This is a genomic window from Falsiroseomonas sp., from assembly GCF_030695085.1.
Classification (GTDB): Bacteria; Pseudomonadota; Alphaproteobacteria; order Acetobacterales; family Acetobacteraceae; genus Falsiroseomonas.
The window spans coordinates 1-52,952 of sequence record NZ_JAUYTS010000073.1; the positions used below are offsets into that span (position 1 = coordinate 1).

Genomic DNA, 52,952 nt, shown 5'->3' on the forward strand with positions numbered 1-52,952 from the left:
CTATCGGCCGCCCGCCCCGGAAGCGGTGTTGCCCTGGCCAACTGACCCCGCCTACGCTCCGCTCCGGCGGGGCCAGACGGCCAGGCCAGAACATGGGCCAAGTCTCTCATAGCCCGTGGATCCCCGATCAGGGGCAGGTCACGCCGCCCTTCTCCTCCGGAACCATCCCGCTTCCCCGCTCGATACCGGCGGAGGCTGGCTCTGGCGTGCGCCGTGCGCCTTGATGCGGCTATTGCCGATCTTTATCAGCTTGTCTGCGCTCGGGAGTCTCCCGATGTGGCATACCTATCCCCAGTCATCGCCCAGCGCGGCAAGGGCAGCATCCAGATCGCCGCACAGGTCCTCGGCGTGGCTTGCCAGCGCGACCAACGCGTCGGACGGGATCCTGCTGACCAGCGCGATGCCCGCCGCCGAGAGCCGCCGATGAAGCGCCTTTTCGGCGGTTGGCGAGAGCGGGCGGCTGCCGATCCCTGTGGCCTCCACAACCGACCAGACGCCGGGTGCTACGCCGCGAAGTTCGACCAACATTGGCAGAAGGGGTTCGGTGCTTGCGAGATAGACCGACACTCCGTTTAGCAGCCGCATCCAATGATCGGCGCCTCGGTGAAGCGGCGTCGCGACGCAGAGTCCCCATCGGCGACCGAGGTCGCGGAGGTCACCAACGGTGTTGACCCGACGCATGCCTTCCGGGATCGTGACCTGCACATCAGGCGAGGGCAGATGGTCGAGGACCCCGAGGATGCGCCGGAGGACTCCTCGAACGTTGACGCTGCGACCAAGGTCGTCGATGGGGGCACCGACACCATACGCGCGAAGAAGGTGAAGCAGGGCGCCGATGGAACGAGCGACGGTAGGATCTGCAATCAGCGCATGTGGCAACCTCTGGATCGCTGGGTCCATGACGGCAAGGTCGTCGATCCAGTCGAGGAGGCGGTGATCAATTGTGGCGCCGTCATCGAACAGGACGCGGGAGAACGGGCCGAGACTGGAGGCATGCAGACGCCGGTAGAACACGGAATCCTGCACGCGATCAGGGGCTCGGTCGAGCGTCCGGTAGAGCTTCGCAGGCACGTTGCGCATGACATCCTGTAGGATGGCTCGGGGCGCCTCGGTGAGAATACGCTCCGCGCTATCGGTATCCCGGTCTTCGCCGACACGGTGCAGGAGGGCGCCGTAGACATGCAGTGCTCTTCTGGGCGCACACATGACAACGCGCGCCAGTTCGGGGCGGGCGTTGATCTGGTGTGCGACGCGGTGAGCGAGCGGGCCGAGCGAGAGCAGGCCCGGAGCTTGCTCTCTGGGGACATCCAACAGCCGAGGCATCCTTTTTCGATACACCGGATTTTTTGTTTGTCTACCGAGAACACGCTCTGGCCCGGCACCATCCCCCAGAACCGTTCGTTTTCCGGATGATGGGGTTCATCGGTCAGAAACGTCCTCCCGAAATCTTCGGAGCTATCTCGAAACTTGTCCCGAAACATGGCCTCCGATTACACCCCTGTTTGACGAGTATCGGGGGGTCGGATGCTTCTGGGTTATGCGCGGGTCAGCACGGATGGGCAGGACCATGCCCTTCAGTTGGACGCCCTGAACCGGGCGGGGTGCGAGCGGGTCTTCATTGAGACTGCTCCGGGTGCTCGGGCTGACCGTCCTGAGCTTGCCCGGTTGCTCGAACAAGCCCGGGCCGGTGACACCATCGTCTGCTGGCGGCTGGACCGGCTGGGTCGCAGCCTCAAGCATCTGCTGGACCTGTCGGAGCAGCTTCAGGTCCGCGGCATCGGCCTGAAGTCGCTGACGGAAGCCATCGACACAACCACGCCGGCTGGGCGGCTGATGTTCTCGGTCCTCGGGGCTCTGTCGGCGATGGAGCGCGAAGTGTTGCAGGAGCGGACCCGAGCGGGACTGGCTGCGGCGGCGGCTCGGGGCCGGCGCGGCGGCCGTCCGCCATCCATGGACGACGCTAAGGTGCGCGCTGCTCGTGCCATGCTTGCGAGTGGCACCATGACAGCGGGTGAAGTGGCGATGCAGATTGGGGTCAGTCCTTCGACGTTGTATAGGCATGTCCCCGGTGGCCGAGCGGCGGCCGCAGAGGCGGCGTGATGGGCGACGATGCAGAGGGTGCTGCATGAGCGGCCCTTCGTTCTTCGACACCTTCCGCGGCTGGCACTCGGTTCGCGGCCCGTCCTTGCCGATTCCGCTCCAAGGCTTCGACGAATTCAACGGGTGCATCCGGCTGCGGTGCGGCGACATCAGGATCCTTGAGGTGCAGGTCCGCGACGACTGCACCATTACCGTCGTTCTGGTCACGACGACGGAGGGGTTCCCCATGGGAACCCTCAAGCAGATCCGGATGTCGAACCCCGATGGCGCAACCGCGGCATGTGAACAGCTTGAACGCTGGATCAGCGACGAACTGGCCCACGCGACTGCGATCGCGATGACCGGACGTCGAGGTCCCGGCGACGCTCAGGCGGTCCTGCTCCGTGCCGATGATCCGATCGACGACTACCGACTGGCAGTCGCCCTGCGCGACTGACCATGTCCACTGATGATGAGTTCTGGGGCTGCTTCCACCGGTGGCTCGCTAGTGCGGCCTTGTGTGTGTCTCTGTCCATCGTGGAGCAGGACGAGACTTCGATGCTGCTACGGTTTGGCGGGATCGAGGTCGTCGAGGTCTGGGTGCACAGCGGCTCCATCACCGTCGCAGGCATGGCCGATGGGGAATGCGTCGACCTGCTGGGATGCTGGGAGGCGTATCCGGAGTGTGTGCCTGCCGGCATTGTCTGCATGATGTGCGATCCCTCCTCACGGATCGTGTACCCCAATGCTGAGGCGCTCTGGCGGGAGCACCTGTTCGCGCTGTTTGAAAAGTGGATGCTGGAGGAACTGGCTCCGGCGACCCGTCTCGGAATCGGTGGTGATGATGGGTTCAGTTGGGCCGCGCTCCTCCGCGACGACGACGACCGCGGCTATCAGAGGACCCTCCCGCTCTGGCTGGCCTCGGGCATGCCGGGCAGCCCGGGCGGGATTCAGGATGGATAAATAGGTGGGACGGCCAGCGATGTGCTGGTCGCGATGGAGTCCCGCCCATGCGACTTTGCGAAATCAAGGCCCCCCAGAGCCACCCCTTTCTGGCCACCCTATGCGTGACCCCCGAGCGCTTCGACGAACTCGATTTTCTGATCGATGGCGACTGCGATGCGCGACTTCTGTGGATCCAGAATGATGAGCCTCAGGTTCATCAATTCTACGTTGCCTGTCGGTCTGACGAAGTCCGAGGCAACTTTGAAGCGCGCTGGGGGTAGCGGGATCCATCCCCGGCGCCTTGGCCCTGCTGCCGGCCTTACAGCCAACAGCAGGGCTACTCGTGACTGCAACCATCGTCAACCTCGATTCTCAGTACGAGGTTTCGACAGAAGGTTTTTCGGACGCGCCCATGACATCGTGGCCGCATGACTCCGCAACCCGCCGCTGCACCAATCCACCTACATCTCGATCAGCACATCGCGCATTAGAACGTGCGCGTTGTCATCAACGAGGCGGTCATCGCCGATCTCCGGCGCCAACCCAGCACCAAGACTCGCGACGTCTGGGACATCACGGTGCGCGGCCTCGTGCTGCGCATCCTGCCGTCAGGTCTCGCGTCATGGGCCGTCCGCGCATGGACGGCTGAGGGCAAGCGGACCTCGATCAAGATCGGCGAGCACCCGGTCATCAAGATCACCGATGCGCGCAAGCTCGCGCTGATCCAGCTTGGGGAAGTTCAGAAAGGTGCTGACCCCGTCGAGGCACGGCGTGCAGCGCGGCGGGCTCGTCTGGAAGCACGTCGCGCAGCGGGATCGGCGCTCACCGTCGAGCAGGCGATGATCCAATGGCAGCGGGCGCGCGTCTCTGCGCCGGACAGCCCATGGTCGCAGAACTACGCCTACCGGATCGAGAGCGCCCTCCGCGCCCACATCCCGACCTCGCTCCGGAAACAACCGCTGGCGGTCATCAGGCGCGACGGATGGACGAAGCTGCTGTCCGAGGTCGCGCAGGAAAAGCCCGGCTCCGGGGCGTTCCTCTACACCATCATCTCGTCATTCCTCAGCTACGCCGATGCGATGGGATGGATCGAGGGCCATCCACTCCCCCGGCGTGGTCGCGCATTCATCGCCCCGCACGTCCCCGCCCGAACCCGCGTGCTGGAGGATGCGGAGTGGCTCGCGGTCTGGCGGGCCGCCGAGGCGGAGCCGGTCAAGCTGCGCGTATTCATGCGCCTCTTGCTGCTGACCGCGTGCCGGGTGTCCGAAGTCGCCGACATGGCAGTCGGCGAGGTGGTGGCGAGCGGCAGCATTTGGGTCATCCCGGCATCCCGGACCAAGAACGGCAGGGAGCACGTCGTGCCCCTCGGGCCTCTCGCGCAGCAGGAACTCCAACTCGTCTGGCCCGCCGATACCCGAAATCATGGCGACTACTGGATGCTCCTCGGCAGGTCGCCGACCCACGGATTTGTCGGGAACGGCAAGCTCATCAAGCGGCTGTTCGAGACCTCCAAGACGGCCAACTGGACATGGCACGACCTCCGCCGCACGGCTCGGACTGGGATGACCTATCTCGAGGTGTCTGAGGCCGCCGCCGAGGCGGCGCTCAATCACATCACCGGAAAAAGCAAGCTGGTGGCGATCTATGACCACAGCGGGCCATCAACCTCGGGGATCGCCGCCCTCCGGACGTGGCAGGGCTACGTGGCCGACGTCGTCGAAGAGCGCCGCAAGCCCGGCGAGGCTGAGACCAGCTACCGGGAAAGCCTGCCCGAAGACCTGCGTTGGAGATCGAGGCCGAAGTTCGTCCCCCGCCCGAAGGCCAAGCCGGGGCGGGGCGCATCACGGCGAACCGAAACGGGGACGCCCCTCGACTCCGCCACGACTCCCAAGCCCCGGAAACGGGGCCGAAAATCGTCGGTCAGCCGCGCCGAGTCGGAGTGAAAATCCAGCATTGAGAATGGCATGATTGGAGCGGGCGGGGGGAATCGAACCCCCGACATTCAGCTTGGGAAGCTGACGTTCTACCTCTGAACTACGCCCGCAGCCCCACCTCTATATCCGGCCCCGCCCCAACCCCGCAAGCGGCGCCGCGCTGCTCAGGCGCTGCTTGACCGCCGCGACCCCCGCCCCTAATCCCTCCCCAGGCGCGCAAGCGCCCCTCGCGATTTGTCCGGCCTGATTGCGGCGAGGTTCCGGTGTACCGGGCGGAGGACCAAGGTCCTCTGAAAACAAGCGCGCTAAAGGGTCGCGGGGTCCGCCCATGCGCGGTCCTGTTGCCCCGGAAGGGGGCCGGACGTCCTGTGGTCGCAGCCATCCTGCTGCAGCTTTTAGGTGTCCCTCATGGCCAGAACCCTGCCCGACCGCCCGCTCCGCCCCGCCACGCTGCTGGTCCGCGGTGGGCAGATGCGGTCCAACCACGATGAGACGTCGGAGGCGCTCTACCTCACCTCCGGCTTCGTCTATGAAAGCGCCGGCCAGGCGGAGGATACCTTCCTCGGCACCACCCAGCACTACCAGTACTCGCGCTTCGGCAACCCCACCGTCACCATGCTGGAAGACCGGATGGCGGCGCTGGAAGGGGCGGAGGCCTGCCGCCTGACCGCCACCGGCATGGCCGCGGTGCATGCCGCGATGCTGTCGCACCTGAAGACCGGGGACCGCGTCGTCGCATCCCGCGCGCTGTTCGGGTCCTGCCACTGGATCGTCTCCACCCTGCTGCCGCGCTACGGCATCACCACGACCTTTGTGGATGGCGGCAACCTCGAGGAATGGAAGGCGGCGTTCGAGACGCCGGCTACCCTCGTGCTGCTCGAGACACCCTCCAACCCGATGCTGGACCTGGTGGACCTCGCCGCGGTCTGTGACCTGGCGCATGCGGCCGGCGCGCTGGTGGTGGTGGACAACGTCTTCGCCACGCCGCTGCTGCAGAAGCCGATGGATTTCGGCGCGGATGTCGTCGTCTATTCGCTGACCAAGCACATGGATGGCCAGGGCCGCGTGCTCGGTGGCGCCGTGCTGGGCAAGAAGAAGTGGGTGGATGAGGTGCTGCAGCCCTTCATCCGCAACACCGGCCCCTCGATCAGCCCGTTCAACGCCTGGGTCATCCTGAAGGGGCTGGAGACGCTGCATCTGCGCCTGCCGGCCATGTGCCGCGCCGCCGCCGCCATCGCCGATTTCCTGGCGGAGCGGGTGGAGATCGCGCGCGTCCTGTATCCCTTCCGCATCGACCATCCGCAGCAGGCGCTGGCCAAGGCGCAGATGGCCGCCGGGGGCACGCTGGTGACCTTCGACGTGAAGGGCGGCAAGGAGGAAGCCTTCCGCCTGCTCGATGCGCTGAAGCTGATCGACGTCTCGAACAACCTCGGCGATGCGAAGTCGCTGGTCACGCACCCGGCCACCACCACGCATATGCGCATCGGCGCGGAGGAACGTGCCAAGCTCGGCATCACCGACGGCACCATCCGCCTGTCCGTGGGGCTGGAGGATGTGGCGGACCTGATCGCGGATCTGTCCGAAGCGCTGGACGCCATCGCCCCGGCGCCGAAGCCCACCAGGCGCGCCAAGGTGGTGATCGAGACGCCGCCCGCTGCCCCCGCCGCGATGGAAGCCGCGCCGGCCCCGGCGCCGGCGCGTGCGCCGAAGAAGGCGGCCAAGCCGAAGCCGCAGGCGGATGCGACGCTGTTCGAGATGGCGGGCGACCTGCCGGAAGCGCCCGGCCGGAAGAAGTAGCCCACGGGGAGAAGGCCGCGATGGACCTCAACATCTGGCTGGCCTTCTGCGCCGCGGCCATCGTCATGCTGTTGATCCCCGGCCCGACCATCCTGCTGGTGATCGGCCAGAGCCTCGGCGGCGGCACGCGCACCGCGCTGCCGCTGGTGGCGGGCGTGGCGCTGGGCGACCTGACGGCGATGACACTGTCGCTGGCCGGGCTGGGTGCCATTCTCGCCACCTCCGCCACGCTGTTCACCGCGCTGAAATGGGTTGGCGCGGCGTATCTGGTGTGGCTGGGTGTGAAGCTGTGGCGCGCGCCGGTGGAACCCGGCGCGGCGCCGCCGCTGGCGGGCGGGCGGGCGCTGCGCCAGGCCTGGCTGGTCACGGCGCTGAACCCGAAGGGCATCGTCTTCTTCGTGGCCTTCGTGCCGCAATTCATCGACCCGGCGAGGCCCTTCGCGCTCCAGGCGGTGGTGCTGGTCGCCACCTTCGTGACGCTGGCCGCGGCCAATGCGGCGATCTATGCGGCGCTGGCCGGGCGGCTTTCCGGCGCGGTGCGGCGGCCTGCCGTGCGGCGGGCGCTGAACCGGGTGGGTGGCGGCGTGCTGGTGGGGGCCGGGCTTGCGGTGGCGCTGCGGCGCGGCTGAGCCGCCCCTCGCCAACCTCGCCGAAAGCTGATTGCCTGCGCCACCGGGTCAGTGGGGCGCTTGCAGCATGTATGACGTGATCGTGGTCGGTGCCGGCTCCGCCGGTGCGCCGCTGGCGGCCCGGCTGTCGGAGGACGGCCATCGCCGCGTGCTGCTGCTGGAGGCCGGGCGGGATTGGCGCGCGGCGGAGGCGCCGGCCGCGCTCCGCAGCGCCAACATCATCCCCTTCATGCACGACCCGGCGCATCAGGCCGAATGGCAATGGCCCGGGCTGATGACGCGCCGCACCAAGGCGCAGGCGCCGCGATTCTATTGGCGCGGCAAGGCCATGGGCGGGTCCTCCACCGTCAATGCGCAGATCGCCATCCGCGGCGTCCCGGCTGCCTTCGACGCCTGGGCGGAATCCGGCTGTGAGGGCTGGTCGGCGGCCGATGTGTTGCCGATCTTCGATGCGATCGAGGATGACGCCGATACCGGCACCGCGCCCGGCATCCGCCAGGGCGGCCCGCTGCCCGTCTTCCGCATGCCGCTCGACCGATGGGGCGCGGTGGATCTCGGCCTGCGCGATGCGGCACTCGCCGCCGGCTACCACTGGAAACCCGACCTCAACGCGCCGCAGGGGGAGGGCATTTCCTGCAACCCGATCAACCTGCGGGGCGGCCAGCGCGTCACCACCAATGACGGCTATCTGGAGCCCGCCCGCGGCCGCGCGAACCTGACCATTCGCGGCGAGGCGCTGGTCGATCGCGTGCTGGTCCAGGGCCGCCGCGCCACCGGCGTGCGCGTGCGCTTCGGCGGCGGCGCGTGGGAGGAGATCGCGGGGCGGGAGGTGGTGCTGTGCGCGGGGGCCATCCACAGCCCTTCCATCCTGATGCGCTCCGGCATCGGGCCGACGGCGGCGCTGGCGGGCCTTGGCATCCCGGTGGTGCAGGACCTGCCCTGGGTCGGCCAGAACCTGATGGACCACCCCATCCTGCGCGCTACCCTGGCGCTCAGGCCGGAACACCGCGCGCAGGGCGCCGATGCCCGCCACACCAATTGCTGCCTGACCTACAGCAGCGGCATGGGCGGCGAGCGCGACATGATCATGATCGCCTACAACCATCGCGGCCTGACCACGGATGGCAGCCCGGCGGAGGGCGGCGCGGTGGGCCTCGCGCTGTATGACGCCTTCTCCCGCGGCACGCTCGCCCTGACCTCCGCCGATCCGGAGGCGCAGCCGGTGGTGGAGGAGAACATGCTGGACGACCCGCGCGACCGCGCCCGGCTGCGCGACGGCGTGCGCCGCCTGGCGCGCCTCACCGCCCTGGCGCCGCTATCCGGCCTGGCGGAGACCATCACCTTCGGCGAGACGGCGCTGCCCATGGCCGAAGCCGCCGCCCTGCCGGATGAGGCGCTGGATGCCATCATGCTGGCCGAGGCGGCGGACATCCAGCACGCCGCCGGCACCTGCCGCATGACGGCGCATGAGGAACCGCGCGGCGTGGTGGACCCGGATCTGCGGGTGCGTGGCATTGCGGGCCTGCGCGTGGCGGACGCCTCCATCATGCCCACTGATTGCCGCGCCAACCTGCACTTCACCTGCGTGATGATCGGGGAGGCGCTGGCGCGGCGCATGCGTGCGGCCTCGCCCCCCGGTTGACGCAGGCGCGATCCGGCCGACAATGAATGGCCGGGGAGTACCGCAATGGCCAAGGCCGATGAGTTCAGCGAAACCACCCGCGGCATCCGTGTGACGGTCCGCAGCTTCTACCTGGAGGATCAATCGGAACCGGCGCGTGGCCATTTCGTCTGGGCCTACCGCATCGCCATCCAGAATGAGGGGACGGAGACGGTGCAGCTTCTGAAACGAAGCTGGCACATCACCGATGCCCAGGGGCGCAGCCAGCAGGTGCATGGCGAGGGCGTGGTGGGCGAACAGCCGGTGCTCCAGCCGGGGGAGCGCTTCGAATACACCTCCGGCACCCCGCTCCACACGCCATCCGGCTTCATGACCGGCACCTACCACATGGTCGTGACGGAGACGCGGGAGCCGTTCGACGTGGCGGTGCCCGCCTTCAGCCTGGACAGTCCGCACCAGCCGGCCAGCCGGCTGCACTGATGTCCAAGGCGGCGATGGAGACTCCACAGGGGCTGCTGGCGCGGCTCGCCGCGCTGGGGATCGAGGCGCGCACGGTCACCCACCCGCCGGTCTTTACGGTCGCCGAAAGCAAGGCGCTGCGCCCGGACCTGCCCGGCGGGCATGTGAAGAACCTGTTCCTGAAGCCGGAGAAGGCCGCCGGGCCCTTCCTGCTGGCCTCGATCGAGGAAGACCGGCCGGTGAAGGTCAACGCCCTGGTCCGCGCGCTCGGCCTGCCCCGCAGCGGCTTCGCGGATGCCGAGGCGCTGTGGGCGCAGCTCGGGGTGGAGCCGGGCTCCGTCACCCCCTTCGGCCTGGTCAATGCCGCCCCCGGCGCAATTCGGGCGGTGTTCGACCGGGCGCTGATGCAGGACCATGGCTGGGTCAACATCCACCCGCTGACCAACACCATGACCACCGCCATCCGCCCTGAAGACCTGCTGCGCTTCCTGCGCGCGCTCGGCCATGCGCCGGAACTGGTCGAGCTACCCAATCCGGCGTGATCCGGCGTCAAGCGCTTGCTTCGCGCGCTCTGTCGCGCATCTATGCGCGCAAGCGAGAGGAATTGCCTGCCATGGAACTGATCTTCGACCCGACCCGCCAGGCCGCGCCCGGCGGCGCCCTGCCCAACGGCACCCCAGACCCGGTGAAGGATGGCGACCAGCGCACCTTCATGGCCGATGTCATCGAGGCCAGCCGCGAAACGCCGGTCCTGGTCGATTTCTGGGCCACCTGGTGCGGCCCCTGCAAGACGCTGACGCCCACGCTGGAGAAGGTGGTGCGCGCCGCCGGCGGCCGGGTGAAGCTGGTCAAGATCGACATCGACAAGAACAAGCAGCTGGTCGCGCAGCTGGCCCAGATGGGCCTGCCGCTGCAGTCGGTTCCCACCGTGGTGGGCTTCGTGCAGGGCCAGATCGCGGATCTGTTCCAGGGCGCCCTGCCGGAAGGCGAGGTGAAGAAGTTCATCGAAACCCTGTTGAAGGCCGGCGGCGGCCAGCTGCCCGGCGCCGACCTGCTGGCGGAAGCCAAGGCGCTGGTCGAGGCCGGTGACCAGGCCGGCGCGGTGGAGCTGTTTGCCGCCCTGGCCCAGGCCGAGCCGGAAAACCCCGAGGCGATGGCCGGCCTGGTCCGCTGCCTGATGGCATTGGGTGAGGAGGAACAGGCGCAGGAGGTGCTGGACCAGGTGCCGGAGAAGATCGCCGGCCATGCCGAGATCGCCTCCGTCCGCAGCCAGCTCCAGCTCGCCCGCGAAGGCCGCGAGGCGCGGGAGAAGCTGGGCGAGTTCGAACGCCGCCTGGAAGTGGACCCGGACGACCACGCCGCGCGCATCGACCTCGCCGTCGCGCTGAACGCCATGGAAAAGCGGGCGGAGGCGGTGGACGCGCTGATGGTCACCATCAAGCGCGATCGCGCCTGGAACGACGAAGCCGCGCGCAAGCAATTGCTGAAGTTCTTCGAGGCCTGGGGATTCGACGACCCCGCCACCCTTGCGGGACGCCGGAAGCTCTCCACCCTTCTGTTTCGCTAAGTCGCCTCGGCACGGGCCATCGCCGCGCGGGGGAAACAGGGTTCATCGCGCGGCCGGACCGCGCGATGGCTGAAACGGAGCAAATGTCCGCCTTCCATCCCGCCTTCGACGCCCTGCCGTCGGAGATCCCGATCTTCCCGCTGGCGGGCGCGCTGATGCTGCCCGGCGGCCGCCTGCCGCTGAACATCTTCGAACCGCGCTATCTGGCGATGACGGAAGATGCGCTGGCGGGCGGCCGCTTCCTCGGCATGGTGCAGCCCGATCCGGGCCTGCCGCGGACCGAGCTCGGCAGCCAGACCTACCAGGTGGGCTGCCTCGGCCGCCTGACCTCCTTCGCAGAGACGGAGGATGGCCGCTTCCTGATCACGCTGACCGGCATCATCCGCTACCGCATCCTGGAGGAGGTCGGGCTGCGCCGTGGCTACCGCCGCGCGCGGGTCGAATATGGCGATTACGCGCCGGACCTGATGCTGGGCGGCCCGGCGCCGCAGATCGATCGCGGCGCGCTGCTGGCGGCACTGCGCATCTACTTCAAGGCGCGCGGGATCGAGGCGAACTGGGAGGCGGTGGAGGGCACCGACGACGCCATGCTGGTCACCACGCTCTCCATGCTGTGCCCCTTCGAGGTCGCGGAGAAACAGGCGCTGCTGGAATCACGTTCCACCGAGACGCGGGCGGAGATGCTGGTGGCGCTGATGCAGATGGGCAGCCACGGCATGGCGCCCGAGGGCCGGCCGAGCTAAATCCATCCTCACCCTGTTTCTGGAGTTGATGCGATGACGGCCTCCGAGCCGAGCGCAGGCGCGGTGGACCCGCGGCTGCTGGAAATCCTCGTCTGCCCCGTCACCAAGGGCCCGCTGCGCTATGACCGCGAAGCCGGGGAACTGGTGAGCGAGAAGGCGGGCCTCGCCTATCCCGTCCGCGACGGCATTCCCATCATGCTGCCGGACGAGGCCCGCAAGCTGCCGGTTTGAACGCGAACGGCCTGAAGGCAACGCCCTGATGCCGAAGCTGACCGAAATCCGGCTGAGCAGGGCGGACCAGGTGCTGCACCTGTCCTGGGATGATGGCGTGAGCTTCGCCCTGCCGGCGGAATATCTGCGCGTCGAAAGCCCCTCCGCCGAGGTGCAGGGGCATGGGCCGGGCCAGCGCGTGACGGTGGCGGGCCGGCGCCATGTCGGCATCATGAAGATCGAGCCGGTGGGGCATTACGCCGTGCGGCTGGTCTTCGACGACCTGCACGACAGCGGCATCTATGCCTGGGATTTCTTCCGCACCCTGGGCGAGCAATACACGGAACGCTGGGCGGCCTATGAGGCGGCGCTGGCGGCGAAGGGGCTGAGCCGGGACCCGCCAAAGCGGGGATAGGCGCCCCTAAACCAGCCCGACGATCCGCCCGATCCCGAAGCCCAGCAGCACCAGCAGCACCACATCCGCAAGTCCGAAGCGCAGCCAGCTTTCCGGGATGCGAGGCAGACGGGGCAGGGTGCGGACCAGCAGCAGCACCGCCAGGCCAAGCCAGCCGAGCCCGGCCAGAAGCGTGCCGGTCGCCGCCTGCTGCCGCGGCACCGGCGGCAGCAGCGCATCGGCGAACAGCAGCACCAGCAGCGGCACGGCGAGGAAGCCGAGATAAAGACCAATGCTGCGCAGCGTGCGGCCGAGGAAGGCGCGCGCGACCCGGATATCGGAGGCGGCCTGAACCGCCGCCGCGGCGCCGAGGGCCAGGACCAGCAGGGCCAGCGCGCCGCCCATCAGCCCGGCGGCGCCATCAGCCCCTGGCCGCCGAGCAGCCCGCTCGCGCCCGCCATGCCCATCGCCCGCTGCGCGAAGGCGCGCTTCAGGCGCGGCATGCGGTCCACCGCCGCGATGCCGAGGCGGCGTGCCAGGCGGATCGGTCCGAAATCATTGCCGAACAGCTTTTCCAGCACATGCGTCGCGCCCAGCATCAGCGCCGCATCCGGCCGGGCGCGGCGTTCGTAGCGGCGCAGCACGGCGGCGCTGCCCGGGTCCTCGCCGGCCGCCGCCGCCTCGATCACCGCTTCCGCCAGCGCGGCCACGTCCCGGAAACCGAGGTTCAGGCCCTGGCCGGCGATCGGGTGGATGCCGTGCGCGGCATCGCCCACCAAAGCGAGCCGCGTATCCGTCTGCCGCTGCGCCCATAGCGCGGTCAGCGGATAGGACCAGCGCCGGCCGATGGGGCGGATGGCGCCGAGGTGGTCGCCCAGGCGGCGTGTCAGCTCCCGCCCGAAGGCGGCGTCGTCCATCGCCAGGAAGCGGCTGGCCAGGTCGCGCCGGTCGGACCAGACGAAGGCGGAGGCGTGCGGGAATTGCGCCGTGCCGAAGCCGCCCGGCCCGGCGAGCGGCAATTGCGCGAAGGGGCCGTTGGGCAGGAACATCTCCAGCGCCGTGCCGTTGTGCGGGCGTTCATGCGCGAAGGCCCCGACCATGCCGGTCTGGCCGTAATCATGCCGCTGCACGCCGATGCCGGCCTGGCGGCGCAACGCGCTGTCCCGCCCCTCCGCCGCCACCACCAGCCGGGCGGTCAGCGTGGTGCCGGCATCGGGGCCGGCGGTGATGCGGATGCGGGCACCTTCGGGGCCGCGTTCGACGCTGGCCTCGGCGGGGGCGAAGACGCGCAGATTGGGCAGATGCGGCAGGCGGGCATTGAGCGCCACGCGCAGCGCGCGTGCCTCCACCATCCAGCCGAACGGGTCGGGGCCCACCTCCGCGCTGCGGAAATCCAGCTTGAGCGGGGAGGGGGCGTGGCCCGGCCGGCCATCCGCCACGCGGATGTGGTGGATCGGTTGCGGAGGCTCCGGCAAGCGATCCCAGATGCCGGATGCGGCCAGCAGGCGCTGGCTGGTCAGCGCAATGGCATAGGCGCGGCCATCGAAATCCGGCAGCTCCATCGGCGGCAGCGGCGCGCGGTCCAGCACCGCGGTCGGGATGCCGGCGGCGGCCAGGGTGGCGGCCAGGGTGGCGCCGACCGGGCCGGCGCCGACGATGCAGATGGTGGTCTCGATCTCGCTCATGCGCGTGAAAGTCGCGCTGCCGGGGCGTTTCGGCAAGGGTGAGGCAATTGCCCAAGAAACGGGCAGTTTTTTTGCGTCGCACACGCGCAACGGTGCGGGGCCGCGCGGAACTCGGCGCAAAACGGTCTACGAAGCCCGTGGCACGGTCCTTGGATTGCTTCACCCCGATACCGCCTTGGGAAGGGGAACTACGGCGCGATGAAGCTGGTCATGGCCATCATCAAGCCTTTCAAGCTGGACGAGGTGCGCGATGCGCTCACTCCGCTCGGCGTGCAGGGGCTTACGGTTACCGAGGTCAAGGGTTTCGGTCGGCAGAAGGGCCAGACCGAAATCTATCGCGGAGCCGAATATCACGTGAGCTTCCTGCCGAAGCTCAAGATCGAAGTCGCCGTGGCTGCCGAGATGGTGGATGCGGTGGTCGAGGCAATCGCCGGCGCGGCGCGCACCGGCAAGATCGGCGATGGCAAGATCTTCGTCCTGGATGTGGAACGCGCGCTGCGCATCCGCACCGGCGAAACCGATGACCAGGCGCTGTAGCCGCATGTCGGGCGACAACACATTGATGAGGGACGGGGGAATGACGAGGATTGCGCGCGCCGCTGCCATGGCGCTGCCGGCGCTGCTTCTGTCCGGCGCGGCCTTCGCGCAGGGCGCGGCCATACCGGCGCCAACGCCGACCATCGACACCGGCGACACCGCCTGGATGCTGACCAGCACGGCCATCGTGCTGATGATGACCGTGCCGGGCCTGGCGCTGTTCTATGCGGGCATGGTCCGCAAGAAGAACGTGCTGGCCACCATGATGCAGTCCTTCGCGGTCTGCGGCCTGGTCGGCGTGCTGTGGATGGTGGCGGGCTACAGCCTCGCCTTCGGCGACGGCAATGCCTATATCGGCGACCTGTCCAAGCTGTTCCTCGGCGGCATGGGCCAGGGCTGGGATGCGCCCTTCGTGCTGGGCTCGGGTGACGGCGCGGTGGCGACGACCATTCCGGAAAGCGTCTTCGTCACCTTCCAGATGACCTTCGCCATCATCACCGCGGCGCTGATCACCGGCGCGGTGGCGGACCGCATGAAGTTCTCCGCGCTGATGCTGTTCATCGCGCTGTGGACCCTGCTGGTCTATTCGCCCGTGGCGCATTGGGTCTGGCACCCGAATGGCTGGATCTTCGAACTCGGCGCGCTGGATTTCGCCGGCGGCACGGTGGTGCACATCAATGCCGGCGTGGCCGGCCTGGTGGCGGCGATCGTGCTCGGCAAGCGCACCGGCTACGGCACCGAGAACATGTCCCCCTACAACCTGGCCTTCGCCGTGATCGGCGCGAGCATGCTGTGGGTGGGCTGGTTCGGCTTCAATGCCGGCTCCGCTGTCGGCGCTGGCGCGCGGGCGGGCATGGCGATGCTGGTGACGCAGGTGGCCGCGGCCGGTGCGGTGCTGGCCTGGCTGGTTGCGGAATGGGCGACCAAGGGCAAGCCTTCCGTGCTCGGCGCGATCTCCGGCGCGGTGGCGGGCCTGGTTGCCATCACCCCGGCGGCGGGCTTCGTGCTGCCGGGTTCCGCGCTGGTCATTGGCGTGGTGGCGGGCCTCGCCGGCTTCTGGGGCGCGACGGCGCTCAAGCATTGGTGCGGCTATGACGACAGCCTGGACGCCTTCGGCGTGCACGGCATCTGCGGCATCGTCGGCGCGCTGCTGGTGGGCTTCCTGGCCTATGGTCCGCTCTCCGCCACGGCGGATGATCCGGCCGGGATCAGCGGGTCCTTCGCGCAGTTCATGACCCAGATCTACGCGGTGGTGGCGGTGTTCATCTTCACCGCGGTGGCCACCTTCATCCTGCTCAAGATCGTGGACGCCATCGTCGGCCTCCGCGTGACGGAGGAGGAGGAGCGCGAGGGCCTGGACGTCACGCTGCACGGCGAGCGCCTCGGCTGAGACTTCCGGTTCAACGGGAAACGGGCGCCGGGGGGCAACCTCCGGCGCCCTTTTCGTTGGCGCGGCTTTTCATTTGCGCGGCGCGCCGTGGCGCGGCATGAGGCGGCATGGTCCGCATCCCCCCGATCCCCGATGACGCGCTGGAAGAACGCTTCGTCCGTTCCTCCGGCCCCGGCGGGCAGAACGTCAACAAGGTGGAGACCGCGGTGGAACTCCGGCTGGATCTGCGGCGGATCGAGATGGGGGAGTATATGGCGCGCCGGCTGGCGACGCTCGCCGGGCGGCGGATCACTCAGGATGGCGTGCTGGTGATCCAGGCGCAGCGCTTCCGCACCCAGGACCGCAACCGCACCGATGCCCGCGAAAGGCTGGACGAGTTGCTGGCCAAGGCGGCCGAGCCACCGCCGCCGACCCGCCGCGCCACCAAGCCCAGCTATGGCGCGCAGATGCGCCGGCTGGAGGGCAAGAAGCTGCGCGCCGGCGTGAAGAAGCTGCGCGGCAACAAACCCCCGGCAGACTGAGCAGCCAAGCCACACCCCGCGCCCGATGGCGCCGCCCCCATTGCAACACCGTTCAATCCGAGAGGCTTCCGGTGTAGAGTTCCCGTAAAGCTTCAGGAACCACCCCAGATGGCCCGCACCGCCAGCACCCCGGCCGTGGGCGACCGGCTTGCCGCAGCCGGGCGCCGCTTCGCCTCGCCCGCCGTCATGGCCGCCCTGCAGCGGCGGCTGGCGGAGCTTCTGGCGCTGGTGCTCGTGGTGTTCGGCCTGGTGCTGGGCCTGGCGCTGGCCAGCTATGATCCGGCCGATCCGTCCTTCTCCACCGCCACCGCCCAGCTTACCCGCAACCTGGCCGGGCCGATCGGCGCCCATGCGGCGGATCTGCTGTTGCAGGCCTTCGGCTATGCCGCCTTCCTGCTGGTGGCCTGCCTGATGACCTGGGCCTGGCGGCTGGCGACGCATCGGGGCCTCGCGCCCTTCGTGCTGCGGCTGGCCTGCCTGCTGGCGGCGATGCCGCTGCTGGCCGCCACGCTGATCCTGCTGCCGCTGCCCACCGATGTGCCGGCCGCCGCCGGCCCGGGTGGCGCGGCGGGTCCGGTGATGGCGCAGGCACTGACCGGGCTGATGCGCGACCTGCTCGGCCCGGTCGGTGCCGGCATCGCGCATGTGGTGCTGGCCGCGCTGACCGCGCTGCTCGGCTTTGTCGCGCTCGGGCTGACGCTGGGCGAATGGCGCCGCGCCGGCGCCGTGGCCGGCTCCGCCGCCAGCGCCACCGCCCGCGTCACCGCCGCCGGCGCGCGCCAGGTGGGGGGGCAGGTGGGGGCCCATATGGGCGAGCGTGTGCCGCCCGGCTTCTTCACCCGCGCCTTGTCCTGGCCCTTCAGGGCGATCGGCCGCGCCGTGGGCGGCGCCGTGCGGCGGCGGCGGGAGCGGGAGACGCCGCTGGCCGAATTGCTGCGCAACGCCGATGCGCTGGTCGAGGAGGCGCCACTGCCGCGCCGCCGCGAACCTTCCCTCGCCGGCGGTGCCGGGCCGGAGGATGTGCCGCCCCGCCCCGCCGCCGCGCCGCCCGCGCGGGGCAAGCCCGCAGCGCCGCGGGTGGCGGACCGTGCCGCGCCGCCCAAGCCTGTCGCCAATGCACGCCAGGGCATGCTGGACCTGCCGGACGGCACCTGGCGCTACCCGCCGCTGTCGCTGCTGACGCCGCCGCCGGCCCGCCGCGCCAGCGGCCCCTCCGAGGAAGCGCTGCAGGGCAATGCGCGGATGCTGGAGACGGTGCTGGAGGATTACGGCGTGCGCGGCCGCATCGCCGAGATCCGCCCTGGCCCGGTGGTGACGCTGTATGAGCTGGAACCCGCGCCCGGCACCAAATCCGCCCGCGTCATCGGGCTGGCGGATGATATCGCGCGGTCGATGTCCGTCACCGCCGTGCGTATCGCCACCGTGCCGGGCCGCAACGTCATCGGCATCGAGCTGCCGAACAGCAAGCGCGAGATGGTGTATTTCTCCGAGATGATGATGGCGGAGGACTGGCACCGCCACCAGGCGAAGCTGCCGCTGGCCTTGGGCAAGGATATCGGCGGCGCACCGGTGATCGCCGACCTCGCCCGCATGCCGCATCTGCTGATCGCGGGCACCACCGGCTCGGGCAAGTCGGTCGGCATCAACACCATGATCCTGTCGCTGCTCTACCGGTTCACCCCGGATGAGTGCCGCTTCATCATGATCGACCCGAAGATGCTGGAGCTTTCTGTTTATGACCGGATCCCGCATCTGCTGGCCCCGGTCGTCACCGAACCCGCGAAGGCGATTGGTGCGCTGAAGTGGACAGTGCGGGAAATGGAGAAGCGCTACCGCGCCATGTCCCAGCTCGGCGTCCGCAATATCGGCGGCTACAACGAGAAGGCCGTGGCGGCGCGCGACCGGGGCGAGGTGCTGACCCGCCGCGTGCAGGTCGGCTTCGACCCTGAGACCAACAAGCCGCTGTTCGAGGACCAGCCCCTGGCGCTGGAGCCGCTGCCGATGATCGTCGTCGTCATCGACGAAATGGCGGATCTCATGATCGTCGCCGGCAAGGATATCGAGGCCGCGGTGCAGCGCCTGGCGCAGATGGCGCGCGCCGCCGGCATCCATGTGATCATGGCCACCCAGCGGCCTTCGGTGGATGTCATCACCGGCACCATCAAGGCAAACTTCCCGACCCGCATCAGCTTCCAGGTGACGTCCAAGATCGACAGCCGCACCATCCTCGGCGAGATGGGCGCCGAACAGCTTCTGGGCCAGGGCGACATGCTGCACATGGCCGGCGGCGGCCGCATCAGCCGCGTCCACGGCCCCTTCGTGACGGATGAGGAGGTGGAAGCCGTCGTCGCCTTCCTGCGCGAACAGGCCGAGCCGTCCTACATCGAGGAAGTGACCGAGGTGGATGAGGAGGCTGCTGGGCCGGACCTGTCCGGCATGCTCGGCGGTAACACGGACGGCGAGGCCTCGTTGTACGACCAGGCGGTGGATCTGGTGACGCGGGAAGGCAAGGCCAGCACCAGCTTCGTCCAGCGCCACCTCAACATCGGCTACAACCGTGCCGCCAAGCTGATCGAGCAGATGGAGAAGAACGGCGTGGTGGGCGCGGCCAACCATGTCGGCAAGCGCGAAGTGCTGGCGCCCGGTCCAAGGGATTAGGGGCCGCGGGGCTGAATCCGCCGGGCCGGCGCTAAGCCATGGGTCGGGAGGTTGGCGAAGGCGACACGGGGGAGTGGACGCATGACCAGAATGGGGGACCGACTTCGACGGGCTGACGCGGCGGCGCTCATCGAGACCGGCGCTTGGCAGTCCGATCTCGAGATCAGCCAGGATATCCATGAACGTTCCGGCCGCCGCAGGGCCGCGCTCGGCGCCTGGGCAGAGGAGGGGCTCCGGCTCTCCCTGGCGAACAGAGACGCGAGCGAGAACATCCTTTCCGCCTTCCAGGATCTGCGGCACGCGACGGATGCGCTGCTGTCCGAGCGTGTCGAATCCCGGCTGCTAGAACCGCCCGTCTATGGCCCGATGGCCCAACTCCGGGTGGATGCCCATGTGGTCTACAAGGTCAGCGCGACCGCAGAAGCCGGGCTGCGGGAAGCGCTGGCGCTTGTTCTGGCGCTCCTGACGACATCCGGCTACCCTCGTCTTCTGGCCGCCTGGGCGGGCCTCAGCCTGGTTGCCCTGGTGCGCACCCTGGTCAACGGCCTCGAACGGATCAGCGACCCCGCCGAGCGCCTGGTTGTCGAGACCGTGCATGAGGCTTCGGCCGAGCTTTGCGTCCGCAACCATGACGCGCTCGCGACGCAGGATTTCGAACAGGCCTATGGCCGCGTGGCGCCGTCGGAGGCTCGGCTGGTCGCCCTCCTGGAAGGCCGCCTGGAGCCGGCGGAATGCCGCCGCACGCTGGCGGAGCTGGCGCGGCGGGGGGTGCTGGTGGAACGGCAGGACGGCTGGCGCATCGCCTTCTGAGAATGCGTTTCGCGGCTCAATCCTCGGGCGGTGGGACGATGCCTGAAGCCAGCCGCTTCGGCGCGATCAGCGCATAGCTGCGCCGGATCATCGCCGCGGCCTCCTCCCAATCCACCACGCCGTCCAGCCGCAGCGCGACCCAGCCCTTATGGCCAAGATAGGGCGGGCGGAAAAAGCGGTCCGGGGCCGCCTCCAGCAGCAATTCCTGGCTGCCGGGTGGCGCCTTGAACCAGACGGCTAGGCCTTGTTCGCCCTGGTGCAGCATTGCGAAAATGCGGCCGCGCACGCGGAAGGTGGGCTGGTCCCAGGCCTCCACCTCTGCCGCTTCGGGCAGGGCGAGGCACAGGCGGCGCAGGCGTGCGGTGGGGGATGTGGCCATGCGGCGATCCTGGCACGGGATTGCCGCGGATTGCAGCCGTAAGGCGGCGCGGATGCCGGACGGGATGCTGTCCAGCCCCGCCCGTAGCCGCTGCCAAGGCAGGGTGAGTTCGCCGGAGGATTTCCCGACCTGCGTCGCCGCCTCGCCCCTTGCCAGCGCGCCCTGCGACAATTCGCGGGGGAAGCGAGGGCTCCGCGATGAAGGCGCTGGGCTGTCGGCGGAAGCCAGGTCCGGCACGCTTGCGGAGGCCGTTTCAAGCGGTTTCACAGCAGGGTCAGATCGCTTGACGGCAGGGCGACCGAGGGGGAGCTTCCGCCGGACATGAACGGAGAACACCGCGATGCGCACCCGCCTTGCTGCCCTCGCCTTGGCCGCCGCCTTGCCGGCGCTCGACGCCGCCGCGCAGGAACGCCCGCAGGTGTTCCCGACGCGCGATGTTGCCGTCACCTACCGCGTCACCGGCGCGCGGGCGCAGTCCGGTTTGCCGGCGATGACGATGTCCTGGCTGACGGCGCAGCAGACCCTGCGGGTGGACCTGCCCGGCATGGGCTACATGGTGGCCGACCAGCGGGCGCAGCGCAGCTTCATGGTGATGGAGCAGATGCGCATGCTGATGGACATCCCGATGGAGCAGGCCAATGCCGGGCTGCCGACGCGTGGCCAGTTCCGGCAAACCGGCCGCGACACGGTGGCGGGGCATGCCTGCACTGTCTGGAACTTCCAGGACGGCAATGACCGCGGCACCGCCTGCATCACGCCCGATGGCGTGACCCTGCGGGCGCAGGGCACCTCCGGCGGCGAATCCGGCAGCATGGAGGCGACGCGGGTGGTCTATGCCGCGCAGGACCCGGCCCGTTTCCGCCGGCCGCAGGGCTACCAGACCATGCAGATGCCCCAAGGCCTGCCTCAGGGCCTCATGCAGGGCATCCCCGGCATGCCCCAGCGGCGTTGAGGCGGCGCTGAGCCGGGAGCATTTTTCAAGTCAGGCGGAATCGCCTGACGAGCCGGAAAAAGCGCCGGAACAGGGGGCTGGACCGGTCGCTGGGAGCCAAGGCGCACGGAGAACGGGCTAGCCAGGCATCGCGACGCCGAGCTTCGCCGCCGCGCCGCGCAGCCCGTCCCAGATCGCAGACGAAAGCGCCAGCCCCTCGCGGAAGGCGGCGCGGCGGTGCGCCAGGCCGGATTCGCCGGGCAGCCGCACCCGCGCCACGCCCGGGCGCGGTGTGGCGGCGCGGCAGGCGGCGGCGGTGTGGCTGGTCTGCCGCAGGAAGGCGGCCTGGCCGGCAAAGGCCTCCGGATCATAGACCTGCAACAGCACGCTGGCGGTCCAGCCGGTCGGCTTGTCGGCGCGGCCATAGCCGGACAGGCCCTGGGTCAGTGCCTCGTTCATCAGCGCCCAGGCATAGCCCTTCTGGCCATGGTCCAGCCCACCCGCCGGCAGCAGCGTGCCGCCCCGGGTCAGCACGGCGGGGTCCGTGCTCGGCCTGCCCTCGGCATCCTGCACCCAGGGGTGCGGATACTGCGCGCCGGCCTTCTGCAACTGCCCGGCCATGTTGATGGTGGTGATGGAGGCGCTGACATCCATCAGGATGGGGTCGCCATCGGTCGGGATGCCCGCCGCCATCGGGTCCGGCGCCAGCACGCCGGTGATGGCGCCGAAGGGGGCCACCGCCGCGGCGGCGGAGGCGGAGGAGGACAGCACCAGCATGAATCCGCGATCGGTCGCGCGGGTCAGATAGGCGGCGAGGCAGCCGATATGGTGGCTGTCGCCGATCGCGACGGTGCAGGTGCCATGCGTGGCGGCGCGGTCGAGCGCGATATCCAGCGCCTTGTGCACCAGCCACGGCCCCGGCAGGCGGCGGCCGTTCCAGGTGAGGGTGGCGCCGCGGTCGCGCAGCACCTCCGGCTCCCCCTCCCGCGTCATGCCGCCGGAGACGGCGTCATCCAGGTAGCGCGGCAGCAGGGCAAGGCCGTGCGTCGCGTGGCCGAGCAGGTCCGATTCCACCAGAGTCGTCGCCACCGCCTCGGATTTCGCCGCATCCAGCCCGGCGGCGCCGCACAGGGCGCGGGCCAGGTCGATCAGCGTGGCGGGGTCGTGGCGCGGGGTGGACATGCCGGGCGGCTCCTCGTGATTTGGCGCAGCATCATCCGGCCCGGCTGCCGGCGCCATCCCTGCACGGCGCGTTCACCAGCGGCCAACGCCTTGCGCGGCAGATTGCGCGACCCGCCCCAGGGACCTGATGCGGCACCCCTCACGGCGGCTGGCGGAATGATGTGTGTTCGCGCCTGTTATATGCCGGTTTCGCGGGTATAGCGGGTTGGGGCATGGTTCATCTCTCCCAGCCCGCCCGCGACGCCGCGTTGGGCTTATTGGATTGTCTCGCATGACAGGATTTTCTCCGGACCCAGAAGCCCGGCGCGGGGCAAGCAGCCTCGAGAAGATGCTCGGCCTGCTCGACCTGTTCACGCCGGGCGAACCGGCCTGGCCGACGGAGGAACTGATTCGCGTCTCCGGGACCTCGCGCTCCACCTGCTATCGCTACATCAAGGCGCTTCAGGCGGCCGGGCTGCTGACGCCGGTGGCGGGTGGCGCCTGGATGCTGGGGCCGCGGATCATCGAGCTGGATCGCACCATGCGGCTATGCGACCCGGTGACCACGGGCGGCACCCCGCCGATGCAGCGCCTGGCGGCGGAGACGGGGCATACCGGGCTGCTCTGCCTGCTGTTTTCCGGCACGGTGATGTGCGTGGCCGATGCACCGGCGCCGGGTGCGCCGGCCGGGGTGTTCAGCCGCGGCCAGCGGCGGCCGCTGTTTTTCGGGGCGGCCTCCAAGGTGATCCTGGCGCATCTGCCGCCGCACCAGTTGCGCGGCCTGTTCGCCCGCCACCGCGCCACCATCGAGGCCGCCGGGCTGGGCGGTGACTGGGAGCGTTTCCGCCAGGCCCTGCGCGCGCTGCGCGAGGCAGGGCATGGCATCACGGAGTCCGAATTCATGCCGGGCATCATCGGCATCGCCGCACCGCTGTTCAATGCGGAGGGGGGCGTTCTCGGCAGCATCGGCATCGCCGCCAGGATCGAGGAGGTGCCGGGGCCGGACCGCGCGGCACTGGCGGCCAAGGTCATGCAGGCGGCGCGGGAGGCCTGCGCCCGCATCGCAGACCAAGCGCAGAGTGCTGCGTTGCCGGCGCGGGCGGTCGGCTGAGGCGACCTCACGCCAAGGTGTCACCCCGGCCGGGGCGTGTCCTGCGCTAAACTGGAGACAACTCGGCGGCTCCGTCTGCCGTGACCACATCTGGTGGTGACGGATCATCCGAATCACTATATATGGTGATGAACGCCGCGTCGGTGCGCGGCCAAGGATGTACGACATGGATGGTTCACTGCCCGGCGCCCCCGCCCTTCGCCACCGCCGCATCCCCGGCGCCCGCTTCGGCGGGCCGCCTGCGAAAGCGCGGGCGCTGGATGCGGGGATGGGCCTGGCGGTGGCCCGGCGCACCGTGTTCCGCCCCTCCGACGCCGAGGATTTCGGCCGGGTGGCGGACCGCGTCGCCGCCGGCAACATGGCGCTGCTGGGCGACCGTGCGGACCGGATGGACCACCGGATGGAATTGAGCCGCCTGCGCAATGCCATCGTCACCGGCGCGCTGATCACCTCCGGCCGTCACCTGCAGCATGGCGATGCGGACCAGCCGCGCCGGAACATGGAGGTGTTCACCAACTGCGCCACCGCCGCGGCCTCCTTCAGCCTGTTCTACCTGCTGCTGAACGGCAGCGGCGTGGGCCGGGCCTATGATGATGAGCTGATGGCGGTGGATTGGGCGCAGGCGCCGAACCTGCTGCTGCATCTGGGCACCGCGCATGCCGATTTCCCGGCCAGCCGCGCCGCGCTGCACCGCTTCGGCCTGGATTTCTCCCTGCTGCCCTGGGGCACCTCGCTCGAGTCGATGACGGCGGCGCAGGAGGCCGATCTGCGCGGCTGGATCGCGCGCGAATTTGTAGGCGACACGGCCGGGGCGCCGGCGGATGCGATTCGCCACGTCATCGATGACAGCCGCGAGGGCTGGGGCAAGGCGGTTGAGCTGCTGGAAAGCCTGGCGTTCGAGGGTGCGGCGGACCGCACGCTGCTGCTGGACTTCTCCGCCATCCGTCCCTGCGGTGCGCCGATCGGCGGCATGCAGGGTCGCCCGGCCTCCGGCCCGCTGTCGCTGATGCGCGCCTTCGTGAACCTCCGCGCACAGGTGATCGCGCCGGCACGGCGCGGCACGATGCAGCCCTGGGAACAGGCGATGCTGGTGGACCACCACCTGTCCGTCGAAGTGCAGGTCGGCGGCGCCCGCCGGGCGGCGCGCATGGCGACGAAATCCTGGCGCGACCCGGGCATCCTGCGCTTCATCCGTGTGAAGTCCGAAGGCGGGCTGTGGACGGCGAACAACTCCGTCATGGTCGATGCGGCGTTCTGGGACGGCGTGCGCGCCGCCCGCGCCGGCAGCACGGCGCCGCTGGACCAGCACGCCTTCGCGGTGTTCGAGGAAGCGACGCGCTGCGGCTACATCAATGGCGAGCCCGGCTTCATCAATGGCGACAAGCTGGAAGACCACCGCACCGGCACCGCCTGGGACAAGCCGGTGCATGAGGATGGCCGCGACGTCCGTTCCGCCCGCTACCAGGCCGACCACGCCGTGGGGCTGCTGGCCGAGATCGCCCGCCGTGCTGGCACCGCCCGTTTCCCGGCCACCACCAATCCCTGCGGCGAGATCACGCTGCATGTGACCGGCGGCTACTGCGTGATTGCCGATTTCGCGCCGCTGCTGGCCTGCCCGGTGGATCACGCGGCGCTGACGCCCGGCGAGATGCCGGCCGATGTGGCCGAGGATTGGGATGCGCGGGTGGAGGACAGCGTTCGCCTCGGCGTGCGCTTCCTGATGCGCGCCAATCTGATGGATGCGCTGTATGGCGCCGAAGTCGCCCGCACCAACCGCATGGGCATCGGCCCGACCGGCCTGCATGAATGGGCCTGGATGCGCTACGGCCTGGGCTTCGCGGAGCTGCTGGACCAGGAGCGTTCGTCCGGCTTCTGGACGATGCTCGACCGCCTGTCGGATGCGGCGAAGGAGGAGGCAGACTCCTACGCGCAGGAACTCGGCCTGGAATCGCCGCACACCGTCACCACCGTGAAGCCGGCCGGCACCACCAGCAAGCTGTTCGGCCTGACCGAGGGCGCCCACCTGCCGGCGCGGCGCCACTATTTGCGCTGGGTGCAGTTCAAGGGCGTGCGGGCGGAGGATGGCGGCTGGACGCCGGATAGCGACCGCCTGCTGGCCGAGTATGAGGCGCGCGGCTACCCGATCCGCAGCCTGTCCTCTTTCCCCGGCATGTCGATCGTCGGCTTCCCGACCCTGTCGCTGATCGAGCGGCTGGGCCTGGGCGAGAAGCTGGTGACGGCGCCGGAAGCCTCGCCCGAGGCGCAGTATCGCTGGCTGTCGCTGCTGGAACGCCACTGGATCGGCGCCGAGCGCGGCAACCAGGTGTCCTACACGCTGAAGATCTACACGGATCAGCATGACATCGCCGATTTCCGCGACATGGTGCTGACGCATCAGCCGCAGATCCGCTGCTGCGCCATCCTGCCGAGCCGCCCGGACAACGAGCTCGGCTACGAATACCTGCCGGAGGAGGAGGTGACGCCGGAGCGATTCCTCGCGCTGGTCGCCGGCATCAATGACCCGGCGCTGCATGAGGCGGTGGATGGCGCGCATCTGCAATGCGCCTCCGGCGTCTGCCCGATCTAGAGCATGATGACCGAAGGTGCGACGCACCGAAGGTCTGGATCATGCGATCAAGCAACAGGTTAGAGCGTGACGCGTGAACGAAGGTGAGCGCGCCACGCTCTAGAGCGCGATTCCCGGTGATGGAATCGCTTTTGGGATTCCGGCGCGCGCGTTGATCTGATTCAAGCTGCTGGCTGGGCGGAGGCCAGCAGCGATGGTTTGACCCCTTTCTGTTGATCTACGCGATCGAGTGGTCGCGGCGATGGGTGCTGGCGCGAGCTGCCGTGAGGCAGCCAAAACCTTCTCTGTCAGCGTTGCCAGCGCCGCGCGCTGGGCCAAGCGCGCGCGGGAGACCGGCAACGTTGCACCGCGTCCCTTTGGCAAGCCTCTGGGCCTGGTGGTGCTGCCCGAGCGCGAGTGGCTGCTGGCGCGGATCGCGGCCGCACCTGACCTGACGATCCGCGCGCTGCGCGCCGAGCTCGAGGCCGAGCGAGGGCTGCGCGTGGGCTATGGTGCGGTGTGGCGCTGGTTGGCCCGCGAAGGCCTCAGCTTCAAAAAAAAGCCTGCACGCCGCCGAGCAGCATAGGCCCGACGTCGCTCGCCGCCGCGCGCGCTGGCGTCGCCACCAAGCCAGTATTGACCCCACCCGCTTGGTCTTCGTCGATGAGACCTGGGCCAAGACCAACATGACCCGGACGCACGGTCGCGCCCCGCGTGGCCAACGCCTGGTCGCCCATGTGCCGCACGGGCATTGGACAACCATGACCTTCCTCGCGGCACTCCGGCACGACCGCATCGACGCACCTTGCGTGATCGACGGCCCCATCAACGGCGTGCTGTTCCTGGCCTGGGTGCAGCAGTTCCTGGTGCCGACGCTCAGACCCGGCGATGTGGTGGTGCTCGACAACCTCGGCTCCCACAAAGGCCAGGCCATACGTCGCGCCATCCGCGCCGCGGGCGCACACCTACTGTTCCTGCCGCCCTACAGTCCGGACCTCAACCCCATCGAGATGATGTTCGCGAAGCTCAAAACCCTGCTGCGACGCGCGGATGAACGCTCCATCGCCGCCGTCTGGAACCGCATCGGCGCCCTACTCAGCCAATTCTCCGCCGCAGAGTGCGCCAACTACCTCAGGCATGCGGGATACGCTTCAGTCTAAGGAGATCACGCTCTAGGCTGCCGTCACCAATGCCTGCTCCGCCGTCGCGCTGACGGCGGAGAGCACGGGCCGCCCGAAATCGCGCGCCAGGGCGCCGAGGATCGCCTCGGTCGGCAACTGCGTGCAGCCGATGAACAGCGCGTCGCACTCCGCGCCCATGGTCCTGCGCGCCAGTGCATCCACCTCCGGCGCACGAATCGCGCAGAGCGCCGCCAGGTCCGGGGCGCGCAGCGAATCCAGCCGCCGCACGGCGATGCCGCCATCGGCCAGGAAATCCACAAGCTGCGCGTTCACCGCATCCGAATAGGGCGTGACCACGGCGATGGTCCGCGCGCCGATCCGTTGCAGCCGCTGCACCATGGACCGCGCGGTGGTGACAACCGGCAGTCCGGCGCCCTGTGCCAGGTCCCGCGCCAGTGCCGCATCGCCCTCCGGCCCGGCCGCGAAGCCGGCGGCGGTGCAGCCATAGACCAGCAGGTCATGCTGGCCGGGCGCGAAGGATTGCGCCGCCAGCGCCACCACCGCCTCCCGATAGGCCGGCATCGTCTCCCGCGTCAGCGGGCTATCGCTGCGGGGAATGCCGATGCGGGTGATGGCAGAGCCGGCGGGCAGCCGGGCCAGCATTTCCGCTTCCATCGTGGTGTTGCTGGCCGGCACCATCAGCCCGACCCGCATCGCCCTCGGCGGCACGGTCACAGCGGCTTCAGGGGCGGTTCGGCGCCATCCGGCAGCGCCGGGTCCGCCGTGTTCAGCACCATCGCCAGCATCGAATAATAGCCGGCCAGCGCCAGCAGATCGAGCACGCCCGCCTTGCCGAACCGGGCCTCCGCCGCCGCATACAGCGCATCTTCCGGCTTGCCGTCCCGGTGCACGGATACGGCGAAATCATGCACCAGCGCCTGGTCGGCCTGCATGGGATCGGGGCGGCGGCCCTCGGCGATGGCGCTGATGATGTCCTCCGGCAGGCCCTCGGCGTGGGCGATGCGGGCATGGGCGAAGAATTCGTACTGGCAGGTCCAGCGCCGTGCCGTCACCAGGATCAGCAACTCGACCAGCGATTGCGGCAGACCGGTGCCGTAGCGCAGATGCGCGCCCAGCGCCTGCACCCGCATGGCCAGCGGCGGGTTGTGCAGCAGCGCCAGGAAGGGGCCGCGGACGGACCCGCGCGGCCCGCCGGCGATGGCGGCCGCCACCTCCCGCTGCGCCTCCGTCATCTGGTCGGGCGGGATGGCGGGGAAGCGTTCGGTCATGCGGGGTCTCGCGCCAGGGGTTCGGGCCGGGGAGTGTGCCGCCTGGCGGGCGGGGGAGGGAAGCCCGCCCCAGGCCGCGTCCCGGCGCAACGCCGCCAGGTCCAGCTTGACCAAGCCCATCATGGACCGCACCGATCCGTAGCGTGTGTTTTTGGGTTCGGGTCCGGCCTTGCGCGAACACGCCTGCTTGAGCGGGAACGCCCCCACGACCGGCCCGTTATCGCCGCTGCCAGCGTGCAGACGCGATCATGGCGGCCACGCGCGCTGCGTCCACCAGGACCGTCGCCCGGACACGGCATGATCCAGGCAAAGCAATTCTTGCTGAAGCGTTTTGTGGAGCACTTGGCGACCGTGAAGATAAAGCGGAGAACTTGACTTCAATGCGGCAATACGGAGGACAATATCGTTGAATGACGGCGAGCAGGACCGCGAGGCTGACATTCAGGGGCTACTGCGCCAACAGGCCGCGTTGGCGCAATTCGGTGAACTTGCTCTCAAGGGCGAGAGGCTGGATGAAATTCTGACACAAGCCTGCCGCCTGGTGGGCCAGGCGCTGGGCACCGACCTCGCCAAGGTTGTGGAACTCCAGGCGGATGGGCAAACCCTGCTGGTCCGCGCGGGCGTTGGCTGGAAGCCAGGCGTGGTCGGCGTGGCCACCATGAAGCTCAGTGAGAGTTCGTCCGAAAGCCACGCCTTGCGAACCGGGGAGCCGACGATCTCCGCCAACATCGAAGACGAGACGCGCTTTGAATACGCCGATTTCCTGAAGGACCACGGCGTCCGGGCCATCATGAACGTCGCCATCCTGGGCAGTGAGGAAAAGGCGCCCTTCGGCATCCTTCAGGTGGACAGCCGCGAGCCTCGCGAATTCTGCGAGACCGATATCCTGTTCCTCAAAGGCTACGCCAACCTGCTGGCGGCGGCGGTGGCCCGGTTCCGCAGCCTCGATGAGATGCGGCGCAAGGAAAAGGAACTGGAGCGGGCGCTGGTGGAGTGCCGCCATGGCGCGGAGCAGCAGAATTTCCTCGCCAGGGAACTCGACCACCGCGCGAAGAACATGCTCGCGGTGCTGCAGGCTGCGCTGCGGCTGACCAAGGCGCCGGACGTTCCGAGCTTCGTCCAGGTGCTTGAGGGCCGGGTGGCGGCGCTGGCGCGGGCGCAGAACATGCTGGCGGCGGATCGGTGGCAGGGGGCCGACCTGTTTGAAATGCTGCGGGACGAGCTGGCGTCCTACCTCGATGGAAGCTCCGGCCCACAGGCGGAACTCGACGGGCCCAAATTGATGCTCCCGGCGACCGTCGTGCAGCCCTTCTCGATGGCGCTGCATGAGATGGCGACCAACGCCACCAAATACGGCGCCCTGTCCAGCCAGACAGGGCGGCTGCGGGTGTCCTGGAAGGCCGGGGAGGATGGCGTCCTCCGGCTGCATTGGGTGGAAAGTGGCGGCCCACGGCTGCACGGCCCGCCGGACCGGCGCGGCTTCGGGTTCCGTGTCCTGACCAACACGCTTCGCGCGCAGCTGGGCGGCACGATTTCCATGGGCTGGGAGGCGACAGGACTGATCTGCGATCTTGCCGTGCCACTGGCCTGCACCCGGGCGCCGTGAAGGCTGGCGTTCCGGATGCGGTCGCGGGCCCGCAAGCTCACACGTCCAGGTTCGCCACCTTCAGCGCATTGCCGACGATGAATTCACGGCGCGGTTCCACCACGTCGCCCATCAGCGTGGAGAACACCTGCTCCGCATCCTCCACATCCTCGACCCGCACGCGCAGCAGCGTGCGCACGGCCGGGTCCAGCGTGGTCTTCCAGAGCTGGTCGGGGTTCATCTCGCCCAGGCCCTTGAAGCGCTGGATGGTCAGGCCGCGGCGGCCCTGGGCCAGGACGCGGTCGAAGGCCAGCAGCGGGCCGTGCTGCGTGGTTTCGGTGGCATCGAAGGCCAGCATGGCCGGGCCGCCGGCGTAGTCCCGCGCGAAGACCTCCCGCCGTTCATCCAGCCAGCGCGCCTCGGCGCTGCGCAGCGCCGCCTGGTCCAGCGTGTGGCGTTCCGTCACGCCGCGGACCACGCGGAACAATTGCAGCCCGGCGCCATCCGCCGTGGCCTTCCAGCCGCGTTCGGAGGGCGGTGCCAGCGCGTCCAGCCGCGTTGCCAGCAGCGCCGCACCGGCCAGCGCCCGGTCCGCATCGGGCGTCAGCGCGCCGGCGACGGCCGCCTGCTCGATGATGCCCGCCGGCACCTGGGTGGCGAGGCGGCGCATGCGGGAGGCCACCTGGCGCAGGCGCTCCACCTCCTCCGTCAGTTCATCCCGCGCCACTTCGCGGCCATCGGCGAAGCGCAGCCGGGCGCCGGACAGCGCCTTCTCGATCAGGAAATCCTCGAGCGCGCGGTCATCCTTCAGGTACCGCTCATCATTCCCGCGCTTCGCCCGGTACAGCGGCGGCTGCGCGATATACAGATGCCCGCGCTCGATCAGCGCCGGCATCTGGCGGAAGAAGAAGGTCAGCAGCAGGGTGCGGATATGGCTGCCGTCCACGTCGGCGTCCGTCATGATGACGATACGGTGGTAGCGCAGCTTGTCGGCGGAGAAGCCGCCGCGATCCTCCGGCCCCGTGCCGATGCCGGTGCCAAGCGCGGTGATGAGCGTGCCGATCTCGGCGGAGGACAGCATCTTGTCCATCCGCGCGCGTTCGACATTCAGGATCTTGCCCTTCAGCGGCAGGATCGCCTGGAAGCGCCGGTCGCGGCCCTGCTTGGCGGAACCACCCGCGCTGTCACCCTCGACCAGGAAGATCTCGGATTTCGCCGGGTCCTTCTCCTGGCAATCGGCCAGCTTGCCGGGGAGGGTGGAGATATCCAGCGCGTTCTTGCGGCCGACCTTGTCGCGCGCGAGCTGCGCCGCCTTGCGGGCGGCGGCCGAGAGCACGACCTGCTCCAGCACCAGCTTGGCTTCCTTCGGATGCGTCTCGAACCAGTGGGACAGCGCATCCGCCACCGCCACATGCACCACTGGCTGCACCTCGGAACTGACGAGCTTGTCCTTGGTCTGCGAGCTGAACTTCGGGTCCGGCACCTTCACCGACAGCACGGCCGTCAGGCCCTCGCGCATGTCGTCGCCGATCAGCTCGACCTTTTCCTTCTTCGCCAGATCCTCGGCGTATTTCATCACGATGCGGGTCAGCGCCTGCCGGAAACCGGCCTGGTGGCTGCCGCCGTCGCGCTGCGGGATGTTGTTGGTGTAGCAGAGCGCCACTTCATGCGGGCTCGAGTTCCACCACATCGCCAGCTCGACGCGGATGCCTTCGGTGGCTTTCGTGACGAGGCTGATGGGCGGCTTGAAGATCGGCTCCTTGCTGCGGTCCAGCCATTCGACGAAGGCGACGAGGCCGCCCTTGAACTCGAAATGCGCCTCCACCGCCGGCACGTGCCGGTCGTCGCGCAGCGAGATCTTCAGGCCGGAATTCAGGAAGGCCAGTTCGCGCAGGCGGCGTTCCAGGATCGGGTATTCGTATTCGGTCTTGGTGAAGGTGGTCGCCGCCGGCTTGAAGGTCACCTGCGTGCCGTGCATGTGCGAGGACTCGCCCACGATCTTCAGCGGCTGCACCGTGTCGCCATGCTCGAAGCGGATGAAATGCTCCCGCCCGTCGCGCCAGATGCGCACTTCCATCCATTCGGACAGCGCATTCACCACCGCGGCGCCCACGCCATGCAGGCCGCCGGACACCTTGTAGGAATTCTGGTTGAACTTGCCGCCCGCATGCAGCCGCGTCAGCACCACCTCGGCTGCGGAGACGCCTTCCTCGGCGTGCATGTCCACGGGAATGCCGCGGCCATCATCGGTGACGGTGACGCTGCCATCGCCGTTCAGCACCACGTCGCAGGTGGTGGCGAAGCCGGCCTGGGCCTCGTCCACGGCATTGTCGATGATCTCGAAGGCCATGTGGTGCAGGCCGGAGCCGTCATCGGTGTCGCCGATATACATGCCGGGCCGCTTGCGGACGGCCTCCAGCCCCCGCAGCACCGTGATGGAGGCGCTGTCATAGGCATCGGCACCCGGATTCGGGTCGCCATTCCCGGGAAGCGCGGGATTCGGCGGATTGGCGCGCGCGGCGGCGTCGGACATGCCGGCGGAGGCTCCTGAGTGAGGCTTGAAACCCTTCGGATAACAGGGATTCGCGCGGGTTGCGGCGGCGCTCATCATAGCCGGAAACCGCCGGATTTGCCACGCCACATCCTTATTAGATGCGGCGCGTGTTTTCAGGCCGGCCGCAGCCCCTCGGGCGTTGCCTGAAAGCCCTCGGCCAGCCCCTGCAACGGGGCGAAGATGTCGGGCTCGGTGCCGGTCAGGAATACCTGGGCGGGCAGGCGGGCGAGCGCGTCGTACAGCGCCTCCCGCCGCGCCAGATCCAGATGGGCGGCGACCTCATCCAGCAGCAGCAGCGGCGCGAAGCCCCGCGCGCCGCCGATCAGCGTGGCATGCGCCAGCACGACGGAGACCAGCAGCGCCTTCTGTTCCCCGGTGGAGCACAGCGCTGCCTCCAGCCCCTTCGGCAGATGCACCAGGTCCATGTCGGTGCGATGCGCGCCCTGCGCCGCGCCACCCGCCGCGGCATCGCGCCCCCGGCTGGCGGCCAGCGCGTCCCGCAACCCATCCTCCACCGCCAGCGCCGGCGCCTGGTCCAGCGCCGCCGCGATCGGGCAGATCAGGTCGAGCCGTGCCGCGGGGAAGGCGCCCGTCGCGGTGCCCGCCGCCAGCAACAGATTCAGCCGCTGGCCGAGCGAGCGCCGCGCCGCGACGGCGGCCACCGCGTGCCGGGCCATCGCATCCTCCAGCGCCGCCAGCCAGCCGGCATCGCGGCGGCCCTCCGCCAGCAGGCGGTTGCGGCCGGCCATGGCCGCGTCATGCGCTGCCACCTCCCGCGCATGGCCGGGGTCCAGCGCCCAGACCAGGCGGTCCAGGAAGCGCCGGCGGCCGGAGGCGCCTTCCTGGAACAGCCGGTCCATCTGCGGCGTCAGCCAGACCGCGGCGGCGCGCCCGGCCAGTTCCGCCTGGTTCTTCGCCGGCTCGCCATCCACCAGGTATCTGCGGCGGGCGGTCTCGGCGTTCTCGCCCACCGTGCCGGTGCCGATCTCGGTCGGGCCATCCGCGCCCTCGAAGGCGCCGAAGGCGGCCCAGGGGCGTGGCTCCGCGCCCGGCACCCGCCGCCCGATCTCGCCGGCCCGCGCGCCGCGCAGCCCGCGCCCGGGGCCGAGCAGGCTGATCGCTTCCAGCAGATTGGTCTTGCCCACGCCATTCGGCCCGGCGATCGCCACGATGCGCCCCGCGAAACGCTGTTCGAAGCTGGCGTAGGAGCGGAAATCCGTGAGCCGGAGGCGCGTGAGGCGCAGCGTGGGGGCGGAGGTCAGCGGCGGGTTTCCCAGCATGCGGCCTGGGCGGGCATTAGGGCGAACGAAGCCGGAACGTCAAGCCGCGCGCCTCGCCAGCCGCGCCTGGACATGGGAAGCCTAAGGCCATGCGCGCTCTTTTCGCCTTCCTGCTGTTCGCCACCCCGGCCCTGGCCCAGCCCGAGCCGCCCGCCTGCCTGTTCCCCCGCCGGGACGTCGCGCTGGACGCGCCCTGCCTGGCGCTGCTGGCGCAGATCGCCCGCGGCGCCACCGGCGACCTCATCATCCGCGGCTTCGCGCAGGAACAGCAGGGGCCGCGCGTCGATGGGCTGATCAGCCGAAGGCGGGCGGAGGCGGTGGCAGCCGAATTGCGGCGCCTGGGTGTGGCGCCGGAGCGGCTTCGGGTGACCACCCAGCCAACGGAACAGCGCGACCTGTACAGCCGCGTAAGCTCTCACGATCGCCGGGTGGAGATCCTGGCCGACTGAGATCGCCGGCCGCATTTTCCGAGTCGCCGGACGAATCCGCCCGACCTGGAAATGGGTCAGCGGACCATCGCCACCAGCCCGCTTTGCTCCCGCACCGCGTCGAAGCGAAGCGCGGGGTATTCCTCCTCCGCCCGCTTGCGGCGCCAGTCGCTGCCGAACAGCGCGACATATTCGCCGTCATGGTCGGTGGCGGTGTCGCTGCGATTGCCGGCGGCCCATTTCTCGATCGCGGCGCGGTCGCCGCCTGGCGCGGAGATCCAGCGCATGGTCTGCCAGCGCGTCTCGTCGAAGCCCGCCGGCACGCTGTATTCGAAGGACAGGCGGGATTTCAGCACATCGAGCTGCAACTGTCCCACCACGCCGACCACGGGGGGCGAGCCATCGAGCGGCCGGAACACCTGCACCACGCCTTCCTCCGCCAACTGGTCCAGCGCCGTGCGCAGCTTCTTGGCCAGCATCGGGTCACCGAGGCGGACATGGCGCAGGATTTCCGGCGCGAAGCTCGGCACACCGCGGAAGTTAATATCCTCGCCCTCCGTCAGCGTGTCGCCGATCCGCAGCGTGCCGTGGTTGGCGATGCCCACCACATCGCCGGGCCAGGCTTCTTCCGCCACCTGGCGTTCCTTGGCGAAGAAGAACAGCGGGGCATTCACCGGCACCTGCTTGCCGGTGCGGACCTGGCGCAGCCGCATGCCCTTGGTCAGCCGGCCGGAACACAGCCGCACGAAGGCCACGCGGTCCCGGTGGTTCGGGTCCATATTGGCCTGCACCTTGAAGACGAAGCCGGTCAGCTTCTCCTCCGCCGCATGGACCGGGCGCTTGTCGGACAGGCGGTCGCCGGGCGGTGGGGCGAAATCGGCGAGGCCTTCCAGCAGGTGGCCGACGCCGAAATCGCGCAAGGCCGAGCCGAAATAGACCGGCGTCAGCGTGCCCTCCCGGAACCTCTCCAGGTCGAATTTCGCCAGCCCCGCCTCGGCGAGCAGAATGTCCTCGTAAAGCTGCGTGGCGCGTTCCTCGCCCACCAGCTCGGCGATCTTCGGGTCATCCGGGCCGCTGACCGGGATGCCGCCTTCCTCCGTCGCGTCCACCGGCATCAGCCGGCTGGCGAGGATGTCGTAGGTGCCCCAGAAGGTGTTGGCGCGGCCGACCGGCCAGGCGACGGGGGCGGCGTCCAGCGCCAGGGTCTGCTGGATTTCCTCGATCAGCTCGAAGGGGTCGCGCGCCTCGCGGTCCATCTTGTTGACGAAGGTGACGATCGGGATGTCGCGCAGCCGGCACACCTCGAACAGCTTGCGGGTCTGGCTCTCGATGCCCTTGGCGGCGTCCAGCACCATCACGGCGGCGTCCACGGCGGTGAGCGTCCGGTAGGTATCCTCGGAGAAATCCTCGTGGCCCGGCGTGTCGAGCAGGTTGAACACCATGCCGTCGCGCTCGAAGGTCATGACGGAGGTCGCGACGGAGATGCCGCGATCCTGCTCGATCTTCATCCAGTCCGATCGCGTGCGGCGGGCATTGCCCTTGGCGCGCACGGCACCCGCCAGCTGGATGGCGCCGCCTTTCAGCAGCAGCTTCTCCGTCAGCGTGGTCTTGCCGGCGTCCGGGTGGGCGATGATGGCGAAGGTGCGCCGCCGGGCGGCTTCGCGCGCGACGTTGTCGAGGGCCGAGGTGTCACTCATGCAGGGGCTATAGCCTGTCAGGCGGCAAGGGCGAAGGCTTACCCGAGCAGCCTGTCCGGATCGGGCAAGGCGAGGTTCGTGCCATCCACCACCAGCCGCAGCTTGCCGGGCGCGGCTTCCGGCAGGCGCAGCCGGAAGCCGCAGCAGCCACGGGCGAAGCGCGCGGCCTCCGGGCCGGGGTGGAACAGCTGGGCGCGGGTGGCGCCGAGCGGCGTCTCGCCGGCCATCAGCCGCAGCGTCACCGGGCGGGTGGCGAACAGGTCGGTCGCCCAGCCCTGCACCAGGCCGCCTTCCACCCGCGCCACCTGGCCCATCAGGTTCACGGGCGCGGAGATGGGGCGCGGCGGCTGGGCCAGGAACGCGGCGACCTCGGCGTAATCCGGCCCGGCGAGCACGGCGGCCGCCCAGGGGGGCAGCGCATCGTCGCCGCGGAATTCGTAACGCTCGAACACCGCATCGCCGGCGCCTTCGGCGAGCGCCGCCTGGCAGCGGTGGAAGGCGGCCAGGGCGGAGTCGAAGGCCGCGCCCTCCGCCGCGCAATCGGCATCGAGACGGGCGCGGGCGGCCGCATGCAGCGCCTGGTCGGTGGCGAACAGGCCGCGATGCGCGGCGGCCTGGGCACGGGCCTGCGCCCGCGCCGCCTCCTGCGCCGCATCCAGGCGGGTCACGTTGCGCGCCACATGCACCGGCGGCGCCCAGCCGAGGCGGCGGGCGATCAGCAGCAGGGACCGCTCGAAGTCCTCCGCCACGCCAACCGCCGCGATGGCGTGCTGCAGATTGGCCAGCGCGGCTTCCAGCAGCGGGCGCTGCGTGCGGCCGCCGATCTGCTGCGCCTGGGCGTTGCCGCCGGCAGGGCGGCGGGTGAGGAATTCCATCGGCCCCAGCGCACCGGACAGGATCTCGGCGCGCTGCGCGTGGTGCGGGTAGCTGAAGGCGTAGAAATACTCGGACAGAGCGCGCTCCACCGGGTCCCGCAGCAGGGTGAAGTACAGGCAGGGTTCGCCGAGCGCCGCATGCAGGCCGAGATACTGGTGGCCGGTATACAGCCGTATATCCTGCGTGCCGGCCCGCGCGCGCGCCTGGTCCAGCATGTCCGCCATCGGCCGCGGATCGCCATGGCCGAGGTCGAAATACAGCACATGCCGCGCGCCATACTGGCGGGACAGCACGGTGCGAAGCGTGGAGCCGGCGGTCTTCGGCACATGCAGGAAGACGTGGTGGGGCATCGGCGGGTTCGGAACCATCAGCGAAACCGTACGCGGGCGGTCGGACTGATCAATTCGAACAGAAGCTCCGGATCGTGCATGCCGATACGGCGCCCTCAACCTCGACTTTCACAGCTTTATGGGCTGCCAGGGCGCCGCGCAAGCGGCGGATGAGGGCGAATCCGCTGGCCTGCCCGCCGCGGCTGGCGCGAGACTGCGGTGACGCCACCCGGAGCAACACCACATGCCCACCCGCCGCACCGCGCTGCTGCTGCCGCTTCTGGCCTTCCCCGGCATCGGTGCCCTGGGGCTCGCCCCGCCGGCATCGGCCCAGGCGGCATCCTGGCCGCAGCGCACCGTCCGCCTGGTGGTGCCGTTTCCCCCCGGCGGCACGACGGATGTGCTGGCCCGTGCGATCGCGGCCAAATGGCAGGACCAGTGGGGCCAGCAGGTCGTGGTGGATAATCGTGGCGGCGGGGGCGGCGTGATCGGGGCGGATGCCGTGTTCCGGGCCGCGGCGGATGGCTATACGCTGGTGCTCGGCAACAACCAGACCCATGCGACAAACGGCGCATTGATCACGAACCTGCCCTACGACCCTGCCGGCTTCGCCGCCATCACGCTGGTGGCGCGCGCACCGCATGCGCTGGTGGTGCCGGCTTCCTCGCCGGCCAGGACGGTCGCGGAGCTGGTCGAATTGGGACGACGGCCTGGGCCTGGGCTGTCCTACGCCTCGTCCTCCGCCGGCTCGTCCTCGCACCTGATGAGTGAGACCTTCGCGCGGCGGAACGGGATGCAGGCCACCCATATTCCCTATCGGGGTGCGGCGCCGGCGGCGATGGACCTGGTCGCCGGGACCGTCGACTTCATGATGGCAACCTGGGCCAGCGTCTCCTCCCTCGCCGCCGATGGTCGGATCCGTGCGCTCGGCGTCGGCGGGAGCGCGCGGTTCCCGGACCTTCCGGAGGTACCGACGCTGCGCGAGCAGGGCTATGACTACATCTCCGGCGATGCCTGGTTCGGGCTGTTCGCCCCGCGCGGCACGCCGGAGGCGGTGCTCCAGGCGGTTTTTGCCGCCACCGAGGCGGCGCTGGCCGATCCGGCGGTGCGCGGGCGGCTGGAAGCGGCGGGCTTCCGGATTGCCACGATGGCGCCCGCGGCGTTCGGGCCGTTCCATCAGGCGGAAGTGACCCGCTGGGCCGCGCTGGTGCGGGAGGCGGGCGTCACCATCGCCAATTGAGGCGTTTTGGATGGGAGGGTTGCACCGGACGCGCAGCGATCCCCCCTTTTACAAAAGTGGCACAAGGGTTAGATAAGCCGGATGCAGGCACGAAAACTGTTCGACTTCAATGACCGCCGCAATGCAGCGGAAGAGGCCCGAAAGAAGACCGCGGAGAAGTTCCAGGCGCTGAAGGCGCGCCTCGACGATCCCGAGGTCCAGCGGAAGATGGCGGAGGCAAAGGCTATCGCCGATGCCCGCGCCGCCCGCATCGCGGAACGCGCCGCCGAGAAGGCCGCCGAAGCCGCCCGGATCGCCGCCGAGAAGGCCGCCGCCGAGGCCGCCGCCGCCGTCGCGCGCAAGGAAGCCGAGCGTCTGGCCGCCGAGGAAGCGCAGCGCGCGCGCATCGCCGAGATCGACGCGCAGAACCGCAGCGTCATCCTCGATGCCGAGAAGAAGGCCCGCGCCCTGGCGGTCGCCGCCGAGCAAAAGGAAAAGCGGGACGCCCGCTACGCCGCCCGCAAGCAGCGCGGCAAGTAAGGCTTGCGCGCGATGACTTGAGGCGAGATCGCCGAAAAGTCTGAATCGCGCGATCCGCCGGCTAAAGCGCCCGGGCCAGTTCCGGGCAGCAGGCCGCCAGTGTTGGGCTGGCGGCAAGGCCGAGGCGCCGCGACACCGCGAAGGCGCAGGCCAGGTTGGAGGACAGCATCGGCACGCCGATGCGCCCCTGCATCCATTGCATGGCATCTAGCGTCGGCATTCCGGTGCCGGACAGCAGCACGGCGCAATCCGCCGGCGGCGCCAGCCGCGCCAGGCCATCGGCCACTTCCTCGGGCGACATCTCATAGGCGCGAAAGGTCTCGGACAGCTTGAAGCTGTCCACCAGCGTCAGGCCGGCGGCGCGCCAGTAGCGTTCCGCGCGCTCCGTCAGCCAGCCGGGATAGGGCGAGACCAGCAGCAGCTTCGGCCGGGCCAGGACCTCCAGGGACAGGGCGATGGCGCGGGCTGCCAGCAGCACCGGGCGCCCGGCGGTTTCGGACAGCCGGTCCTGCAAGGCGGCATCCTCGGCCGGCGGCGCGGCGTAGCTCGGCCCGGTCAGGCCCACCACCACCGCATCCAGCGCCAGCGTCCCGAAATCCCCGAGCGAGGCGGCCATGGCGGCCGGGTAGGCGGCGTTGCGCTGTTCCAGCGTGGTGCCGGGCATCACCGGCAGGCGGGTGACATGCAGCGCGGCACCGGGCACCAGCAGGTCATGCATCTCCGGCTCCACCGCCGGATTGGCCGAGGGCGCCAGCAGGCCGATGCGATGCGTCGGCACATGGCGGGGTGTGGGCCAGCTCATTGGGGCATTCCGATCCGGGCCAGGTCCAGCATCGAGGCCTGCCGCGCCCAGATGCGCTGCCCATCCGGTGAAAGGGCCGCCATCCGCGCCACCTCCTCGGCCGGGTTGGACGCCACGCGGCTATCGGTCCGCGGCAGCAGCGCGTCGCGCACCACGGCCAGGCGGGCATCCGCCCATTCCTGCAACAGCCGGTCCGGCTCCCCACCCAGCACCAGGTCGAGCGTCGCAGCCAGCGTCATCGCGTCATGGATACCGGCATTCATGTTCATGCCACCGCGCGTGTTGGTCAGATGCGCGGCATCGCCCGCCAGCAGCACCCGGCCGGCGCGGTAGGCGGTGGCCATGGCACGCTTCACGCCATAGACGTCGCGGCCCGAAATCTCCAACTCCGCCGCCGCCGGCAGGAAGCGAGCGATACGGGCGCGGGCATGGGCTTCCGCCATCGCATCCCTGTCCGACATCTCCGGCGCGATCCGGAAGATCAGGCGCCAGTTCTCCGGCATCCGCAGCAGGGAACAGGACCCGGTCTCGTCGAACAGGTAGCCAAGCCCATCCAGCCCCGGCAGTACCTCGCGCAGATCGAGCGGCGTCAGCAGCCGCAGCACGCGATGGGCGTAGTCATTCGTCTCCGCCCCGATCCCCGCCAGGTCGCGCACCGCGCCGGAGGCGCCGTCGCAGCCCACGGCGTAGCGCGCGCGATGCGTGCTGCCATCGGTGGCGCGCAGCGTCACGCCGCCCGCATCCTGCGTCAGCGCCGTCACCCCGGCGCCGAAGCGGACGCTGCCGGTGGGCAGGGCGGCCAGCAGGGCGGGCGTCAGGTCCTGTTGCTCGCGATGCCAGCGGAAGGGAAAGCCCGTCTCGGCGCCCAGGATACCCAGGTCGAGTGCGGCCTGCGCCCCGGTATCCACCCGCTGCCACAGGATGCGGTCCACCCGCACGCCGCCCGGCAGCAGCGGCGCCAGCACGCCCAATTCTTCCAGCGCATCCAGCGTCGGCGGGTGGAAGGTGGAGGCGCGGGAGGCGGCGGACAGGCCCTCCCGCTTCTCCAGCACCCGCACCGCCACGCCGCGCTCGGTCAGGGCGAGTGCCAGGGCCAGCCCGACGGGGCCGGCACCGGCGATCAGCACCTCGGTTTCACCGTACATCGAACAGACCCTCCGCCGGGGCATCGGCCAGCAGCGCGGCGATGGCGCGGGCGGTGCCGGCCTCACCCAGCGCGGGGGTGGCGAAGCGGGTGAATTTGGCGATCGTCTCAGCCTCGGTCATGGGGTGGCCGGGGTCGCCGGTGATGTGATGGACGGTCTCGGACTGGCCATCGACGGTGACGGTGGCGCCGCGGGTGCCGGATTCGGTCATTGCCGCATCCTCCCGCAATTCCACCATCGCCTCCAGCGCGCGCAGCGTGGGGTCGGCCAGCGCGGCCTCGGTATAGGCGGCCGGGCCGAGATCGCCCTGTGTGAGCGCCGCGGCAACCGCCCAGCTCAGGCTGAACTGCGCGGAAATGGCAGCAATCGGCGCGCGGTTGCCGGCATAGCGCAGCGCCTCGGCATAGGTTGCGACCGTGATGCGGCGCGGCGGGCCGGTGAGGCGCGGGCGCAGCGCGATCGCGGCGGCGGCGGCGTAATGCGCGTGGCGGACCCCGGCGAAGGGTTTTTGATATGCTTCCTCCAGCAGCCAAATTCCGGGCGGGGCCATCACAGCCGGCGCGTCGTGGCCGAGCGCGATGCGACGGGCTTCGGCGAAACCTTGCTCCGGCGCGTCCATCCCGGCCATCGCGGCCGCGGCGGCCATCTGGCCGAGCAGCGCGGCATGGGCCGGGTAGCTGTTGCGCCCATCCATCCCGGCGGCGATCGGCGCGTACATCGCAAAGGGAATCTGGCAGGCGGCAAGCCGCACCGCGCGCGCCACCCCCGCCGCATCCAGCCCGATCAGCCGCGCCGCGGCGGCGGCAGCGCCCAGGCTGTGCCAGGATCCGTCCACATGCATCCCGGGCTTGATCCGCCAGGCTTCCCCGGCACGGGCCGCGACCTCATAGCCGAGCGCGAAGGCGGCCAGCGCCAGGGCCGGGTCGGCGCCCTGCGCGCGTGCCACCAAGGCGAGCGGCGCGACGGGCAGGGCGGGGCGGCCATGCGCGCGGGCCAGACCCTCATTCGCCTCATCCCAGCAGGTGGCGGCGGACAGCACCGCTGCCGCTGCCGCGGGGGCCAGCCGCGCGCCGCCCAGCGCCACGCCGCCCGGAAAACCCGCCTGCATGGCCTGGGCGAAGGCAGCGACGCGCGGATGGCGCAGACCGGCCAGGGCGCAGCCGAGGCTGTCCAGCAGCAGCAGCCGCGCCTTCGCCGCCGCCGCGCCGCGCGGCCCGTCAAAGGCGGCCGGGATGGTCTCGAACAGGCTCAATCCGCGCGCGCGCCGGACCGTGCCACCGCGTCGCGCCACACTCGGCGTTCGCGCGCCATCAGCGGCGCCAGGGCTTCGCGGCCCTGCGGCATGGCATCCGCCTGGCGCTGTTCCAGCAGCGCCGCCCATTCCGGGCTGTCCAGCACCTGGCGGAATCCGGCCTCCAGCGCCGCCAGCACCGGCGCCTCCAGCTTCGACTGCGCAAAGATGCCGTACCAGGGGCTGGCATCGAAGCCTTCCAGCGTCTCCGCCACCGCCGGCACATCCGGCATGGCGCGGAAGCGGCGGGCGGAGGTAACCGCGATGGCGCGCAGTGCCCCGCCCGGCCCGACCTGCGGGGCGGAGGTGGCGAGGCCGTCGAAGGCCACGGGGATGGTGCCGGCCACCATATCCGTCAGCAGCGGGGCGCTGCCGCGATAGGGCACATGCGTCATTTCCAGCCCCGCCGAGGCGCGCAGCAACTCCATCGACAGATGGGTGAAGGAGCCAACGCCGTTCGAGCCATAGGGCATGCCGCCCGGCGTCGCCTTCGCCTTGGCGATCAGCTCCGCCAGGGTGGTGACATCCGGCAGCGCCCGGGGCGAGACCACCAGCAGGTTGGGCTGCTGTGCCAGCATGGCGATGGCGGTGAAATCCTCGTCCGGGTCGTAGGACAGGCGGGCGAACATCGCCTTGTTGATGGCGATGATGCCCTGGGTCGCGACCAGCAGCGCATGGCCATCCGGCGCGGCACGCGCCACGGCTTCCGCCGCCAGGTTGCCCCCGGCGCCGGCCCGGTTTTCCACCACCATGGGCTGGCCGAAGACCGGGGTGAGGCGGTCCGCCACGGCGCGGGCCAGGATGTCCGTCAGCCCGCCCGGCGCAAACGGCACCACCAGGCGGATCGGCCGGCTCGGACGCCAGGCGCCTTGGGCACGGGCGACGAAGGGCGTGCCGAGGATGCTGCCGAGGATCAGGCGACGGGTGGTGCGGGGCATTGGCGGGTCTCCGTAACGCAACCCGTCACATGCACCGGACCTTGCCGCCCGTCCAGCTTGTCGGCGTCCCCTGGTCAGCGTCCCTTGATCAGCGACCCTTGAATTGGGGCGGCCGCTTTTCCATGAAGGCGCGGCGGCCTTCCACGTAATCCTCGCTGGCGAAGCAGGCCTTGACCATCGCGTCGCACTTCGCCTCGTCGGCCTCGCCCCGATCCTTCAGCGCCTGGCCGATGATGTACTTCGCGCTGCCCACCGTCAGCGGCGCATTGCCGGCGATGGTCTTGGCGTAGTCCGTCACGAAGGCCTCGAGCTGATCGTTCGGCACCACGCGGTTCACCAGACCCATGATGCGGGCATCCTCGGAGGACCACTTCTTCGCGGTGAAGAAGATTTCCTTGGCGAAGGACGGGCCGACCAGATCCACCAGCTTGCGCAGGCCATGCAGCGGGTAGCCGAGGCCGAGCTTGGCCGCCGGCACGCCGAAGCTGGCGCTCTCGCCGCAGATCCGCATGTCGCAGCACACGGCCAGCGCCGTGCCGCCGCCGATGCAATGGCCCTGGATCATGGCGATGGTGGGCTTCGGGCAGTCATAGACCGCGTCATAGGCCCGCGCCGTCTGCGCCTGGTAGGCAGCCACCGCGGCCTCCCCGCTGCGCTCGGATTCGAACTTCGAGATATCGGCGCCGGAGACGAAGGCGCGGCCACCGGCCCCGGTCAGCACCACCACGCGCACCGCGGGATCGGCCGTGTAGTCGGCCATGATCCGCTCCAGCGCTTCCCACATCTCCATCGAGACGGCGTTGTGCCGTTCCGGGTTGTTGAAGGTCACCCAGCCGATGCCGTCCGCCTTGCGGGCCAGCATCTTTTCCGAACCCGTCACGATCATGCCGTCCATCTGCTCGACTCCTTCAAACCACGTGGCGGGCGCGGAGGTCGGCGATGGTCGCCGCATCCAGGCCGAGGCCGGCCAGCACTTCATCCGTGTGCTCGCCGATCGCCGGCGGATGCGTCACGATGTTGGACGGGGTGCGGGACATGTCGATCGGCTGGCCGACATAGGCGACCTCGCCGCGATTGCCGCCATTCAGCGTCTTGGCGATGCCGAGATGCTGCACCTGCGGGTCCGCGAAGACCTCATCCACCTTGTAGATCGGGCCGCAGGGCACGCCCTGTTCGTTCAGCGCCTCGACCCAGTAGGCGGAGGTGTTGGTGACGGTGACGGCCTCGATACCCTCATTCAGCACGTCCCGGTTCTTGCTGCGGGCGTCGCCGCTGACGAAGCGCGCGTCCTTCACCCATTCCGGCTTGCCGAAGGCCTGGCAGCAACGCTCCCAGATCCGCTGGCCGGTGGCGGCGATGTTGATGTAGCCGTCGCTGGTCTTGAAGACGCCGGTGGGGATGCTGGTCGGGTGGTTGTTGCCCGCCTGCTTCGGCACCTCGCCCTGCATCAGCCAGCGGCTGGCCTGGAAATCCAGCATGAAGATCTGCGCCTGCAGCAGGCTGGTCTGCACCCACTGGCCCTTGCCCGAAACCTCCCGCTCCAGCAGCGCGATCATGATGCCCTGGGCGGCGAACAGACCGGCGCAAAGATCGGCGATCGGGATGCCGACGCGCACCGGGCCCTGGCCCGGCAGGCCGGTGATGGACATCAGCCCGCCCATGCCCTGCGCGATCTGGTCGAAGCCCGGGCGGCCGGCATAGGGGCCGTCCTGGCCGAAACCGGAGATCGAGGCATAGATCAGCTTCGGGTTCACCGCCGAGAGCGCCTCATAATCGATGCCGAGCCGCGTCTTCACATCGGGGCGGAAATTCTCCACCACCACATCGGCCTTCTCGACCAGCTTCTTCAGCAGGGCGACGCCGTCCTTGTCCTTCAGGTTCAGCGTGATGCCGCGCTTGTTGCGGTGCAGGTTCTGAAAGTCGGAGCCCATGCGCGGGCCGCCCATCGGGTCGCCCTGGTCGAGGCCTTCCGGCATCTCGATCTTGATGACATTGGCGCCCCAATCGGCCAGCTGCCGCACGCAGGTGGGGCCGGAGCGCACACGGGTCAGGTCGAGGACGGTGAAGCGGGACAGTGCGGTGGACGCCTGCGGCGTCCCTTCGGTCTGGGCCATGGCGTTTCTCCTTCGGGTAGGCGATGTCTAGCACTGGCCTCGGCTGCGGCAAACTGTTGACAGCCTGCACTTGACGAAGCCAGTTTTCGAGGATGGAGGAAGACCCGATTCAGCCCGAATCTCCGCCCACGGCGCTCGACATCGTGCGAACCCGCTCGCTCGCCTCCCTGGTCTCGCAGGAGCTGGAGGCGATGATCCTCTCAGGCGCCTTGCCCGCCGGGGAAAGGCTGAATGAACAGCAGCTTGCGCTGCGCCTCGGGGTTTCCCGCGGGCCGGTGCGGGAAGCGGTGCGCGGGCTGGAACGCTCGGGCCTGGTGGTCTCCGTCCGCAACCAGGGCAGCTATGTCCGCAGCGTCAGCGCGACGGAGGCGCTGGAGATCTATGACCTGCGCGCGGCGCTGACCGGCCTGGCCTGCGCCCGCCTGGCCGGCACGGCGACCCCGGCGCAGCTGGCGGAGCTGGGCGCCCTGGTGCAGCGGATGGAGGCGGCCTGGGCCGCGGATGCCGCCACGGAGTATTATGCCGCCAACCTCGACTTCCACGCCGCCCTGCTGCAGGGCGGCGGCCCACGCGGCCAGCGGCTGTATGAGGACCTCGGCAACGAACTGCACCTGTTCCGACGCCGCGCGCTGGTGGAGCCGCAAAACATGCGGGAGAGCAACGCCGAACACGCCGCCATCCTGGCCGCCATCGCCGCGGGCGATGCGCTGGCCGCCCGGGCGGCGGGGGAGGCGCATATCGCCGGCGGCAAGCGCCGCTTCCAGTCCACCGATGCCAGCCGGCCCGCCGCGCTGGCGCAGAATGCGGCCAGCCCGCGTCGCCGCACGCGGCGCTCGGCTTAGGCGCCGCACGCGGCGGTCGGCCCCCGGCTCCCGCACGCGGCGCTGGGCCCCCGGCTTCCGCATGCGGCGCCTGGGCTGAGAGGGCCGGCGGCACGTTGCCGCCTCGTTCCAGGGGTGTTGTCGCAACCCCCGATCCCCGCCTAGGGTGCCGTCGCTGGCAGACTTCAACGAGGCAGAAAAAAATGAACGAATTCACCCTGACGCGACGCGGCCTCGGCCTCGCCGCCGCCGCCGGTGCGCTGGCGCCCAGCCTGGCGTCCGCCCAGGCGCCGCAATTCTTCCGCATTGGCACCGGTTCGGCCGGCGGCACCTATTATCCGATCGGCGGCATCATCGCGAACGCGATCTCCTGCCCCCCCGGCGCGCCCTGCAACGCGGCCGGCGCCACGGATGGCGTGCCCGGCATGGTGGCGGTCGCCGTCGCCACCCAGGGCAGCGTGCAGAACGTCAACCTGATCCAGTCCGGCAATGCCGAGGCCGGTTTCACCCAGTCCGACGTGGCGCATTGGTCCTTCACCGGCACCGGCCTGTTCGAGGGCCGTCCGAAGGTGGACCGCCTGCGCTTCGTGGCGCACCTGTTCCCGGAACACATCCACGCAGTGGTGCGCCGCGACAGCGCCATCCGTGGCTTCTCCGACCTCGCCGGCAAGCGCATCGCCATCGGCCTGCAGGCCAGCGGCGCGCGCATCGGCGCGGAGATGATCCTGGAGGCCAATGGCCTGCGTGCCGGCCGCGAATACACCGCGGAATTCCTGAACCAGGCGCAGGGGACGGAGCGGATGCAGGATCGTGGCCTGGACGCGACCTTCACCGTGGTCGGCTACCCCGCCGCCGCCTTCACCGAGTTCTGCAGCCGCGCCGGCTGCCGCATCCTGCCGATCACCGGTGCGGAAGCGCAGAAGGTGATCGAGCGCGCGCCCTTCTACGGCACCGGCACCATCCCGCGGACGGCCTATGAGGGTCTGGAAGCCGATATCCCGACCCTGACGGTCGGCGCCGTGCTGGCGGTGCGGGATACGGTGCCGGAGGAGACGGTCTATGCCATCACCCGCGCGCTGTGGTCGGACACCACCCGTGGCCTGCTGGACCGTGGCCACGCCAAGGGCCGCGAGATCGTCAAGGAAGGCGCGCTGACCGGCCGCGGCGTGGTGCCGTTCCACCCGGGCGCCGAGCGCTACTACCGCGAGCACAACATCCTGCGCTGATCCGCGCTGCTTGAGCCCACCCCGCCCGGCCCACGCGAAAGCGTCGGGCCGGGCGCTGCGTTTTGACTGATTTTCCGGTAGCCCGAGGCCCCGACACATGAGCGGTCATCACCCCGCGCCCAACAAACTCGACCTGGAGGCCGCGGCGCGGCTGGAGAAGGAGGCGGATACCGAACTGCGCTTCCGCGACCTGAAGGGCTTCACAGCCGGCCTGGTCTCCGTCTCGCTCGTCGCCCTTTCGGTGTTCCACTACTACACGGCGGGCTTCGGCATCCTGACCGAGCATTGGCACAAGGCGATCCACCTGGCCGCCGTGCTCAGCCTGATCTTCCTTCTGTTTCCCGGCGGGTTGCTATCCGTTGGTCCGCGCATCGGCGGCGTGCCGGTGCTGGACTGGATCTTCGCGACCGCAATCATCGCGGCCACCGTCTACCTGCCGCTCATCTTCGACGATTTGACCTTCCGCATCGGCAATCCATCGCAGACCGATGTGCTGATGGGCACCATCATGGTGGTACTGGTGCTGGAGGCGACCCGACGAGCCATGGGGCCGATCCTGCCCATCATCGTCTGCGTCTTCATCGCCTATGCGCTGTGGGGCAATCATCTGTCCGGCGTGCTGGCGCATCCCGGCTCCGACTGGTCCGGCTTCGTCAACCATGTGTACCTGACCGGCGAGGGCATCTTCGGCATCCCCGCCAAGGTGGTCGCCACCTTCGTCTTCCACTTCGTGCTGTTTGGCGTGATCGCCACGCGGATGGGCCTCGGCCAGTTCTTCATCGACCTCGCCAGCGTGGTGGCCGGGCGCTATCCGGGCGGGCCGGCCAAGGTGGCGGTGCTGGCGTCTGCCATGTTCGGCTCGATCAGCGGCTCCTCCATCGCCAACACCGTCACCACCGGGTCGCTGACCATCCCGGCGATGAAGAAAATCGGCTACAAACCGCATTTCGCGGGCGCGGTGGAAGCCGCGGCCAGCGCCGGCGGGCAGATCACCCCGCCGATCATGGGCGCCGCGGCCTTCGTGATGATCGAGTTCCTGGAAATCCCGCTGACCACGCTGCTGATCGCGGCCGCGGTGCCGGCGGCGATGCATTTCTGGGGCGTCTTCGTGCAGGTGCATTTCGAGGCCAAGCGCCTGGGCCTGCGCGGCATGACGGAGGAGGAGATCCCGAAGCTGTGGCCGACGGTGCGCGATGGCTGGCCGACCGTGATCCCGCTGGTGGCCCTCGTCTGGGTCATCGTCGATGGCTACACGCCCTATCTGGCCGCCTTCGTCGGCATCACGCTGTGCGTCGTGGTGGGCTTCCTCAACCCGCGCAACCGGCTGACACTGCGCGACCTGTGGGACGCGCTGGACATGGGCGCGCGCTATGCGCTGGCGGTCGGTGCCGCGGCGGCGGCGGTCGGCATGGTGGTGGGCGTGGTGACGCTGACCGGTGCGGGCTTCCGCGTCGGCTTCATCGTGACGCAGGCGGCCGCCAGCACGGCGCAGTGGTTCGTGCCGCTGCTCGACATCCTGCCGGAAGGCTTCGGCAGCCTGGCGGGGCTGACGCTGTTCCTGACGCTGCTCTTCGTGGCGCTGATCTGCATCGTCATGGGCGCCGGCATCCCGACCACGGCGCTGTACATCGTGCTGGCGGCGATCGCGGCGCCGGCCGTGATCCAGCTCGGCGTGCCGCCTTTGGCGGCGCATCTGTTCATCCTGTACTACGGCATCCTCGCGGACCTGACGCCACCGGTCTGTGTGGCGGCCTATGCGGCGGCGGGCATTGCGGGGTCGAACCCGTTCCGCACCGGGCTGACGGCGTTCCGGCTGGGCGCGGCGAAGGCGACGGTGCCCTTCGTCTTCGCCTATGCGCCGGTGATGCTGATCATGGTGGATGACTTCACCCTGAGCAGCTTCCTGTTCGTCACCTTCACCTGCGCGCTGGGCGTGCTGGTGCTGGGCATCGGGCTGACCGGCTATGCCTTCACCCATATGGGCATCGGCTCGCAGATCGGGCTGGTGATGGCGGCGCTGATGACGATCACGCCGAACGGGCCGCTGACCATGGTGGGCGTGGCCATCGCCGTGCCGATCTTCGCCTGGAACTTCCTGCGCAGCCGGCGGGAGAGGGCGGCGCTGGCCTGAGCTCGGGGCTCGGCGCCGGCTATCAGACCGGCGCCAGCCCCACCGTCAGCCCGCCGCACACATACAGCACCTGGCCGGTGACGAAGCCGCTGCGGCCATCCAGGAAGAACTGCACGCCATTGGCCACATCCTCCGGCGTGCCGAGGCGCTTCACCGGCACACCCTCGATGATCGCGCGGGTGCGCGGGCTGTTATCCGGGTTGGCGCGCTTGAACAGCTCGGTGGCGATCGGCCCCGGCCCGATGGCGTTCACCGTGATGCCGTCGGCCGCCAGCTCCAGCGCCCAGGTCCGCGCCAGCCCGATCAGCCCGGCCTTGGACGCGCCATAGGCGGTCCGCAATTCCTTCCCGAGCGCGGCGCGGGAGGCGATGTTGACGATGCGGCCGAACCCCGCCGCGCGCATCGCCGGCAGCAGCGCCTGCGCCGAAAGCACGGCGCTGCGCAGGTTCACCTCCATCACCGTCGCCAGATCCTCGACCGAGGTCTCGGCCAGGGAGGCCGGCTTCACCACGCCCACATTGTTCACCAGCCGCGTCGGCGCATGGCGTTCGGCCACCTGCGCCAGCACCGCCCGCGTGGCGGCAAGGTCCGCGAAGTCGCAGGTGAAGAAATCCTCCACCGGCAGCGGCGCCTCGGGCGGGCGCAGATCGAGGTTGACCACCCGCCAGCCGGCCTCCGCCGCGCGCTGCGCGATGGCGCGGCCGATGCCGCCCGAGCCGCCGGTGACCAGTACCGTTTCCGTCACGTGAAGCTTTCCTCCAGCCATGCTGCCAGGCGATCCGCCAGGCGTTCCCAACCCATGTCGAGCATCATCGCATGGCCCATGCCATCCAGCAGCGCGAAGGGGGCGGCATGCCAGGCGGCGGTGCGGACCACGGCATCCGGCGGCACCAGCGGGTCCCGCCTGCCGCCGAACACCACCGCCGGCTTGCCCAGGCTCCAGGCCGGCGGCACCGGCTGCGGCGCCTGCGCTTCCAGCAGGGCGACGCGGCTTTCGCCCCCCATGCGGGAGACGTGGTGCAGGGCGAGCGCCTCGGGCATCGCCGGTCCAAACAGCGCGCGGCGCAGCACCGCCGCTTCGCCTGCCGCCCCACCCGGCTCCGTCATTCGCGCCACGGCGCGCCACAAGGGCGGGTCGGCCATGGCGAGGCGCCAATTCGCCCAGGCCAGCCCCTCCGGCGGGGCCGGCGCCAGCAGGGCGAGGCCCGCCACCTCCGGCGCATCCAGCACGCGTTGCGCCACCAGCCCACCCAGCGAATGGCCCACCAGCACCACCCTGCGGTGCAGCGACTCGATGGCCGCGCGGGCATCCGCGGCGTAGTCCGCCAGCCCGGCGGGGGCGCCGTTGCGGGCGGCGGTGAAGCCCGGCGCGAACACCGCATGGCCGCAGGCGGCCAGCCGGCCGGCGAAGCCCTCCGACCAGACCCACGCCCCGCAGGCCGCGCCATGCAGCAGCACCAGGGCTGGCGCACCAGGGCGGGGCGCCGGCGGGTCCCAGGCGAGCATGGTGCCGCGGGCGAAGGTCAGCTCGGAGGGGTCGGGGGCGCGCATCGATGCCATGGTGACAAGGCGCGTTGCCGGCATCAACCCGGGAGCAACTTTACCGTCCGGCCGGTTGAAAAACCGTCCAGACGGTATAGCTGACTCGGCATGGTCGATTCCCACGCCGATTCCCGCACCCGTATCCTCGACGCCGCGGAGGCGATCGTGCAGGCGCGTGGGGTCCACGCCCTGACGCTGGAGGCGGCGGCGCGCGATGCCGGCATCTCCAAGGGCGGGCTGCTGTACCATTTCGCTTCGAAGGAAGCGCTGCTCAGCACCATGCTCGGACGGCTCGCCGCCGCGATCGAGGCGGATTTCGCCGCCGCCATCGCCGCCCAGCCGGAAGGCCGCGGCCGCACCGCCCGCGCCATGCTGGCCTGGGCCTTCAACGAGCCGGTCGCCGCCTGCGCGCAGCAGGACCGTGCCGCGGCGGTCTTCCTGGCCGCCTTCCACCACGACCCGGCGCTGCTGGACCCGGTGCGCGCCGTCTTCGCCACGATGCGTGCCGCCATCGCCAGGGATGGGCTGGCGCCTGGGGTCGGCCAGGCGATCATGTGCGCAACGGATGGGCTGTTCATGGTGCATGTCTTCGGTCTCTATGCGCTCAACCCGACGGAATTGGCCGATCTGCGCGTGGCGCTGGAGCGGCTGCTGGAGACCGCGCCATGACCCGCACGCGCCTCGTGACCGGCGCCCTGTTGCTGCTGGCGCTGGCCCTGGGCGGCTGGTGGATGCTGGGCAATGCCGCCACGCCGCAACCCGCGCCCCCGACACCCGCTGCCCCATCCTCCGCCGGCGTCGGCGCGCTCGGGCGGGTGGAGCCGGCCTCCCGCATCCTGCGTCTGGCGCCGGCTGGTGGGGTGGAGGGTGCGCGCATCGCGCGCCTGCTGGTGGCGGAAGGCGATGCCGTGGCCGCCGGCCAGGTGGTGGCCGAATTCCATGACGCCGCGCTGAAGGACGCCGCCCTGGCGCAGGCGGAGGCGCAACTGGCGCAGGCCGCCGCGCGCCTGGCCCGCACCCGCGCCGCCGGCCGCGCCAGCGAAGTGGCCGCCCAGCGCGCCCGCGTCGAGGCGCTGCGCAATGCCGAGGCCAGCGCGCGGCGGGAGGCGGAGCGGGCAGAGCGCCTGCAGCGCAGCGGCGCCGGCGCGGAAGCCACCGCGGAGCGCAACCGCTTCGCCGCCAACCAGGCCCGCGCCGAACGGGCGGAGGCGGAGGCGGCGCTGGACACCCTGCTCAGCCCGCGCCCCGAGGACCTGGCCCTGGCCCTGGCCGAATACACCGCCGCCGAAGCGGCCGTCGCCCGCGCCCGGGCGGAGGCCGGCATGGCCCGGCTGCGCGCACCGATCGCCGGCACCGTGCTGCGCGTGCTGACCCGGGCGGGGGAGGCGGTGGGCAATGACGGCGTGCTGGAGATGGCCGACCTGACCGCGATGGATGTCGTGGCGGAGGTGTTCGAGACCGACCTGCCGCGCCTGCGCCAGGGCGCGGCGGCCGAGGTGGTGGTGCCTGGCGAGCCGCGCCGCTTCACCGCCACGGTGCGCGAGATCGGCTGGCAGGTGCGCCGCACCACCCAGGCCGGCACCGACCCCGTCGCGGCCGTGGATGCGCGGACGGTGGAGGTGCGGCTGACCCTGGCACCCGATGGCGTGGCGGCGCTGGCGCGGCGGTCCAACATGCAGGTGCAGGTGGCGATCCGGCCATGAGTGCCAGCGCTTCCCTTGCGCCGCGGCGCGCGCCGGGCCTCGCATCCTCGGCGCTGCTCGCGGTGCGGCTCGCCTGGCGGCAGCTATGGTCGGAGAAGGCGCGGCTGGCCTCGGCCATCGCCGGCGTCATGTTCGCCTGCGTGCTGGTGTTCATGCAGCTCGGCTTCCGCGCGGCGCTGTTCGACAGTGCGACC

At 70.0% G+C, this 52,952-nt stretch carries 49 protein-coding genes, 1 tRNA gene and 2 pseudogenes; 32 read left to right on the forward strand and 20 right to left on the reverse strand.

The features are described from left to right. Positions 1-285: 285 nt before the first annotated feature. Complete coding sequence (locus tag Q8S40_RS09065) at positions 286-1,311, reverse strand: hypothetical protein (RefSeq protein WP_305670123.1); 1,026 nt, start codon at positions 1,309-1,311, stop codon at positions 286-288. A gap of 213 nt (positions 1,312-1,524) precedes the next feature. Between Q8S40_RS09065 and Q8S40_RS09070 the strand changes: the two genes are divergently transcribed. From Q8S40_RS09070 to Q8S40_RS09085, 4 genes are all read left to right on the forward strand, one after another. After that, positions 1,525-2,100: a recombinase family protein gene (locus Q8S40_RS09070; RefSeq protein WP_305670124.1), complete on the forward strand. Its 576-nt coding sequence runs from the start codon at positions 1,525-1,527 to the stop codon at positions 2,098-2,100. Between the two features lie 25 nt (positions 2,101-2,125). Then, complete coding sequence (locus Q8S40_RS09075) at positions 2,126-2,536, forward strand: hypothetical protein (protein ID WP_305670125.1); 411 nt, start codon at positions 2,126-2,128, stop codon at positions 2,534-2,536. Between the two features lie 2 nt (positions 2,537-2,538). Continuing rightward, positions 2,539-3,042 carry a hypothetical protein gene (locus Q8S40_RS09080; protein WP_305670126.1) on the forward strand — a complete coding sequence of 168 codons (504 nt, stop codon included), beginning with the start codon at positions 2,539-2,541 and terminating at the stop codon, positions 3,040-3,042. A gap of 476 nt (positions 3,043-3,518) precedes the next feature. After that, entirely contained in the window at positions 3,519-4,967 is a 1,449-nt protein-coding gene (locus tag Q8S40_RS09085; RefSeq protein ID WP_305670127.1) for an integrase arm-type DNA-binding domain-containing protein, read from the forward strand. 26 nt (positions 4,968-4,993) lie between these two features. On the opposite strand, the gene Q8S40_RS09090 is transcribed toward Q8S40_RS09085, so the two are convergent. Further along, a tRNA-Gly gene (locus Q8S40_RS09090) sits at positions 4,994-5,068 on the reverse strand. A 298-nt stretch (positions 5,069-5,366) separates the two neighbouring features. On the opposite strand from Q8S40_RS09090, the pseudogene metZ reads away from it, so the two are divergent. The 9 genes and pseudogenes from metZ to Q8S40_RS09135 form a co-directional block, all read left to right on the forward strand. Beyond that, a pseudogene (gene metZ, locus Q8S40_RS09095) lies at positions 5,367-6,557 on the forward strand (O-succinylhomoserine sulfhydrylase); the annotation flags it as partial. Positions 6,558-6,775: 218 nt separating this feature from the next. Continuing rightward, positions 6,776-7,384: a LysE family translocator gene (locus tag Q8S40_RS09100; protein WP_304813638.1), complete on the forward strand. Its 609-nt coding sequence runs from the start codon at positions 6,776-6,778 to the stop codon at positions 7,382-7,384. 67 nt (positions 7,385-7,451) lie between these two features. Further along, a complete protein-coding gene (locus tag Q8S40_RS09105) occupies positions 7,452-9,026 on the forward strand; it encodes a GMC family oxidoreductase (protein WP_305670129.1) in 1,575 nt (524 codons plus the stop codon). A gap of 45 nt (positions 9,027-9,071) precedes the next feature. After that, positions 9,072-9,485, forward strand: coding sequence for a Co2+/Mg2+ efflux protein ApaG (gene apaG, locus Q8S40_RS09110; RefSeq protein ID WP_305670130.1), 414 nt, complete (start codon positions 9,072-9,074; stop codon positions 9,483-9,485). Beyond that, entirely contained in the window at positions 9,485-10,006 is a 522-nt protein-coding gene (locus tag Q8S40_RS09115) for a prolyl-tRNA synthetase associated domain-containing protein (RefSeq protein WP_305670131.1), read from the forward strand. Before apaG ends, Q8S40_RS09115 begins: the two co-directional genes overlap by 1 nt. 71 nt (positions 10,007-10,077) lie before the next feature. Beyond that, entirely contained in the window at positions 10,078-11,031 is a 954-nt protein-coding gene (locus Q8S40_RS09120) for a co-chaperone YbbN (protein ID WP_304813633.1), read from the forward strand. An 83-nt stretch (positions 11,032-11,114) separates the two neighbouring features. Next, the gene (locus Q8S40_RS09125; RefSeq protein WP_304813631.1) at positions 11,115-11,774 is read left to right on the forward strand and encodes an LON peptidase substrate-binding domain-containing protein; all 660 of its coding nucleotides are present in this window, start codon (positions 11,115-11,117) and stop codon (positions 11,772-11,774) included. A gap of 33 nt (positions 11,775-11,807) precedes the next feature. Beyond that, positions 11,808-12,005, forward strand: a complete 198-nt coding sequence (locus Q8S40_RS09130; RefSeq protein ID WP_168046290.1) for a Trm112 family protein — start codon at positions 11,808-11,810, stop codon at positions 12,003-12,005. Positions 12,006-12,033: 28 nt separating this feature from the next. After that, a complete protein-coding gene (locus Q8S40_RS09135) occupies positions 12,034-12,399 on the forward strand; it encodes a DUF971 domain-containing protein (RefSeq protein WP_305670132.1) in 366 nt (121 codons plus the stop codon). A gap of 6 nt (positions 12,400-12,405) precedes the next feature. On the opposite strand, the gene Q8S40_RS09140 is transcribed toward Q8S40_RS09135, so the two are convergent. Together Q8S40_RS09140 and Q8S40_RS09145 are read right to left on the reverse strand one after the other, a co-directional pair. Next, the gene (locus tag Q8S40_RS09140) at positions 12,406-12,783 is read right to left on the reverse strand and encodes a hypothetical protein (RefSeq protein WP_305670133.1); all 378 of its coding nucleotides are present in this window, start codon (positions 12,781-12,783) and stop codon (positions 12,406-12,408) included. Beyond that, positions 12,783-14,063, reverse strand: coding sequence for an FAD-dependent monooxygenase (locus tag Q8S40_RS09145; protein WP_305670134.1), 1,281 nt, complete (start codon positions 14,061-14,063; stop codon positions 12,783-12,785). The genes Q8S40_RS09140 and Q8S40_RS09145 overlap by 1 nt, the downstream gene beginning before the upstream one ends. A gap of 198 nt (positions 14,064-14,261) precedes the next feature. Between Q8S40_RS09145 and Q8S40_RS09150 the strand changes: the two genes are divergently transcribed. The 5 genes from Q8S40_RS09150 (at position 14,262) to Q8S40_RS09170 (ending at position 19,979) form a co-directional block, all read left to right on the forward strand. Continuing rightward, positions 14,262-14,600 carry a P-II family nitrogen regulator gene (locus Q8S40_RS09150; RefSeq protein ID WP_304813622.1) on the forward strand — a complete coding sequence of 113 codons (339 nt, stop codon included), beginning with the start codon at positions 14,262-14,264 and terminating at the stop codon, positions 14,598-14,600. Positions 14,601-14,640: 40 nt separating this feature from the next. After that, a complete protein-coding gene (locus Q8S40_RS09155; RefSeq protein WP_305670135.1) occupies positions 14,641-15,990 on the forward strand; it encodes an ammonium transporter in 1,350 nt (449 codons plus the stop codon). 107 nt (positions 15,991-16,097) lie between these two features. Then, positions 16,098-16,511, forward strand: coding sequence for an alternative ribosome rescue aminoacyl-tRNA hydrolase ArfB (gene arfB, locus Q8S40_RS09160; protein ID WP_305670136.1), 414 nt, complete (start codon positions 16,098-16,100; stop codon positions 16,509-16,511). A gap of 108 nt (positions 16,512-16,619) precedes the next feature. Then, positions 16,620-19,169, forward strand: a complete 2,550-nt coding sequence (locus Q8S40_RS09165; protein WP_305670137.1) for a DNA translocase FtsK 4TM domain-containing protein — start codon at positions 16,620-16,622, stop codon at positions 19,167-19,169. A gap of 90 nt (positions 19,170-19,259) precedes the next feature. After that, positions 19,260-19,979: a hypothetical protein gene (locus Q8S40_RS09170; protein WP_305670138.1), complete on the forward strand. Its 720-nt coding sequence runs from the start codon at positions 19,260-19,262 to the stop codon at positions 19,977-19,979. Between the two features lie 16 nt (positions 19,980-19,995). On the opposite strand, the gene Q8S40_RS09175 is transcribed toward Q8S40_RS09170, so the two are convergent. After that, entirely contained in the window at positions 19,996-20,529 is a 534-nt protein-coding gene (locus tag Q8S40_RS09175) for an MmcQ/YjbR family DNA-binding protein (RefSeq protein WP_305670139.1), read from the reverse strand. 169 nt (positions 20,530-20,698) lie between these two features. Between Q8S40_RS09175 and Q8S40_RS09180 the strand changes: the two genes are divergently transcribed. Continuing rightward, the gene (locus Q8S40_RS09180) at positions 20,699-21,310 is read left to right on the forward strand and encodes a hypothetical protein (protein WP_305670140.1); all 612 of its coding nucleotides are present in this window, start codon (positions 20,699-20,701) and stop codon (positions 21,308-21,310) included. 117 nt (positions 21,311-21,427) lie between these two features. Here the strand turns inward: Q8S40_RS09180 and Q8S40_RS09185 are convergent, their stop codons facing one another. Continuing rightward, positions 21,428-22,471, reverse strand: coding sequence for an Ldh family oxidoreductase (locus Q8S40_RS09185; protein WP_305670141.1), 1,044 nt, complete (start codon positions 22,469-22,471; stop codon positions 21,428-21,430). A 271-nt stretch (positions 22,472-22,742) separates the two neighbouring features. Between Q8S40_RS09185 and Q8S40_RS09190 the strand changes: the two genes are divergently transcribed. From Q8S40_RS09190 to Q8S40_RS09200, 3 genes are all read left to right on the forward strand, one after another. Next, on the forward strand, positions 22,743-23,561 hold the full coding sequence (locus Q8S40_RS09190; RefSeq protein ID WP_305670142.1) for an IclR family transcriptional regulator: 819 nt from the start codon (positions 22,743-22,745) through the stop codon (positions 23,559-23,561). A 166-nt stretch (positions 23,562-23,727) separates the two neighbouring features. Then, positions 23,728-26,148, forward strand: coding sequence for a recombinase (locus Q8S40_RS09195; RefSeq protein WP_305670143.1), 2,421 nt, complete (start codon positions 23,728-23,730; stop codon positions 26,146-26,148). 241 nt (positions 26,149-26,389) lie between these two features. After that, positions 26,390-27,287, forward strand: a protein-coding gene (locus Q8S40_RS09200) for an IS630 family transposase (protein WP_305670162.1) whose coding sequence is annotated in 2 segments (ribosomal slippage) — positions 26,390-26,680 and positions 26,682-27,287 — 897 coding nt in all. Because the reading frame shifts where the segments join, the coding sequence is not laid out codon by codon here. Positions 27,288-27,299: 12 nt separating this feature from the next. On the opposite strand, the gene Q8S40_RS09205 is transcribed toward Q8S40_RS09200, so the two are convergent. Together Q8S40_RS09205 and Q8S40_RS09210 are read right to left on the reverse strand one after the other, a co-directional pair. Beyond that, positions 27,300-27,983, reverse strand: a complete 684-nt coding sequence (locus Q8S40_RS09205; RefSeq protein WP_305670144.1) for an aspartate/glutamate racemase family protein — start codon at positions 27,981-27,983, stop codon at positions 27,300-27,302. Then, positions 27,980-28,537: a carboxymuconolactone decarboxylase family protein gene (locus Q8S40_RS09210; protein ID WP_305670145.1), complete on the reverse strand. Its 558-nt coding sequence runs from the start codon at positions 28,535-28,537 to the stop codon at positions 27,980-27,982. Before Q8S40_RS09210 ends, Q8S40_RS09205 begins: the two co-directional genes overlap by 4 nt. A 406-nt stretch (positions 28,538-28,943) precedes the next feature. On the opposite strand from Q8S40_RS09210, the gene Q8S40_RS09215 reads away from it, so the two are divergent. Beyond that, positions 28,944-30,143, forward strand: coding sequence for an HWE histidine kinase domain-containing protein (locus Q8S40_RS09215; protein ID WP_305670146.1), 1,200 nt, complete (start codon positions 28,944-28,946; stop codon positions 30,141-30,143). Positions 30,144-30,180: 37 nt separating this feature from the next. Here Q8S40_RS09215 and gyrB read toward each other — a convergent pair whose 3' ends face one another. Both gyrB and recF read right to left on the reverse strand, forming a co-directional pair. Then, a complete protein-coding gene (gene gyrB, locus Q8S40_RS09220; protein ID WP_305670147.1) occupies positions 30,181-32,655 on the reverse strand; it encodes a DNA topoisomerase (ATP-hydrolyzing) subunit B in 2,475 nt (824 codons plus the stop codon). Positions 32,656-32,789: 134 nt separating this feature from the next. After that, positions 32,790-33,956: a DNA replication/repair protein RecF gene (recF, locus tag Q8S40_RS09225; RefSeq protein WP_305670148.1), complete on the reverse strand. Its 1,167-nt coding sequence runs from the start codon at positions 33,954-33,956 to the stop codon at positions 32,790-32,792. Positions 33,957-34,045: 89 nt separating this feature from the next. Here recF and Q8S40_RS09230 point away from each other — a divergent pair, with 89 nt between their 5' ends. Then, on the forward strand, positions 34,046-34,405 hold the full coding sequence (locus Q8S40_RS09230) for a hypothetical protein (RefSeq protein WP_305670149.1): 360 nt from the start codon (positions 34,046-34,048) through the stop codon (positions 34,403-34,405). Between the two features lie 56 nt (positions 34,406-34,461). Here Q8S40_RS09230 and Q8S40_RS09235 read toward each other — a convergent pair whose 3' ends face one another. Both Q8S40_RS09235 and Q8S40_RS09240 read right to left on the reverse strand, forming a co-directional pair. Then, the gene (locus tag Q8S40_RS09235; RefSeq protein ID WP_305670150.1) at positions 34,462-36,081 is read right to left on the reverse strand and encodes a peptide chain release factor 3; all 1,620 of its coding nucleotides are present in this window, start codon (positions 36,079-36,081) and stop codon (positions 34,462-34,464) included. A 38-nt stretch (positions 36,082-36,119) separates the two neighbouring features. After that, a complete protein-coding gene (locus Q8S40_RS09240; protein WP_305670151.1) occupies positions 36,120-37,325 on the reverse strand; it encodes a sulfotransferase family 2 domain-containing protein in 1,206 nt (401 codons plus the stop codon). Between the two features lie 205 nt (positions 37,326-37,530). On the opposite strand from Q8S40_RS09240, the gene Q8S40_RS09245 reads away from it, so the two are divergent. Together Q8S40_RS09245 and Q8S40_RS09250 are read left to right on the forward strand one after the other, a co-directional pair. Further along, positions 37,531-38,526 (forward strand): tripartite tricarboxylate transporter substrate binding protein, encoded by a 996-nt coding sequence (locus Q8S40_RS09245; protein WP_305670152.1) that lies wholly within the window; start codon positions 37,531-37,533, stop codon positions 38,524-38,526. Between the two features lie 81 nt (positions 38,527-38,607). Then, a complete protein-coding gene (locus Q8S40_RS09250) occupies positions 38,608-39,045 on the forward strand; it encodes a DUF6481 family protein (protein ID WP_304809853.1) in 438 nt (145 codons plus the stop codon). 61 nt (positions 39,046-39,106) lie between these two features. On the opposite strand, the gene Q8S40_RS09255 is transcribed toward Q8S40_RS09250, so the two are convergent. The 6 genes from Q8S40_RS09255 to Q8S40_RS09280 form a co-directional block, all read right to left on the reverse strand. After that, positions 39,107-39,847, reverse strand: a complete 741-nt coding sequence (locus Q8S40_RS09255; protein ID WP_305670153.1) for a hypothetical protein — start codon at positions 39,845-39,847, stop codon at positions 39,107-39,109. After that, positions 39,844-40,992, reverse strand: coding sequence for an NAD(P)/FAD-dependent oxidoreductase (locus Q8S40_RS09260; protein WP_304809857.1), 1,149 nt, complete (start codon positions 40,990-40,992; stop codon positions 39,844-39,846). The genes Q8S40_RS09255 and Q8S40_RS09260 overlap by 4 nt, the downstream gene beginning before the upstream one ends. Beyond that, positions 40,982-42,244 carry an MmgE/PrpD family protein gene (locus tag Q8S40_RS09265; protein ID WP_305670154.1) on the reverse strand — a complete coding sequence of 421 codons (1,263 nt, stop codon included), beginning with the start codon at positions 42,242-42,244 and terminating at the stop codon, positions 40,982-40,984. The genes Q8S40_RS09260 and Q8S40_RS09265 overlap by 11 nt, the downstream gene beginning before the upstream one ends. Further along, positions 42,241-43,221: a tripartite tricarboxylate transporter substrate binding protein gene (locus Q8S40_RS09270; RefSeq protein WP_305670155.1), complete on the reverse strand. Its 981-nt coding sequence runs from the start codon at positions 43,219-43,221 to the stop codon at positions 42,241-42,243. Before Q8S40_RS09270 ends, Q8S40_RS09265 begins: the two co-directional genes overlap by 4 nt. 88 nt (positions 43,222-43,309) lie before the next feature. Further along, entirely contained in the window at positions 43,310-44,116 is an 807-nt protein-coding gene (locus Q8S40_RS09275; RefSeq protein ID WP_305670156.1) for an enoyl-CoA hydratase, read from the reverse strand. 13 nt (positions 44,117-44,129) lie between these two features. Then, on the reverse strand, positions 44,130-45,335 hold the full coding sequence (locus Q8S40_RS09280; protein ID WP_305670157.1) for a CaiB/BaiF CoA-transferase family protein: 1,206 nt from the start codon (positions 45,333-45,335) through the stop codon (positions 44,130-44,132). A gap of 143 nt (positions 45,336-45,478) precedes the next feature. Here Q8S40_RS09280 and Q8S40_RS09285 point away from each other — a divergent pair, with 143 nt between their 5' ends. From Q8S40_RS09285 to Q8S40_RS09295, 3 genes are all read left to right on the forward strand, one after another. Continuing rightward, complete coding sequence (locus Q8S40_RS09285; RefSeq protein WP_305670158.1) at positions 45,479-46,177, forward strand: FCD domain-containing protein; 699 nt, start codon at positions 45,479-45,481, stop codon at positions 46,175-46,177. A gap of 182 nt (positions 46,178-46,359) precedes the next feature. Beyond that, entirely contained in the window at positions 46,360-47,382 is a 1,023-nt protein-coding gene (locus Q8S40_RS09290) for a TAXI family TRAP transporter solute-binding subunit (protein WP_304809868.1), read from the forward strand. 97 nt (positions 47,383-47,479) lie between these two features. Next, on the forward strand, positions 47,480-49,513 hold the full coding sequence (locus Q8S40_RS09295) for a TRAP transporter permease (protein ID WP_304809871.1): 2,034 nt from the start codon (positions 47,480-47,482) through the stop codon (positions 49,511-49,513). A gap of 22 nt (positions 49,514-49,535) precedes the next feature. On the opposite strand, the gene Q8S40_RS09300 is transcribed toward Q8S40_RS09295, so the two are convergent. Then, positions 49,536-50,258 carry an SDR family oxidoreductase gene (locus Q8S40_RS09300; protein ID WP_305670159.1) on the reverse strand — a complete coding sequence of 241 codons (723 nt, stop codon included), beginning with the start codon at positions 50,256-50,258 and terminating at the stop codon, positions 49,536-49,538. Beyond that, positions 50,255-51,064 (reverse strand): alpha/beta hydrolase, encoded by an 810-nt coding sequence (locus Q8S40_RS09305; protein ID WP_305670160.1) that lies wholly within the window; start codon positions 51,062-51,064, stop codon positions 50,255-50,257. The genes Q8S40_RS09300 and Q8S40_RS09305 overlap by 4 nt, the downstream gene beginning before the upstream one ends. A gap of 99 nt (positions 51,065-51,163) precedes the next feature. Here Q8S40_RS09305 and Q8S40_RS09310 point away from each other — a divergent pair, with 99 nt between their 5' ends. The 3 genes and pseudogenes from Q8S40_RS09310 to Q8S40_RS09320 form a co-directional block, all read left to right on the forward strand. After that, positions 51,164-51,724 (forward strand): TetR/AcrR family transcriptional regulator, encoded by a 561-nt coding sequence (locus Q8S40_RS09310; protein WP_304809876.1) that lies wholly within the window; start codon positions 51,164-51,166, stop codon positions 51,722-51,724. After that, positions 51,721-52,758 carry an HlyD family efflux transporter periplasmic adaptor subunit gene (locus tag Q8S40_RS09315; RefSeq protein WP_305670161.1) on the forward strand — a complete coding sequence of 346 codons (1,038 nt, stop codon included), beginning with the start codon at positions 51,721-51,723 and terminating at the stop codon, positions 52,756-52,758. Before Q8S40_RS09310 ends, Q8S40_RS09315 begins: the two co-directional genes overlap by 4 nt. After that, a pseudogene (locus Q8S40_RS09320) lies at positions 52,755-52,952 on the forward strand (hypothetical protein); the annotation flags it as partial. The gene Q8S40_RS09315 and the pseudogene Q8S40_RS09320, both read left to right, overlap by 4 nt.

Bases quoted from the DNA above. Each gene is read 5' to 3' on its own strand.
- Q8S40_RS09070 (WP_305670124.1), top strand. From the start codon at position 1,525: ATGCTTCTGGGTTATGCGCGGGTCAGCACGGATGGGCAGGACCATGCC.
- Q8S40_RS09075 (WP_305670125.1), top strand. From the start codon at position 2,126: ATGAGCGGCCCTTCGTTCTTCGACACCTTCCGCGGCTGGCACTCGGTT.
- Q8S40_RS09080 (WP_305670126.1), top strand. From the start codon at position 2,539: ATGTCCACTGATGATGAGTTCTGGGGCTGCTTCCACCGGTGGCTCGCT.
- Q8S40_RS09100 (WP_304813638.1), top strand. From the start codon at position 6,776: ATGGACCTCAACATCTGGCTGGCCTTCTGCGCCGCGGCCATCGTCATG.
- Q8S40_RS09105 (WP_305670129.1), top strand. From the start codon at position 7,452: ATGTATGACGTGATCGTGGTCGGTGCCGGCTCCGCCGGTGCGCCGCTG.
- apaG (WP_305670130.1), top strand. From the start codon at position 9,072: ATGGCCAAGGCCGATGAGTTCAGCGAAACCACCCGCGGCATCCGTGTG.
- Q8S40_RS09115 (WP_305670131.1), top strand. From the start codon at position 9,485: ATGTCCAAGGCGGCGATGGAGACTCCACAGGGGCTGCTGGCGCGGCTC.
- Q8S40_RS09120 (WP_304813633.1), top strand. From the start codon at position 10,078: ATGGAACTGATCTTCGACCCGACCCGCCAGGCCGCGCCCGGCGGCGCC.
- Q8S40_RS09125 (WP_304813631.1), top strand. From the start codon at position 11,115: ATGTCCGCCTTCCATCCCGCCTTCGACGCCCTGCCGTCGGAGATCCCG.
- Q8S40_RS09130 (WP_168046290.1), top strand. From the start codon at position 11,808: ATGACGGCCTCCGAGCCGAGCGCAGGCGCGGTGGACCCGCGGCTGCTG.
- Q8S40_RS09135 (WP_305670132.1), top strand. From the start codon at position 12,034: ATGCCGAAGCTGACCGAAATCCGGCTGAGCAGGGCGGACCAGGTGCTG.
- Q8S40_RS09140 (WP_305670133.1), bottom strand. From the start codon at position 12,783: ATGGGCGGCGCGCTGGCCCTGCTGGTCCTGGCCCTCGGCGCCGCGGCG.
- Q8S40_RS09145 (WP_305670134.1), bottom strand. From the start codon at position 14,063: ATGAGCGAGATCGAGACCACCATCTGCATCGTCGGCGCCGGCCCGGTC.
- Q8S40_RS09150 (WP_304813622.1), top strand. From the start codon at position 14,262: ATGAAGCTGGTCATGGCCATCATCAAGCCTTTCAAGCTGGACGAGGTG.
- Q8S40_RS09155 (WP_305670135.1), top strand. From the start codon at position 14,641: ATGACGAGGATTGCGCGCGCCGCTGCCATGGCGCTGCCGGCGCTGCTT.
- arfB (WP_305670136.1), top strand. From the start codon at position 16,098: ATGGTCCGCATCCCCCCGATCCCCGATGACGCGCTGGAAGAACGCTTC.
- Q8S40_RS09165 (WP_305670137.1), top strand. From the start codon at position 16,620: ATGGCCCGCACCGCCAGCACCCCGGCCGTGGGCGACCGGCTTGCCGCA.
- Q8S40_RS09170 (WP_305670138.1), top strand. From the start codon at position 19,260: ATGGGGGACCGACTTCGACGGGCTGACGCGGCGGCGCTCATCGAGACC.
- Q8S40_RS09180 (WP_305670140.1), top strand. From the start codon at position 20,699: ATGCGCACCCGCCTTGCTGCCCTCGCCTTGGCCGCCGCCTTGCCGGCG.
- Q8S40_RS09185 (WP_305670141.1), bottom strand. From the start codon at position 22,471: ATGTCCACCCCGCGCCACGACCCCGCCACGCTGATCGACCTGGCCCGC.
- Q8S40_RS09190 (WP_305670142.1), top strand. From the start codon at position 22,743: ATGACAGGATTTTCTCCGGACCCAGAAGCCCGGCGCGGGGCAAGCAGC.
- Q8S40_RS09195 (WP_305670143.1), top strand. From the start codon at position 23,728: ATGGATGGTTCACTGCCCGGCGCCCCCGCCCTTCGCCACCGCCGCATC.
- Q8S40_RS09210 (WP_305670145.1), bottom strand. From the start codon at position 28,537: ATGACCGAACGCTTCCCCGCCATCCCGCCCGACCAGATGACGGAGGCG.
- gyrB (WP_305670147.1), bottom strand. From the start codon at position 32,655: ATGTCCGACGCCGCCGCGCGCGCCAATCCGCCGAATCCCGCGCTTCCC.
- recF (WP_305670148.1), bottom strand. From the start codon at position 33,956: ATGCTGGGAAACCCGCCGCTGACCTCCGCCCCCACGCTGCGCCTCACG.
- Q8S40_RS09230 (WP_305670149.1), top strand. From the start codon at position 34,046: ATGCGCGCTCTTTTCGCCTTCCTGCTGTTCGCCACCCCGGCCCTGGCC.
- Q8S40_RS09235 (WP_305670150.1), bottom strand. From the start codon at position 36,081: ATGAGTGACACCTCGGCCCTCGACAACGTCGCGCGCGAAGCCGCCCGG.
- Q8S40_RS09240 (WP_305670151.1), bottom strand. From the start codon at position 37,325: ATGGTTCCGAACCCGCCGATGCCCCACCACGTCTTCCTGCATGTGCCG.
- Q8S40_RS09245 (WP_305670152.1), top strand. From the start codon at position 37,531: ATGCCCACCCGCCGCACCGCGCTGCTGCTGCCGCTTCTGGCCTTCCCC.
- Q8S40_RS09250 (WP_304809853.1), top strand. From the start codon at position 38,608: ATGCAGGCACGAAAACTGTTCGACTTCAATGACCGCCGCAATGCAGCG.
- Q8S40_RS09255 (WP_305670153.1), bottom strand. From the start codon at position 39,847: ATGAGCTGGCCCACACCCCGCCATGTGCCGACGCATCGCATCGGCCTG.
- Q8S40_RS09260 (WP_304809857.1), bottom strand. From the start codon at position 40,992: ATGTACGGTGAAACCGAGGTGCTGATCGCCGGTGCCGGCCCCGTCGGG.
- Q8S40_RS09270 (WP_305670155.1), bottom strand. From the start codon at position 43,221: ATGCCCCGCACCACCCGTCGCCTGATCCTCGGCAGCATCCTCGGCACG.
- Q8S40_RS09275 (WP_305670156.1), bottom strand. From the start codon at position 44,116: ATGGACGGCATGATCGTGACGGGTTCGGAAAAGATGCTGGCCCGCAAG.
- Q8S40_RS09280 (WP_305670157.1), bottom strand. From the start codon at position 45,335: ATGGCCCAGACCGAAGGGACGCCGCAGGCGTCCACCGCACTGTCCCGC.
- Q8S40_RS09290 (WP_304809868.1), top strand. From the start codon at position 46,360: ATGAACGAATTCACCCTGACGCGACGCGGCCTCGGCCTCGCCGCCGCC.
- Q8S40_RS09295 (WP_304809871.1), top strand. From the start codon at position 47,480: ATGAGCGGTCATCACCCCGCGCCCAACAAACTCGACCTGGAGGCCGCG.
- Q8S40_RS09305 (WP_305670160.1), bottom strand. From the start codon at position 51,064: ATGCGCGCCCCCGACCCCTCCGAGCTGACCTTCGCCCGCGGCACCATG.
- Q8S40_RS09310 (WP_304809876.1), top strand. From the start codon at position 51,164: ATGGTCGATTCCCACGCCGATTCCCGCACCCGTATCCTCGACGCCGCG.
- Q8S40_RS09315 (WP_305670161.1), top strand. From the start codon at position 51,721: ATGACCCGCACGCGCCTCGTGACCGGCGCCCTGTTGCTGCTGGCGCTG.